Origin of the sequence: Sphingomonas sp. AOB5 (assembly GCF_029433115.1) — a bacterium.
In the GTDB taxonomy this organism is placed as follows: Bacteria; Pseudomonadota; Alphaproteobacteria; order Sphingomonadales; family Sphingomonadaceae; genus Sphingomonas.
In genome coordinates this window covers 1-57,671 of record NZ_JARNTV010000015.1, presented here as the reverse complement: position 1 = coordinate 57,671, position 57,671 = coordinate 1, and the positions used below count along the sequence as shown (strand labels likewise).

General features: G+C 66.3%; 43 protein-coding genes and 1 pseudogene (1 of these 44 running past the window's edge). 18 read left to right on the top strand and 26 right to left on the bottom strand.

Annotated elements, in window-relative coordinates:
• The 11 genes from P1X14_RS09090 to P1X14_RS09040 form a co-directional block, all read right to left on the bottom strand.
• On the bottom strand, nt 1-32 hold the beginning of the coding sequence (locus P1X14_RS09090; protein WP_277315024.1) for a DUF1295 domain-containing protein. The gene continues 751 nt to the left of window position 1, outside the view; the window shows 32 of its 783 coding nt (coding positions 1-32); it begins with the start codon at nt 30-32; its stop codon lies beyond the left edge, outside the window.
• Nucleotides 29-1,810 (bottom strand): AMP-binding protein, encoded by a 1,782-nt coding sequence (locus P1X14_RS09085; protein ID WP_277315023.1) that lies wholly within the window; start codon nt 1,808-1,810, stop codon nt 29-31. Before P1X14_RS09085 ends, P1X14_RS09090 begins: the two co-directional genes overlap by 4 nt.
• Complete coding sequence (locus tag P1X14_RS09080; RefSeq protein ID WP_277315022.1) at nt 1,807-3,036, bottom strand: acetyl-CoA acetyltransferase; 1,230 nt, start codon at nt 3,034-3,036, stop codon at nt 1,807-1,809. Before P1X14_RS09080 ends, P1X14_RS09085 begins: the two co-directional genes overlap by 4 nt.
• A gap of 28 nt (nt 3,037-3,064) precedes the next feature.
• Nucleotides 3,065-3,769: a VOC family protein gene (locus P1X14_RS09075; protein WP_277315021.1), complete on the bottom strand. Its 705-nt coding sequence runs from the start codon at nt 3,767-3,769 to the stop codon at nt 3,065-3,067.
• A gap of 11 nt (nt 3,770-3,780) precedes the next feature.
• Nucleotides 3,781-4,584 carry a VOC family protein gene (locus tag P1X14_RS09070; protein WP_277315020.1) on the bottom strand — a complete coding sequence of 268 codons (804 nt, stop codon included), beginning with the start codon at nt 4,582-4,584 and terminating at the stop codon, nt 3,781-3,783.
• Between the two features lie 14 nt (nt 4,585-4,598).
• Nucleotides 4,599-6,857, bottom strand: coding sequence for a TonB-dependent receptor (locus P1X14_RS09065; RefSeq protein ID WP_277315018.1), 2,259 nt, complete (start codon nt 6,855-6,857; stop codon nt 4,599-4,601).
• A 180-nt stretch (nt 6,858-7,037) separates the two neighbouring features.
• Entirely contained in the window at nt 7,038-8,531 is a 1,494-nt protein-coding gene (locus tag P1X14_RS09060) for an MmgE/PrpD family protein (protein WP_277315017.1), read from the bottom strand.
• Between the two features lie 2 nt (nt 8,532-8,533).
• Nucleotides 8,534-9,091: a DUF3237 domain-containing protein gene (locus tag P1X14_RS09055; protein WP_277315016.1), complete on the bottom strand. Its 558-nt coding sequence runs from the start codon at nt 9,089-9,091 to the stop codon at nt 8,534-8,536.
• A 17-nt stretch (nt 9,092-9,108) separates the two neighbouring features.
• Nucleotides 9,109-10,392, bottom strand: coding sequence for an MFS transporter (locus tag P1X14_RS09050; protein WP_277315015.1), 1,284 nt, complete (start codon nt 10,390-10,392; stop codon nt 9,109-9,111).
• Nucleotides 10,389-11,165 carry an alpha/beta fold hydrolase gene (locus P1X14_RS09045; RefSeq protein WP_277315014.1) on the bottom strand — a complete coding sequence of 259 codons (777 nt, stop codon included), beginning with the start codon at nt 11,163-11,165 and terminating at the stop codon, nt 10,389-10,391. The genes P1X14_RS09050 and P1X14_RS09045 overlap by 4 nt, the downstream gene beginning before the upstream one ends.
• On the bottom strand, nt 11,162-12,628 hold the full coding sequence (locus P1X14_RS09040) for a carotenoid oxygenase family protein (protein ID WP_277315013.1): 1,467 nt from the start codon (nt 12,626-12,628) through the stop codon (nt 11,162-11,164). The genes P1X14_RS09045 and P1X14_RS09040 overlap by 4 nt, the downstream gene beginning before the upstream one ends.
• A gap of 194 nt (nt 12,629-12,822) precedes the next feature.
• Between P1X14_RS09040 and P1X14_RS09035 the strand changes: the two genes are divergently transcribed.
• The gene (locus P1X14_RS09035) at nt 12,823-13,683 is read left to right on the top strand and encodes a helix-turn-helix domain-containing protein (protein ID WP_277315012.1); all 861 of its coding nucleotides are present in this window, start codon (nt 12,823-12,825) and stop codon (nt 13,681-13,683) included.
• Nucleotides 13,684-13,838: 155 nt separating this feature from the next.
• On the opposite strand, the gene P1X14_RS09030 is transcribed toward P1X14_RS09035, so the two are convergent.
• A complete protein-coding gene (locus P1X14_RS09030) occupies nt 13,839-14,318 on the bottom strand; it encodes a MarR family transcriptional regulator (RefSeq protein ID WP_277315011.1) in 480 nt (159 codons plus the stop codon).
• A gap of 97 nt (nt 14,319-14,415) precedes the next feature.
• Complete coding sequence (locus P1X14_RS09025) at nt 14,416-17,307, bottom strand: TonB-dependent receptor (protein WP_277315010.1); 2,892 nt, start codon at nt 17,305-17,307, stop codon at nt 14,416-14,418.
• A 170-nt stretch (nt 17,308-17,477) separates the two neighbouring features.
• On the opposite strand from P1X14_RS09025, the gene P1X14_RS09020 reads away from it, so the two are divergent.
• The 4 genes from P1X14_RS09020 (at nt 17,478) to P1X14_RS09005 (ending at nt 22,538) form a co-directional block, all read left to right on the top strand.
• A complete protein-coding gene (locus P1X14_RS09020) occupies nt 17,478-19,010 on the top strand; it encodes an MmgE/PrpD family protein (RefSeq protein WP_277315009.1) in 1,533 nt (510 codons plus the stop codon).
• A 131-nt stretch (nt 19,011-19,141) separates the two neighbouring features.
• Nucleotides 19,142-20,071, top strand: coding sequence for a 5-dehydro-4-deoxyglucarate dehydratase (gene kdgD / locus P1X14_RS09015; protein WP_277315042.1), 930 nt, complete (start codon nt 19,142-19,144; stop codon nt 20,069-20,071).
• A gap of 32 nt (nt 20,072-20,103) precedes the next feature.
• A complete protein-coding gene (locus P1X14_RS09010) occupies nt 20,104-20,994 on the top strand; it encodes a LysR substrate-binding domain-containing protein (protein WP_277315008.1) in 891 nt (296 codons plus the stop codon).
• Nucleotides 20,991-22,538, top strand: a complete 1,548-nt coding sequence (locus P1X14_RS09005; protein WP_277315007.1) for a carboxylesterase/lipase family protein — start codon at nt 20,991-20,993, stop codon at nt 22,536-22,538. The genes P1X14_RS09010 and P1X14_RS09005 overlap by 4 nt, the downstream gene beginning before the upstream one ends.
• A 256-nt stretch (nt 22,539-22,794) precedes the next feature.
• On the opposite strand, the gene P1X14_RS09000 is transcribed toward P1X14_RS09005, so the two are convergent.
• Nucleotides 22,795-24,639 carry a hypothetical protein gene (locus tag P1X14_RS09000; protein WP_277315006.1) on the bottom strand — a complete coding sequence of 615 codons (1,845 nt, stop codon included), beginning with the start codon at nt 24,637-24,639 and terminating at the stop codon, nt 22,795-22,797.
• The gene (locus tag P1X14_RS08995) at nt 24,636-25,943 is read right to left on the bottom strand and encodes an MFS transporter (RefSeq protein ID WP_277315005.1); all 1,308 of its coding nucleotides are present in this window, start codon (nt 25,941-25,943) and stop codon (nt 24,636-24,638) included. The genes P1X14_RS09000 and P1X14_RS08995 overlap by 4 nt, the downstream gene beginning before the upstream one ends.
• A 285-nt stretch (nt 25,944-26,228) precedes the next feature.
• Here P1X14_RS08995 and P1X14_RS08990 point away from each other — a divergent pair, with 285 nt between their 5' ends.
• A complete protein-coding gene (locus P1X14_RS08990; RefSeq protein WP_277315004.1) occupies nt 26,229-29,027 on the top strand; it encodes a TonB-dependent receptor in 2,799 nt (932 codons plus the stop codon).
• Between the two features lie 125 nt (nt 29,028-29,152).
• Here P1X14_RS08990 and P1X14_RS08985 read toward each other — a convergent pair whose 3' ends face one another.
• The 4 genes from P1X14_RS08985 to P1X14_RS08970 all read right to left on the bottom strand — a co-directional run bounded on the left by P1X14_RS08985 (nt 29,153) and on the right by P1X14_RS08970 (nt 34,480).
• Complete coding sequence (locus P1X14_RS08985) at nt 29,153-29,401, bottom strand: hypothetical protein (protein WP_277315003.1); 249 nt, start codon at nt 29,399-29,401, stop codon at nt 29,153-29,155.
• A gap of 91 nt (nt 29,402-29,492) precedes the next feature.
• Nucleotides 29,493-30,773, bottom strand: coding sequence for a hypothetical protein (locus tag P1X14_RS08980; RefSeq protein ID WP_277315002.1), 1,281 nt, complete (start codon nt 30,771-30,773; stop codon nt 29,493-29,495).
• The gene (locus P1X14_RS08975) at nt 30,766-32,067 is read right to left on the bottom strand and encodes an MFS transporter (RefSeq protein WP_277315001.1); all 1,302 of its coding nucleotides are present in this window, start codon (nt 32,065-32,067) and stop codon (nt 30,766-30,768) included. Before P1X14_RS08975 ends, P1X14_RS08980 begins: the two co-directional genes overlap by 8 nt.
• 28 nt (nt 32,068-32,095) lie before the next feature.
• Nucleotides 32,096-34,480, bottom strand: coding sequence for a TonB-dependent receptor (locus tag P1X14_RS08970; protein ID WP_277315000.1), 2,385 nt, complete (start codon nt 34,478-34,480; stop codon nt 32,096-32,098).
• A gap of 203 nt (nt 34,481-34,683) precedes the next feature.
• Between P1X14_RS08970 and P1X14_RS08965 the strand changes: the two genes are divergently transcribed.
• The 4 genes from P1X14_RS08965 to P1X14_RS08950 are packed head-to-tail and all read left to right on the top strand — an operon-like array spanning nt 34,684 to nt 39,752.
• Nucleotides 34,684-35,454, top strand: a complete 771-nt coding sequence (locus tag P1X14_RS08965; RefSeq protein WP_277314999.1) for a GntR family transcriptional regulator — start codon at nt 34,684-34,686, stop codon at nt 35,452-35,454.
• Nucleotides 35,455-35,456: 2 nt separating this feature from the next.
• Nucleotides 35,457-36,485 (top strand): serine hydrolase, encoded by a 1,029-nt coding sequence (locus P1X14_RS08960; protein ID WP_277314998.1) that lies wholly within the window; start codon nt 35,457-35,459, stop codon nt 36,483-36,485.
• 40 nt (nt 36,486-36,525) lie between these two features.
• The gene (locus P1X14_RS08955; protein ID WP_277314997.1) at nt 36,526-38,184 is read left to right on the top strand and encodes a carboxylesterase family protein; all 1,659 of its coding nucleotides are present in this window, start codon (nt 36,526-36,528) and stop codon (nt 38,182-38,184) included.
• Nucleotides 38,181-39,752: an AMP-binding protein gene (locus P1X14_RS08950; RefSeq protein ID WP_277314996.1), complete on the top strand. Its 1,572-nt coding sequence runs from the start codon at nt 38,181-38,183 to the stop codon at nt 39,750-39,752. The genes P1X14_RS08955 and P1X14_RS08950 overlap by 4 nt, the downstream gene beginning before the upstream one ends.
• A 6-nt stretch (nt 39,753-39,758) precedes the next feature.
• Here P1X14_RS08950 and bktB read toward each other — a convergent pair whose 3' ends face one another.
• Complete coding sequence (gene bktB / locus P1X14_RS08945) at nt 39,759-40,937, bottom strand: beta-ketothiolase BktB (protein WP_277314994.1); 1,179 nt, start codon at nt 40,935-40,937, stop codon at nt 39,759-39,761.
• A complete protein-coding gene (locus tag P1X14_RS08940; RefSeq protein WP_277314993.1) occupies nt 40,934-41,821 on the bottom strand; it encodes an SDR family NAD(P)-dependent oxidoreductase in 888 nt (295 codons plus the stop codon). The genes bktB and P1X14_RS08940 overlap by 4 nt, the downstream gene beginning before the upstream one ends.
• A 128-nt stretch (nt 41,822-41,949) precedes the next feature.
• Here P1X14_RS08940 and P1X14_RS08935 point away from each other — a divergent pair, with 128 nt between their 5' ends.
• On the top strand, nt 41,950-42,693 hold the full coding sequence (locus P1X14_RS08935; RefSeq protein WP_277314992.1) for an FCD domain-containing protein: 744 nt from the start codon (nt 41,950-41,952) through the stop codon (nt 42,691-42,693).
• Between the two features lie 52 nt (nt 42,694-42,745).
• On the opposite strand, the gene P1X14_RS08930 is transcribed toward P1X14_RS08935, so the two are convergent.
• Both P1X14_RS08930 and P1X14_RS08925 read right to left on the bottom strand, forming a co-directional pair.
• Nucleotides 42,746-44,413: a GMC oxidoreductase gene (locus P1X14_RS08930; protein WP_277314991.1), complete on the bottom strand. Its 1,668-nt coding sequence runs from the start codon at nt 44,411-44,413 to the stop codon at nt 42,746-42,748.
• Nucleotides 44,410-45,309 (bottom strand): NAD(P)-dependent oxidoreductase, encoded by a 900-nt coding sequence (locus tag P1X14_RS08925; RefSeq protein WP_277314990.1) that lies wholly within the window; start codon nt 45,307-45,309, stop codon nt 44,410-44,412. Before P1X14_RS08925 ends, P1X14_RS08930 begins: the two co-directional genes overlap by 4 nt.
• A gap of 148 nt (nt 45,310-45,457) precedes the next feature.
• Between P1X14_RS08925 and P1X14_RS08920 the strand changes: the two genes are divergently transcribed.
• The 3 genes from P1X14_RS08920 to P1X14_RS08910 are packed head-to-tail and all read left to right on the top strand — an operon-like array spanning nt 45,458 to nt 48,334.
• Nucleotides 45,458-46,702, top strand: a complete 1,245-nt coding sequence (locus tag P1X14_RS08920) for an MFS transporter (RefSeq protein ID WP_277314989.1) — start codon at nt 45,458-45,460, stop codon at nt 46,700-46,702.
• A gap of 53 nt (nt 46,703-46,755) precedes the next feature.
• Nucleotides 46,756-47,538, top strand: a complete 783-nt coding sequence (locus P1X14_RS08915; protein WP_277314988.1) for an AraC family ligand binding domain-containing protein — start codon at nt 46,756-46,758, stop codon at nt 47,536-47,538.
• A gap of 13 nt (nt 47,539-47,551) precedes the next feature.
• On the top strand, nt 47,552-48,334 hold the full coding sequence (locus P1X14_RS08910; protein ID WP_277314987.1) for a glutathione S-transferase family protein: 783 nt from the start codon (nt 47,552-47,554) through the stop codon (nt 48,332-48,334).
• Nucleotides 48,335-48,386: 52 nt separating this feature from the next.
• On the opposite strand, the gene P1X14_RS08905 is transcribed toward P1X14_RS08910, so the two are convergent.
• The 3 genes from P1X14_RS08905 to P1X14_RS08895 all read right to left on the bottom strand — a co-directional run bounded on the left by P1X14_RS08905 (nt 48,387) and on the right by P1X14_RS08895 (nt 51,350).
• On the bottom strand, nt 48,387-49,736 hold the full coding sequence (locus P1X14_RS08905) for an LLM class flavin-dependent oxidoreductase (protein WP_277314986.1): 1,350 nt from the start codon (nt 49,734-49,736) through the stop codon (nt 48,387-48,389).
• Nucleotides 49,737-49,854: 118 nt separating this feature from the next.
• Complete coding sequence (locus P1X14_RS08900; RefSeq protein WP_277314985.1) at nt 49,855-50,775, bottom strand: LysR family transcriptional regulator; 921 nt, start codon at nt 50,773-50,775, stop codon at nt 49,855-49,857.
• Nucleotides 50,776-50,819: 44 nt separating this feature from the next.
• Entirely contained in the window at nt 50,820-51,350 is a 531-nt protein-coding gene (locus tag P1X14_RS08895; RefSeq protein WP_277314984.1) for a carboxymuconolactone decarboxylase family protein, read from the bottom strand.
• A 195-nt stretch (nt 51,351-51,545) separates the two neighbouring features.
• Here P1X14_RS08895 and P1X14_RS08890 point away from each other — a divergent pair, with 195 nt between their 5' ends.
• The 4 genes and pseudogenes from P1X14_RS08890 to P1X14_RS08875 all read left to right on the top strand — a co-directional run.
• Nucleotides 51,546-53,165 carry a long-chain fatty acid--CoA ligase gene (locus P1X14_RS08890; RefSeq protein ID WP_277314983.1) on the top strand — a complete coding sequence of 540 codons (1,620 nt, stop codon included), beginning with the start codon at nt 51,546-51,548 and terminating at the stop codon, nt 53,163-53,165.
• A gap of 132 nt (nt 53,166-53,297) precedes the next feature.
• The gene (locus tag P1X14_RS08885; protein ID WP_277314982.1) at nt 53,298-55,496 is read left to right on the top strand and encodes a TonB-dependent receptor; all 2,199 of its coding nucleotides are present in this window, start codon (nt 53,298-53,300) and stop codon (nt 55,494-55,496) included.
• A 121-nt stretch (nt 55,497-55,617) separates the two neighbouring features.
• Nucleotides 55,618-56,466 carry a fumarylacetoacetate hydrolase family protein gene (locus P1X14_RS08880; RefSeq protein WP_277314981.1) on the top strand — a complete coding sequence of 283 codons (849 nt, stop codon included), beginning with the start codon at nt 55,618-55,620 and terminating at the stop codon, nt 56,464-56,466.
• Nucleotides 56,467-56,483: 17 nt separating this feature from the next.
• Nucleotides 56,484-57,671 (top strand): annotated as a pseudogene (locus tag P1X14_RS08875) (transketolase); the annotation flags it as partial.

The following is a 57,671-nucleotide window of genomic DNA, read 5'->3' as shown; positions in this document are numbered from 1 at the left end:
AGCACCGCGGCGTTGACCGCCAGCCAGCTCAAACCGCGCGCACCCCGTCGCCCGGCAAGGCCGCGTACAGCCGCTCCAGATCGTCCGGCCGGTTGTCGAGCACCGCGCGGCGATTGATCGTGCCCTTGTCCGACATCTCGTTCGCGCCGGGATTGGGCGGCCGGTCGAACAGCGCCACGCGGCGCACGGTCGCCGATCCGCCGCGCTGCTGCGAATTGAACACGCGCAATTGCTCGGCCACCAGATCGAGCAGGTCGTCCGGCGCATCGGGCTTGGGCCATGCCAGCACGCCCAGACAATCGCGATTGTCGTCGCACAGCACCAGCTCGCCGACATGCGGCGCCAGCGCCTTCAGCAACGCCTCACGCAGCTGCCCGCCATAGACCCATGTCCCGTTGGAGAGCTTGAACTCCTCGGCCAGCCGCCCGGCGAAGGCCAGCCCGGCCTCGGGCTGCGCATCGTCATGGAACACCGCCAGATCGCCGGTGCGGTAATAGCCTTCCTCGTCGAACGCTTGCGCCGTCTTCGCCGGTTCGTCGAGATAGCCCCGCGTCACGTTCGGCCCGCGCAGGCGGACTTCGTAGCGATCGTCATGCGGCACCAATTTCACTTCCAGCCCCGGCGCGGGCAGGCCGATACCCACCTTGTCGGTCGGGAAATGGATCGTCATGCAACCCGAAACGCTCTCGGTCATGCCGTATCCGGTGGTCATGTGGATGCGGTGCCCGGTCTCCGCGACCGCCATTTGCTGCAGCCGGTCATGGACATGCTGCGGCAGGCCGGCACCGCCATAGAGCATCAGCCGCAGCTTCGAGAAATAGGTCGCGCGCAGCACCGCGTCCTGCTCCATCGCATCGACCAGCATCGCATAGCCCAGCGGCACATTGTTGACATACGCCACCGGAATCTCGCGCATGTTGCGGAGACTCTCCTCGAACAGCCCGGGCATCGGTTTTCCACCATCGACATAGATGGTGCCACCGTTCAGCAGGGTCGCGCGGAGCAGCCCGGCGCCCGCGGCATGATGCCACGGCAGCCAGTCGAGCATCATGTCACCCCAGCCCGCCGCGCGGCCGATCGACATCAACCCCTGCGCGCTGTTCGCCGCGAAATTGGCGAGGCTGATCTCGACCAGCTTGGGCAGCCCGGTCGAACCCGAGGTCAGCATGTACGACGCAACCGCATCCGGATCGATCGCGTCGATCGATCCCGCCACCGCGTCGGTCGGCTCAGTCGCAAGCACCTCCTCCAGCGCCACCGCGTCGCGATTGTAGAGCGACGGATCGGCGGCGATGATCGTCACCTCCGGCCCCGCCACGGCCGCGACCGCCGCAGCCAGCGCCGGATGCGGATCGGCAAAGACAACCGCCGGATCAGTCTTCGCGAACACATGGCGAAGCCGCAGCAATTCGCCGCCAGCCAGCCCGTAAGCCGGACCCACCGGACACAGGATCACGCCAGCGCCCCATGCCGCCACGGTCAACACCGCCGCAGCACGGCCATTGCCGGCCATCAGGATCATGGTGCGTCCGCGCGGCACATGGTCGATCAGCCACTGCGTCGCCGCATCAATCTCGCGCTTGAGCTGGTCATAGCGAAGATGGACCCACTCCCCCTCCGCCCCACGCCACGCGACCGCGCTCTTGTCGCCCATCGCCAGCGCCCGCGCAGCAATCGCCCGCGGCAGGTTCGCGTCGCCCACGTCGAGCGGCACGCGCGACTTCAACCGGATCGTGCCATCGCCATCGCGCTGCACATCGAGATCGACCGGAAGGAACTCGGCTTCGCGGAACGGCGCGGCTTCGCTCATGCCGCTTCGCTCGTCACGATCAGGCTGACGGTGGTGGTGGTCGATCCGCCGATGTTCAGCGTCTGCACGGTCTTCGCGCCATCGACCTGATAGTCGCCCGCGGTGCCGCTCACCTGCTTGTACGCGTCCAGTGCCATCCGCACGCCGGTCGCGCCGACCGGATGCCCAAGCCCGATCAGACCGCCCGAAGGATTGATCGGCAGCTTGCCCCCGATCTCGATATCGCCCGCCTCGATCGCCTTCCAGCTTTCGCCCGGCGCGGTCAGGCCCAGATGGTCGATCGCCATATATTCGGTCATCGCGAAACAGTCGTGCGTCTCGACCGCGTGGATCTGCGACAGGTCGCCAACACCCGCCCGCTCGCGCGCTTCCAGGATCGCCCGGCGCACCTGCGGGAAGACATATTCAGCACCTTCGCTCGCGGCGATCTTCTGCTTGTACGAGATCGGCGCGGAGCGATGCCCCCAACCCGAAATCCGCGGAAGGCTCTCCAGCGCGATCCCGCGCTTCGCCGCATATTCCGCAGCACGCGCAGGCGAAGCGAGGAACACCACCGCCGCGCCATCGGTCACCTGTCCGCAATCCATCTTGCGGGTACGGCCCTCGACCACCGGGTTGGCTTCGTCGTCTTCGGTGAATGCATTCTCCGCAAATGCCCATCCGCGCGACTGGGCGTTGGGGTTGCGCTTCGCATTGCCGAAATTCACTTCGGAGATGCGCATCAGATGCTCGTACTTCACGCCGTAGCGGCGGTCATATTCCTCGGCGACATCGGAAAAGGCGCGCGGCCACACATAGCGCGCATCGCCGTACTCATGCCCCGCCCATGCCGCCGCGCCCAGATGCTGCGCAGCAATCTGCCCCGGCACGTTGCGCATCTGCTCCAGCCCGAGCACGCACGCCAGATCGTACCGGCCCGCCTCGATCTCGGCCATCGCCGCCAGGATCGCCACGCTGCCCGATGCGCAGGCCGCCTCGTGCCGCGAGGTCGGCAGCCCGTCGAACGCGCTATCGACCAGCCCGAAAAACCCGCCCAGCAGACCCTGCCCCGCAAACAGGTCGCCGACGAAATTCCCGACATGGCCGCATTCGACCTCCGCCGGATCGAGCCGGGTCGCGGCAAGGCCCTCGTTCAGCGCTTCGGCGAAGCCGTCGACGATCTCCATCCCATCGCGCGCCCAGTTGCGCGAGAAATCGCTCTGCCAGCCGCCCAGCACATAGACCATTGCCGCACTCCGTCCTCTCCCCGCCGGTTCAGACCAGCCGGAATTCCATATTGCAGATCGTGGCGGTCTTGCCTGCCGACTTGCGATCGATCGCCTTGAAATCGAGCGCAGTCAGGCCGGTGCGCCCGGTCGCGCGGCGGAAGCGCACCGTCTTGTCGACGAACTTCACGTCGCTGCCCGAGACCGGCGACAGGAACAGCCGCCCGATCTGTGCCGCGATCTCGGCCGGGGGGGCGGCATCGACCGAAACCTCGGCCGCGACGATCTCCGACGCAGCTGCGCTCTTCTCGTACTTGCGGCCGACGGGGTCGCCCCACCAGCCATTGGGCAGCGAGTATTGATAGGTCTCGAAATGCGTGCCGAAACGCTTCGGATCGAACTGGATCATGTCCTGACCGCGGAACTGCATGTCGCGCGTCAGGCGCAATTTTTCGGCCGTCGAACGCGCGCGGAACGCCTCGGCGTCGAAAGTCTGCAGCACGATCATATAGCCGCCTTCGCCGCCATGTTCCTTGAACCAGCGATGCAGGCGATGATCGGGCTTCACCGGCTGGACGAATTCGAACATCGTCTGGCCGATCATCATCATCTCGTTCCGGAAGCCCAGGATCGCGCCCATATCGTGGCGATGCCCCTGCGGCACTTTCAGGAACGACTGGATCTGCGCCGACACCGCGTCGATGTCGGGGCTGGCCAGCACATAGTGGCGGATGACGTGAGGTTTCTCGCTCATGCTCATAACCCTCAAACCAGCCGGAACTTGACGCCGCCGATACGCGCCCAGTCGCCCACGCGCGCCGGCTCGCGCGCCTTGAGGTCGAGCGCGGTAAGGCCACGCCACTGGCCCTTGGACTCGACGAAGCTGACGGTGCGATCGGTGAAGTGGACCTTGGTCCCCTCCTGACGCCCCAGGAACAGCCGCGCCGCCTGCGCCGCGATGGCCTCCGGATTCTCGACCGCGACTTCGCATCCGATCACGTCGGATACGACGCGCGCATCCGAATAGGGACCGGTCAGCGGGTTGCCCCACCAATTGTCCTCGGGCGTATATTTGTAGAGTTCGAAATGCGTGCCGAAATGCTTGTAATCGAACTGGATCATGTGCTGGCCCATGAACGGCATGTCGCGGGTCAGCTTGAGGTTCTCGGCCGCCGCACGGGCCTTCAGCGCATCGGCGTCATAGGTCTGCATCACGACCATGTATCCGCCGTCGCCGCCCCGCTCGTCGAACCATTTGTTGAGGTGGTGATCGGCATTCACCGGTTGGACGACTTCGATCATCGTCGTGCCGACGCGCATCATGGTCGAGTAGAAGCCGTATTTCTCGGTGACGCCCGGCCCTTCCTTCTTGGGCGTCGCGGGCAGGCCCAGCACTTCGTAGATCTGGTCGCACACGAAGTTCATGTCGTGCGTCGCCAGCACATAGTGGCGCACCCGGCTGGGCCGCTCGGCGATTGCGCCCAGCGCCGGGCCGGCGGCGGCCATGCCCGCCGCCGCCGTCGCACCGAGCAGGGTCCGCCTCGTCATCGCAAAATCCTTGTCCAGCATGTCACCCTCTCCGCTCAGAACTTCACGCGCAGTTCGCCGCCCCAGGTCCGCGCCGGACCGAAAAAGGCCGAGTAGGATCCGGTGAAGCCCGGCGAGTCATAGATACGCAGCGCATAGCTTTCGTCGAATGCGTTTTCGACAAAGCCCGACAGCTCATACTTGCCGCCGGCGAAGGTCACGCCCGCGCGGAAGTTCGCCACGCCGAACGCCGCCTGCCGCGTGGCCGGGTTGAGGTCGCCGCCATAGATCACCGCGTCGCGCCAGTTATATTCGCCGCGGACATAGAAGGCCGTACCGCCGCCCAGCTCGAAATCCTGCTGGCCGCGCAGGTTATACTGCCACTTGGGATTGTTGCTCAGCGGCTTGCCCGACAGGTTCTGCCCACCCACCGGGCAGGTCGCGGTCGCGGTCTGTACGCTGGTGCACGGCGCGCCGACATATTCCTTGTAGATCGCATCGACATAAGCGAGGCCGACCGAGAAATTGCCGCCCTTCCACGGGTTCGCCGCGATATCCGCCTCGAAGCCCTGGCTGCGCAGCTTGCCTGCGTTGCGCAGGATCTGCGACGAGGTGACATTGTCGAACGACGATGCCTGATAGTTGCTGAAATCGCTGTAGAAAGCCGTCGCATTGACCACCAGGCGATTGCGGAACCAGCTGGTGCGCGCGCCCAGTTCGAACGACAGCACCGTTTCCGGGTTCAGCACCGCGCGCGTCGGATTGTTGTAGAAGACGTTGCCGGTGTTGTTGTCGATCGCCCGGCCCTTGTATCCGCGCGAGACCGAGAAATAGAAGCTCTGGCGCGGCGCGGGGGTGAAGCGGATGCCGGCGCGGCCGACCCAGTTGGTGTCGTCGGTCGCGATCGATCCCTGGAACGTGCCCGCCGTGAACGCGAAATAATTGCCGCTGCGATAACTGTCGACCTTCAGGTCCTCGTACAGCCCACGCACACCCGCGAAGAGTTCGAACATGGTGCCGAGTTCGAGCGTGCCGTCGGCGAACAGCGCATAGTTGCTGGTCTTGGTCCGGCCGATGCCGCGGGTCGAGGTCTGGCCCAGGATGGTGCCGACGCCGCCCGCGGTGACGGTGTTGCCCTTCAGCACATGGCTGTAGAAATAGGCGCCGATCACCCATTTGAAAGCGCCGCGATCGGGCGAGACCAGCTGCAGTTCCTGGCTGACCACCTGCAGATCGCGCTGCTGGCGCGGATCGTTGCCGATGTTCACGTCCACGCCGTCCACGTCGATCGTGTCGACTTCGTACCAGCTGCGATAGCCGGTGATCGAGCGCAAGGTCAGGCCGCTGTCGAACTCATGGCTGACATTGCCGACGATCTGCAGCGTCTGGGTCCGCTCGTTCAGCGGGCCGTCCGCGATCGAGATGCGGTTGTTCGGCCCGGGCACCACGCCGTTCGCGGCCTGGCGCGGCAGCAGATAGAGGCGGGTCAGCGCACCATAGGCACGCGGATCGAGGCCATAGAATGAGGTGCGGCAACAGGCGTTGTTCTGCTCCTCATATTGCGCAGTCAGGCGGAAGGTCGTGGTGCCGCTCTCGAACTCGCCGGTCAGGCGGGTGCCCCAGCGCTTGCGCTTGTTCTCGTCGGTCTTGCGGACGGGATTATAGACCTGCCCCTTACCCTGATCGAGCATGTAACCGGCCACGCGCACCTTCGCGCCATTGCCGATCCGGCCGCCGACCGCGCCCTCGACGCGGATCTCCTGAAGCGTGTCGCCATAGCGGACATTGGCATAACCCGAGAAATCCTCGGTCGGTCCGCGGCTGACGATGTTGACCGCGCCCGCCGACGAATTCTTGCCGAACAAGGTCCCCTGCGGGCCGCGCAGCACCTCGATCCGCTCGACGTCGAACAGATCGACCAGCGCCGATCCGCCGGGGCCGGTCACCATGCCATCGACGATGGTCGAGACCGAAGGCTCGGTCGCCGAACCGAACGCCGCGCTGCCGACGCCGCGGATGCGCAAGCCGGCGCCCGACGAGGACTGGGCGGGCGAGAAGGAAAGCGAGGGTGCGATCGCGTAGAGATCCTCGACCCGGCTCACGCCCGAACGCTCGAGCTGCTCGCCGCTGACCACGCTGATCGAGATCGGAACTTCGGCAAGACCCTGGACGCGCTTCTGCGCGGTGACGACGATTTCGACGACGCCGCCTTCATCCTGCGCACTGTCATCGGCGGCATTCTGCGCCTGAGCCTGTGCAGCATAAGCGGTGAGACACAGCGCCAGCGCGACGCCAGCAACGCGAGTGCGAACCATTCCAACCCTCCCCATCTTTATCTTGTAGGTTCGGTTATACAAGTTACTTGGGGTTTGGCAATACGCTAGCAGCAGGCGCGTTTGGCCTTTTCTTCACTCTGGCGAAGGTTGCAGGGCGCGCAGCATCGGCGCAGGAAAAGGTCCTTGCGCAACAATACCTTCCGCTAGCGTATCCGTGGTTTAGCCCAGTTGGGCGAGCAGCGTTCCGACATCGTCCAGCCGGTTGAGCGCGGTCATCATCTCCAGCGCGCGGGCAGCTTTCGTTGCGCTCAGCCCGGTCTCCAGATTGGCGCGGCATTTCGCGACCAGCTCGGCGTCGGGAATCTCGAATCCGGGCTTCACCGTGCCGCGCGGATAGCGCGTTTCCTGAACCAGCTTGCGGCCGTCCTTCATCGTCACTTCGACGCGGGCGAGATAGCTCGACGGATCGCTCCGCCGCGCGGTCAGCGCCTCGGGATGCACGTCGCGCGTGGTCCGCGCCATCAGCCCGGTGATGCGCGGATCGGTGAACAGCGCCGGATCCTGACAGCGCGCGTCGAGCGGGATGCCGAGCGCGGCGAGCGCCAGCACATAATGGGTGCTGAACTGCGCATCTTCCTGCGTGCGCACCACGGTCATGTCGGGATTGGCGACGAAGGGAATGCCCAGCGAATGGATGGCGGCGATCCCGTCCGCGCGGATCGCATGTTCGGCCACCAGCGCCTGAAGGCAATCGACCTCGGCATGGGTGAAGCGGCAACAGGCATGCGGCTTGTACTGCGTGCCGACAATGCCCCAGCGCTCGCCGAGGCCCGCGATCACCGCGGCATCGTCCCATTGCAGACCGGCGAAGAACAAGGGAAAACCGGCGGGTCCATCGAGCGCAACCGGATCGCCGGTATAGCCGCTGGCCGCCAGCAGCGCCGCGGTCACCGCATTCTGGCAGCTGACGCCGACGGGCGAGTATTTCACCATCGATTTGGGTGCCCGCGTCTCCCACGCATGGCTGGACGGCACCGCGCAGAAATAGGCGGCGAGGCCCAGCGCATTGGCGGTGCGCGTCGCGTCCAGCTTGAGCAGCATCGCGCAGCCGACCGCCGCCGCGACGATGCTGGCATTGCAGATGCCGAACACGTCGGGCGTCTTGCCGGTGGCGGCGATCGAGGCGCCCATCCGGCTGGTGCCGCGTTCGAGCCGCAGCGCGATCTCGGTGCCGACCGCGACCGCGCGGATCAGCTCGCGACCCGACGAACCCTCGCGCCCCGCAACCGCCAGCAGCGGCGGCAGCAGGAAGGGCGGCACATGCGGGATCGCGTCATAATCCAACGCATTGATCAGCTCGCCATTGGCAAAGGCGGCATGCGCCAGATCGGTCCGCGCCATGCTGCCCAATATCCGTCCCGGCTGCCCACGCCCGCCCATCGCCGCGGCATGAGCGGCGGCAAGGCGGCCTTTGGCAGTGAGATGCCCCGCCACCCCGCAACCCAGCGCGTCGAGGACATAGCGGCGGCACTCATGCACCACCGCGGCCGGCAGATTCTCGAACCGGGTCTTCAGCGCGAAATCGACGAGTCGGCCGGTGACCGACGGCGCATCCGCCACCACCGGCCGGGCACCGGCCCGGGCCGAAGCCGCGAGCGTCGCGGCCAGCGTCGCACTGCCGAGAAACCCGCGCCGGTCGATCTGCGTGCCCATGGTCAGGCGTTATCGACGATATAATAGTCGAAGCAGGTATGATCCGGGCTGGGCACCCGGCGGCCGCGGCCGATAAAGACGTGGCGGGTCAGCCAGTCATGCGGGCCGACCGGGGCATCGAATGCCGGGATGCAGAAGAAATAGGTGTCCGGCGCAATCTTCCAGCTGGTCTCGGCGCCTTCGGCCAGGTTTTCCTGCGTCTTGTTGGCGACCTTCACCGGCAAACCGGCATCGTCGCGTCCGTACAGGAAGCCGCGATTGTTGATGTAGATCGGCGTGCCGTCCGATGCTTCCAGCATGTAATGCGCGTTCAGCTCGGCCGCATTGTCGCTGCGCCCGCGTGCCCAGTCGCCGCCGCTGTGCGGGATCACCCGGCCCTGAAGCCGCGGCCCCGAAATATCGCCCGAAAGCGGCGGCACATAGACGCGGCCACCCATCGGCGTGGTCGGCTCGAACTTGCGGCGCTCGGCGAAATAGATGCGGATGCGGAAGGCGAATTCGAGCCCGATCAGCGAGATCGGCTGATAGTCCTCGCCGAGGACGGACGTGTCGGTGGTCATGATACTCTCCTGGGGGATCAGGCCGCTTCGGCGCGGCGTGTGTCATTGGCGAAGTGGCGGGCCGAGAAGATCAGGAACACGCCCGCGACGGTGGCACAGCTTGCCCCGACCATCATCGAATAACGGATCGCCAGATCGCCATAGAGCGACGCCCAGTGATCGTTCAGCGCACCGACCAGCAGCGGCCCGATGATCTGGCCGACCAGATTGGCGACGAACAGGAACACCGCGCACGCCGTGGCACGCAGCCCCGGCGGGACCAGGCTCATGCACGCGGCATAGACCGGGCCCAGATGCACGGCGGACAGGAAGGTCGCCAGCGCGAGGCCGATCAGCGAGATCGTCGGATCGCTCGGCAGCAGGAACAGGACCTCGGCGGGCAGCACCAGGATACAGGCGATGCCCGGCACGATCAGCCGCAGCCGCGCATCGCGTGCGCCCAGCTTCGACACGAGCATGCCGCCCAGCACCACGCCCGCCGCACTGGCGATGCCGCGGATCGGCCCCAGCGTCGATCCGATCTCGGCCATGTTGAAGCCATGCACGCGGACGAGGAAGCTCGAGTTCCACACGATGTTGGCATAGAGGCTGACGCCCATAAACGCGCCGCCGGCAAGGATCCACAGATAGGCGCGCGATCCGGCAAGGAAGGCCATCGCTTCCTTGAACGTCTCGCGCCGGATCAGCGGCTTCGCGTCGCGCCGCACCGGTTCGCGCACGGTCAGGAAGAAGATCAGCGCAACGATAATCCCCGCCGCGCCCGCGACATAAAAGGTCCAGCGCCAGCCATAATGGAGCGCGATCCAGCCGACGATCGGGAACAGCAGCAGCGAGCCGAGGCCGTTGCCCGCGGTCATGATCGACAGCGCCAGCGGGCGCTTCGCCGCGCTGAAGATGTCGGCGATCATCGAATTGCTCGGCGCGATCCCGCACGCCTCGCCCGCACCCATCATGAAGCGGGTGACGGCCAGCTGCCACACCGAGGTGACGAGGCCGGTCACCATCGTCATCGCGCTCCAGAAAGCGCAGCCGATGGCGATGATGTTGCGCCGGTTCGAGCGGTCGGCCAACCGCGCGATGGGAATACCCATCAGCGAATAGAACAGCACGAACGCAAAGCCGGTGACGAGCCCGAGCATCGTGTCCGACACGTGCAGCTCGGCCTTGATCAGCGGCAGCACCAGGCTGAGGATCTGCCGGTCGAGATAGTTGAGCGCATAGATCACGGTCAGCAGGCCGAGCGTCCAGCCGCTGGTGACGGTCCAGTCGCGTTCGTCGGGGGTGGCAGTCGCGGCGGTCATGCGAGGAACTCCAGTATCGCCCGCGCCACCTGCCCCGGATTTTCCGCGGGCGACAGATGGGCAGCGTCAGCTATGTCGGCACGGACCGCACCGGCAATGTGCGAAACGAGGGCGGCGGATGCGGGCACGCCGCGCTCGTCCTCCACGCCATGCACCACCAGCGTAGGCGCAGCGATGCGCGACAGGTCCGCGCGCAGATCGACGTCGCGCAGGATCGCGCAGGTCCCGGCAAAGCCCGCGGGCGGCATGTGCAGCATCGCGTTGACGAGACCGACCGCAGCGTCCGGCTGCTCCGCCTTGAACCCCGCCGACAGCCAGCCGAGGATCATCGGCTTGGCGATTCCGTCGAGTCCCGCATCCAGCGCTTCGGCGATCAGCGGGTCCCAGCGATCCTTGACCGGAATGAACGGCGTGGTGTTGGCCAGCACGAGCCGGTCGACGCGATCGGGCGCGTTCACCGCCAGCCACATCGCCGCCATCCCGCCGACCGACAGGCCGACCGCATGCGCGCGGGCAATGCCCAGCGCGTCGAGGATCGCCACCATGTCCTTGCCGAACATCGCCACGTCATAAGGTCCGTCCGGCACGTCCGATGCGCCATGCCCGCGCAGGTCATAGCGGATCGTGCGGAAGCCCGCGGTGCGCAGCTCGGCCGCGACCGGATCCCAGATGCGATGATCGGCGCCCAGGCTGTGCGCCATCAGCACCGGCACGCCTTCGCCTTCATCGACGACCGCGAGGCGAACCCCGTCGAAGCTCTGGACCAGGGTCATGCTGCCAACTCCTGCGGGCGGCGCGCACCGGCCAGATCGTCCGCAGAAATGAACATGCCGTGGAACGCCATGCGCAGGTGCAGCGGCACATAGATACGCGCAACCGGCCCATCGGCCAGTTTCGCGGTATCGAGGATCGCCAGCTCGCTGGTGCGCTCGGCCAGCCGGTTGACCACCGCCAGCAGATAGCCGTCGCCTTCCGCAGCATCCTCGCTGCGCCGCACGAACACCGGCTCCTGCACCGCGCTTTCGGGCCCGGCATACCACAGCTCGGTCTCGCCGCTGGTCACGTCGATCTTGCCCAGCGCGTTGAACGGATGCGGCGCGCCGATGCTGTTGGCGGGGCGATCGGTGGCCTTCACCGCCATGAAGCCATAGCGATAGGGGCGGCCGACCACGGTCGGATCGACATCGTAGAAATCGCTCGGCAGGTCGAACAGGCGCCGCTCGGTGAACTCGTCCTCATTGCCCGCCAGATCGCACGTCCAGCGCGTCAGATGAAAGTCGCCTTCGCTCGGCCTGGGCCGCGACCCGTCGACATTGGGGAAAAAGGCGTTGGTCGGCGCGGCGGTCGTGTCGAGATGGATCAGCCGCCCCTCTTCGAACGCGTTCATCGTGTGGAACGACCAGCGCGCGGGCCCGCGGAAATAGCGGATGTCCGCAGCCGTGCCGCCCCGCGGCAGCACGCCGATCCAGGTCGGCAGCGACGGATCCCATGCCCAGTGATCGCCGCCACGGCGCATCCGCTCGATATCCGACACGGTCGGCATGATCGGGAAGATCGCGTAATTCTCGGTCACCGCGAAATCATGGATCATCGCCGCATAGGGCAGCTTGAACCATTCCTCATGCGTCAATGTGCCGTCCGGAGCGCCGACGCAGAAGGACGCGTCGAGCGTGGCCAGCCCGCCGCATTCGAAGCCGTAGAACAGCCAGTCGCCGGTCGCCGGATCGACCTTGGGATGCGCGGTAACCATCGGGGTGCGCAGCGCGCCGCCGAAATCGAACTTGCCCAAAGTCTCCAGCGTGAACGGGTCCAGCTCGTGCGGCAGCCCGTCTTCCTTCAGCGCGAGCAGGCGGCCGTCATACCAGGCGATCGCGGTGTTGGCGGTGGTGCGATCCACCCCCGCGACGCTCGGATCGTCGGTGAAGGGATTGCGGTACGATCCGAACAGCGCCTCGCGCGCCTTGCGCTCGGCCAGGAACTTGTCGGTCCGCACGAAGCGCAGGCGGAAATCGACATGGCCGTCGTCGAACAGGAATTGCGAGACGAAGCCGTCGCCGTTGATGCCGATATCGGTGCCCGCACGCGGCGGGAACAGCGGGTCCGGACCGCAGCGGTAAAAGGCGCCGCGGATCGCCTCGGGGATCACCCCCTCATATTCCAGCTCATAGATATCCGCCTCGATACGCTGCGGCCGGTTCGGTCCGCGGAACATCGGCGTGTCGGGGAAAAGTGCCATCGTCTCTTTCGGTATCTTGTGTTGCCCCGCCTTTTTGAACGCGGCCGCGCCTTCAGACTTGCCTGACGACGAACATTCGCCGTCCCGAAACCGCGGCAATCCGCACCCGGTTGACACTGGATATGTATATACGACAGAATATGTATATTACATACATAATATGACTCGCACAGCGAGCGGCAGGAGAGGTCGACATGGCACAGGCGATTTCAGTCATTCCGGAGCGGCAAGCATCCGGGGCGAGCGAGTTTCCGCCGCAGCGCCGCCGCTTCGGGCGCGTCCAGATGGAAAGCCTGGCGCTCGGCCGCGCCGCCCGCATGCTGACCGTGTCGATCCCGCGCAGCGGCGCGCTGGTGCTTCAGCGCAGCGGCAGCAGCGCCGTCGCCTGGCGCAACGGTGCGGTGAAGCTGGAAGCGCTCGACTGGGCGGTCGTCCCCGGCCCCCGGCTGGAACTGGAAACCGCCCATGAAGGCGCGATCCTGCTGCTGCATGGCGAGGAAGCCGAATCCGGCTGGTCACGCACGCTGGAACTGACCCGGGCGGCGGGGCGCAGCATGGGCGGATCGGGCATGGGCCGCGTTGCCGGCACCTTCCTCGCCTCGCTCGCCGACGCCGCCGACACGATCGACTCCGCACAGGGCGACGAGATTTCGCGCATCGCGCTCCAGCTCGTCCGCTCGGCCGCATGGGAGAATCGCGACCGCCAGCGGGGCCTCAGCTCGCGCCACGCGCTGCTCGCCCGCGCCCAGGCCTATATCGCGCGCAACCTCGCCGATCCCGAACTGTCGGTCGATCGCGTCGCAGGCGCGCTCAACTGCACCAAGCGCTATGTCCACAAGGCGTTCAGCGACAGCGGCGAGACCATCGCGTCGCATATCTGGGGCCTGCGGCTCGAGCGCTGCCGTCAGGACCTGTCCGCCGAGGCCGGACGTCCGATCACCGACATCGCCTTCTCATGGGGCTTCAACAGCTCGTCGCACTTCAGCCGGCTGTTCCGCGAACGCTTCGGCGCCTCGCCACGCAGCTATCGTGCGACAGCAATCGCGGGCATCTAGGCCAATCCTCCCCTGGAGGGGGAGGGGGAGGGGGAGGGGGACCGCGAAGCGGTGGAGGGGGCTTGCCCCAAGCGATATCGCCTGTGGTGTTCCCCCTCCGTCAGCCTGCGGCTGCCACCTCCCCCTCCGGGGGAGGATTTTAATGCCGACCCAACCTAGTCCGGCACTGCCTCGAACTTGCCGAGGATGCGCAACAGCTGCGTCATCTCGTCCTTGCCGATCTGCTGGGCGATGCGCTTCTCGTACACCTTGTGCGCCTTGCGCAGCTCGGCCAGCCTTTCCTTGCCCAGATCGGTGAGGTTGAGCACCTTCACTCGCCGGTCGCGCGGATGCACGCTGCGGGTCAGGAAGCCGCGCTCGACCAGCTCGTCGATATGCGCGACCAGATTGTTCTGCGAAATGCCCATCGGCTTGGCGAGGTCGCCCGGATTGCAGCCCGGATTGAGATCGACCAGCACCATGATGGTGTAGAGGCCCGGCGTGAAATCGGCGTCGCGGAAAAACGCGTTGAACTGGCGCGACACTTCCTTCCACGCCGCGCGCAGCAGGAACCCGACGGTCTGGTCCAGTTCGCCGCGCTCCATCGTGGAATAGCGGTTCCTAAGTTCGAACTCGTCCTCGACCGGTCGACGCACGCGCTTCTCCTTGAAGTGATACAAAGGGACAGCACCCGCAGGTTCTGCCGTCAAGGCAGACCCTGCGGGTGCTGAACGCTCCCCCTTTGGAGCGCAATCAGAACTTGGCGCGAACGCCGATGCGGAAGTAGCGGCCGACCGCATCGTACAGCACGGTATTCACCGACTGGCCCGAGGTGAAGCTCGGCACCGGCGGCGGATCCTTGTCGAACAGATTGTTGACCACGCCGAACAGCTGGAGACGGTTCTCGCCGAGAACATCGTAGCTGAAGGAGAGGTTCACATAGGCGACGGCAGGGATGCTGTTGTCGTTGATGTCGGCCTGTTTGGTGGCGGTCGAAACGTCGGTCCACACGTTATTATATTTGCCGCTGCTGATGTAGAGCAGCTGCGGCGTCAGCGTGAAGCGGCCGGCGTTCAGCGAGATCGATGCGTTGCCGCGGAAGGTTGGCACCGCATAGCCCGACACGCCGTTGAAGATGCTGTTCTCACCCGCGCGCTGCACCACCGCCGCGCCCGGCGTGCCGAACAGCATGTCGGTGGTGTAGGTGCCCGACAGGTTGAATGAGATCGAACCCGGCGCCCCGAAGATCGAGTCGATCGGCGCGCGATAGCTGAGCGCACCGTCGAAGCCGCGGGTCGTGATCGTGTTCAGGTTCACATAGGGATTGTTGATCCCCACCAGCGTCGCGCCCGAAAGCTGCAGATACGAACAGAGCGACGTGTTGCCCGCGGCGCACTGGTCGATGATGTTCTGCTGCCCGATTCGGTCGATCGCGCCCTTCACGGCGATGTCGTAATAATCGACCGAGAATTGCAGGCGCGGCACGAAGCTGGGCGACCAGACGAAGCCGAGCGTCAGCGTGTCCGACTTTTCGGGCTGCAGCTGGGTGTTGCCGGTATTGTTGACCTGCACGAATGCCGATCCGCCCAGATAGGTGACGTTCAGGCCCTGCACGGTGACGCTGCGCTGTTCGAACAGGCTTGGTGCGCGGATATCGCGCGAACGTGCGAAGCGCAGGCGCAGGCCGTCGACCGGCTCCCAGGTCGAGCCGAGCTTCCACGTCGTCTGGCCACCAGCCGCGCCGCTATATTCGGCGTGGCGGACCGCGGCGTTGAAGTCGAACGACTTGGCGAAGGGCAGGTCGCGCGCCAGCGGCACCACCGTCTCGGCATAGCCTTCCAGCACGTTGAACGAACCGGAATAGGGCAGGCCATTACCCGATTCCCAATTGTTCGCCGCCGCCACCGGATCGACGATCGCGGTCGAGCTTTCGCTACGATATTCGACGCCGGTCGCGAACGAGACCGGCCCGGCCCAGGTCGAGAAGGGATCGCCGCGCAAATTCACCGCCGCCGCATGCTGGGTATAGCGATTGCGGCTGAACACGGTGCCGGTGACATAGGCGATGGCCGCCGCGCTGGGCGATCCGTTGCCGAACAGGTTGAGCGGCACGCAGCCCGCGGCCGCCGCGTTGAACGATGGGCCCGCGATGGTCGCGCGGCACACGATCTGCCCGCCGCTGTTCACCGCGTCGGCGGCGAAGACGTACTTCTGCTTGTTGCGCATCCCGTAGATGTGCTGCTCGTACGTGTTCACGCCGTAGGAATAATGGGCGTCCCACTTCCAGCTGCCGCCCAGATCGCCACGCAGGCCGACCGTGCCTTGGATCAGATCGTTGGTCACGTCGGGACGGGCATGGCCCAGATCATAGTCGATACGGCCAAGACGGATCGTGCCGCCCACCGGCATCTGCGCCGCGATCGATGCAGGCAGATAGGCATTGTCGCGCTGGATGGTGACGACCGTAGTGCCCTGATCGCGCGCCGGCAGTGTCTGCGACTGGCCGCGGCTGTACCCATAGGTCAGGTCGGCAAAGCCGGTGACCGCGTCCGAGAATTCGAACTCGACATGGCCGAACAAAGTGCGCCGCTCGAGCTTCGGAGTCAGCGTCACGCCACGGGTGGTGGTGACGGTATCGTTGCCGCCGCCGATCTGCAGCGCGTTGGTGACCGTGCCGTACTGGCCGCGCACGAAGGCTGCGGGAACGCCGCCGGCCAGGAATTCGGTGCCGACGAGACTCGCGGGCGAACCGCCGCCCACGCCGACGATCAGGCCGCCCGGCGTGATCGTGCCATAGCGGACGTTGCTGGAGATGATCTGGCGCGGCTGGCCGTTGGCCACGGTGCTGCCCGGATTGGTCAGGATCATATACTGATCGCGGCCCCAATCGCGGGTGTAGACGTCGTAGATGCCGTCATTCTTCACATAGTCGCCGGCGATGGTCACATGGCCGCGGCCGCCCGCGAACGAGGTGCCGAACAGCCCGCCGATGCGATATTCCTGACCATCGCCATGGCCCGAAACGCCGAACTGCGCTTCGGCCTTCAGCCCTTCGAACCGGGTGTTGAGGATCAGGTTGACCACGCCCGAAACCGCGTCCGAACCCCATTGCGCCGAAGCGCCACCGGTCACCACTTCGACGCGATCGACCATCAGCGACGGCACCGCGTTCAGATCGACCTGATAGGGCGTGCTGGTGCTCGCGGTCGGCACCGACGGCACGAAGCGGCGGCCCTCGACCAAGGTCAGCGTGCGGAAGCTGCCAAGGCCGCGAAGATCGGCATAGTTGGCGCCCGGCGTGGTGGTGCGGATGCCACTGGCGGCCGGGTTCACCGTGCCGCGGAACGACGGGATCTCGTTGAGCATGGTCGCGACGTTGGTCGATCCGCGCTGCTCCATCTGCTCCGATCCGATGATCGTGGTCGGCGTCGGCGCGCTGAAGCCGGAACGGGCGACGCGCGATCCGGTGACGACGATATCGCCGGGCTGGACGGCGGCATCATCCTGGGGCGCTTCCACAACCGCTTCTGGCTCGGGCGCGTCCTGCGCCAGTGCGGGGGTCGCGGCGCTGCCGATGGCGCAGGCGCTGATCAGCAGCAGCGTGCGCAATCCCATGCCGGTCCGGTTCTTTGTCGATGATGCCATATAGCCCTCCCATAATCAGTTTCGGTTTTGTCCGTCACTAACCGGTCGCGGCCGCGGCCCGCTTGCCTCGAAGCGCCCTAATCGCGGTTTGCAATGCGCCATAACGGTTCCTCTTGAGACAAGAGCAATGGCCCGTTTCCGGCGCACGCTTGCATCATCGGGAGAGTGGTATGCGACGCAGGCAAGTGCTGGGCGCGGGGGCGATGATCGCACCCGCCGCGATCATAGGAGCGGGCGCAAAGGCGCAGGACGCGCCGCCGCAGGACGGCAGCCTGCTTAAGTCCGGCGGCAGCTTCGTCAACCGGCGCAGCGGCGAGAAGCCGGGCATCACCGATCTGCTGGCGACCCATGCCGCAACTTGCCCGTTCGAAGCGATCGACCCCGCCGCGCTGCTCGCCACCCGCCACCGCCTGCTCGACACCATTGGCTGCGCATTCGGCGGCACGGTGCACCCGCGCGCATCCGCTCTGGCCGATGTGCTGCGCGACAGCGGCGGCAAGGGCGAAGCGACGGTGATCGGTTATCCCTTCCGCCTGCCCGCCGCACAGGCCGCCCTGCTCAACGCCGTCTCCGCGCGCGCCTATGACTTCGAAGTGATGACCGTGGTGATCGATCGCGCCTCGGTCCCCTCGCACCATTCGCCCACCACGGTGATGACCGCCCTCGCCCTTGCCGAGCGCGAAGGCGCGACCGGTCCCGAACTGCTGGCCGCCCTCACCATCGGCGACGATATCGCCGCGCGGATGCTGGTCGCGGCGGGGCTGGACTTCGAACAGGGCTGGGACGGCGCGCCGGTGTTCAGCGCCATCGCCGCCACTGCCATCGCCGGACGTCTGCTCAAGCTGTCGCCGATCCAGATGCGCGACGCATTCGGCATCTGCGTCGATCAGATTGCGGGCACGGTCCAGAATATCTGGGACGGCGCGACCGACTTCAAACTGCCGCAGGGGTTGGTCGCGCGCGCCGCGATCCTTTCCGCCGAACTGGCGAAGCGCGGCTGGACTGGCATCGGCGATGCGCTGCTCGCCCCCTATGGCTTCTATGCCCAATATACCGCCGGCTGCGCACGGCCCGAAATCCTCAGCGCGGACCTGGGGAAACGCTTCCATGGCGAAGCCTATTTCAAGCCCTATCCCGCCTGCATGGCGACGCATTGCGGGATCGAGGCGGGGCTGGCGCTGCGCGAACCCGGAAGGCTGAGCGAGGCCGATGTGCTGGCCGCGAAATCGATCACCATCGAATATCCCGCCGGATCGCTGACCGGCTTCGTCGCCAAGCCGTTCGTGATCGGCCGCGACGCGCATGCCGACGCCAATTTCAGCTACCAGTTCGCTAGTGTGAACGCACTGCTGCGCGGATCGATGTGGCTGGATCATTATGACGACGCGATGGTGCGCAGCCCGCAGATCGCGATGCTCGCGGCAAAGTCGAAGCTGGCGCCGCTTCCGGCAGGCATGCGCGGCTCCCGCGTTACCGTCGAGCTGGCCGACGGGCGCACCGAGTCCGCGCACGTCCCCATCGCCTCGCGCCACCCGATGAAGCAGATCAGCAGCGAAGCGGAGATCCTCGCCAAGTTCCACCGCCAGACCGCCGCGGCGAAAATGCCCCACGCACGATCCGAGCGGTTGGCGGCGGCAATCCTCGGCCTTCACCTCAAGTCCCGTCCGGCATTGACTGCCCTGAAGCCGCTCCTCGCCGGATAGACCCAACCTCGATCAAGCCAAGCTGTGCATCGATCCATCGCGGCTTTGGTTTGGACGATGCGCCTTCGACACAATAGCTAACAGGCTTCGCCCGGACGAGGCGTGGTGCTGAGGAGAAGATTGTGACGACGATGGGTCCGGCCGAAATGGCCCGCACGCTTGGCACCGGCCTTCTCTCTTTCCCCGTCACGCATTTCGATGCCGATGGCGCATTCGATGAAGCCGCCTATCGTGCGCATTGCGCATGGATGCTGTCCTACGAGCTGTCGGGCCTGTTCGCCGCCGGCGGCACCGGCGAATTCTTCTCGCTGACCCCCGACGAAGTCACCACCGTCGTCCGCGCCGCGGTTGCCGAGCGCAAGGCTGGTGTCCCGGTTATCTCGGGCTGCGGCTATGGCACCGCCATCGCGACGGGCATCGCCCGCAACGCCGAAGGCGCAGGCGCCGACGGTCTCCTCCTGCTCCCACCCTATCTGGTCGGTTCGAGCCAGGACGGGCTTGCCGAACATATCGAAGCCGTGTGCCGTTCCACCGGCCTCGGCGTGATCGTCTATAACCGCGACAACGCTGTGGTGAACGACGAGACGCTGGCGAAGCTCTGCGAGCGCAACCCCAATCTGGTCGGCTACAAGGACGGCGTAGGCGATATCGAGCTGATGACCCGCATCTATGCGCGGATGGGCGACCGGCTGACCTATATCGGCGGCCTGCCCACCGCCGAGACCTTCGCCGTTCCCTATCTGACGATGGGCGTCACCACTTACTCCTCGGCGATCTTCAACTTCATGCCCGAATGGGCACTCGACTTCTATGCCGCGGTCCGCGCCGGGCGGAACGACGAGGTGATGGACCGCCTGCGCGATTTCGTGCTGCCCTATATCCTGCTGCGCAATCGCGGCCGCGGCTATGCGGTGTCGATCGTCAAGGCGGGCATGCGCATGGTCGGCCGCGACGCCGGTCCGGTCCGCAGCCCGCTGACCGACCTGACCCAGGCTGAAGACGACGAACTGCGCGCACTGATCGAACGGGCTTCGGCCAAGACGGTCGCGCACGCCGCGTGACAGCATGGCAGGGCTTGCGATACAGCGGGGCCATGTTCGAGCTTAGCCAGCTCCGCTGCTTCGTCGCCGCGGCCGAGGAACTCCATTTCGGCCGCGCTGCGCAGCGTCTGAACATGACCCAATCCCCGCTCAGCCGGCAGATCCAGCTGCTTGAGCGCATATTGGGCGTCACCCTGCTCGAACGCACCAGCCGCCAGGTGAGTCTGACCCCGGCGGGGCATGTCTTCCTGATTGAGGCACGGCGTATCGTCCGCCTCGCCGAAAGCGCATCGCTTTCCGCGCGCCGCGTGGCGAAGGGCGATACCGGCAAGGTCTCGATCGGCTTCACCGCCGTCTCGGGCTACAGCCTCGTGCCGCAGATCGTGGCGAATGCCCGCGCGAGCCTCCCCAATATCGATCTCGAACTGCACGAGATGGTGACCGGCGAGCAGGTCGATGCACTGCTGACCGGGCTGATCGATATCGGTTTCGTCCGCCCGCCGATCGACCGGCACGAGTTCGATACGTTGTGCGTGCTGCGCGAGCCTTTGGTCGTGGCACTGCCCCCCGGCGATCCGCGCCAGTCCAAGCCCAGCTTCGAGCTGTCCGATTTCGATGGCGAGCCGCTGATCATGTATGCGCGACAGGGCGCGGGTTATTTCCACGACATGCTGGTGCGGCTGTTCGACGATGCCGGCGTATCGCCCAACTATCTGCAGCACGTGACCCAGATCCATTCGATGCTGGGACTGGTCCATGCCGGTCTCGCCGCCGCTCTGGTCCCGCAATCGGCATCGGGGCTGCACCTGATGGACGTCCAGTTCCGCGCGCTGAAGGCCGAGCCGGAGAACCCGGTCGAACTCCACATGGTCTGGCGCCGCGACAACACCAATCCGGCGCTCGAACCGATGCGCCTGCTCTGCGCCCAGACCGCCGGCGCATGATCGACCGGCGCGGCCTGATCGGCGGCGCATTGCTGCTGCCTGCCGCAGCCTGGGCCGGCCCCGCCAAGGGCGATCCGGTCGCGGCGACCCGCCATGGCCGGGTGCGCGGAAGCCGCAAGAACGGCGTGCTGATCTCCAACGGCAATGGCTACGGCGCGGACACGCGGCAACGCCGCTTCCAGCGCGCGCGGCCACCGCAACCATGGACCGGCATCGCCGACGCTACGCGTTACGGCGCGGCGGCACCCCAGACCAAGGCCGAGGAACCGACCAGCGAGGACTGCCTGTTCCTCAATATCTGGACCCCCGCGCTGGATGCCGCGAAGCGCCCGGTGATGGTCTATCTCCATGGCGGCGCGCATGCGCACGGCTCGGGATCGGATCCGCTCTACGACGGCACCAACCTCGTCCGGCGCGGTGATGTGGTGGTGGTGACGCTCAATCACCGGCTGGCGGCACTCGGCTATGCCTATCTCGCCCAGCTCGGCGGACCGGCGGAATCGGGCAATGTCGGCAATCTCGATATCGTGCTGGCGCTGCAATGGGTGCGCGACAATATCGCGGGGTTCGGCGGAGACCCGAACTGCGTGATGGTGTTCGGCCAGTCGGGCGGCGGCGGCAAGGCGATCACCCTGATGGCGATGCCCGAGGCTCGCCCGCTGATCCACCGCGTCGCGACGATGAGCGGCCAGCACGTCACTGCCGCAGGCCCGCGCAACGCCACGAAGCGCGCGCAGGCATGGATGGCAAAAGCAGGCGCCGCGACCGTCGCAGAACTCGCCATGCTGCCGCTCGAGCGGCTGGTCGAGGCGATGGGCATGACCGATCCACTGGAGGGCAAGGGCGAGATCAGCTTCGTCTCCACCCTCGATCATGGCGCCCTCCCCCGCCATCCCTTCGTCCCCGATGCCCCGCGCGAGGCAGCGCATATCCCGCTGATCGTCGGCAACACCCATGACGAGACCGGGCTGTGGATCGCCAACTGGCTGAAGGCCGGCGACACGACATGGGACAATCTGCCCGGCCGGATCGATTCGCAGATCACCAAGGATGTCGCGCCCGACTGGGTCGTGCGCCGCTACCGCGAGATTTACCCGGACAAGACGCCCGGCCAGATCCTGCTCGCCGCGACCACCGCGGGCCGATCCTGGCCCGGCCATCTGATCCAGGCCGAGGAACGTGCGCGGATCGGCGCGCCGACCTGGATGTACCAGCTCGACTTCCCCGCGCCCGAGGCTGGCGGCGTGCTGGGCGCGTTCCACACGCTCGATATCCCCCTGGTGTTCGACAACACGACCGCACCCGGATCGCGCACCGGCGACAGCGCCGCGGCACGATTGCTCGCGGGCCGGATGGCGGACAGCTTCATCGCCTTCGCCCGCACCGGCGATCCGAATTGCGCCAGCATCCCGGCATGGCCGAAGTTCGATCTCGAGAAGCGGCTGACGATGATCTTCGACACCGACACCCATGTCGAAGGCGATCCGCGCCGCGAGGAACGGCTGCTCTGGTCGGTCGCCCCCTATATCAAGCCGGGCGGCTGACCCCGCTTGCAATGTTGGACTTCGCCTGCTTGGCTCGCGCGGTCGGTGTTGTTTCCGACCGCTCTTTGATATTGCCAGCGAACCCCGCTTTCCCCTTCCGTCATGCTGAACTTGTTTCAGCATCCATCGCCCAACAAGCGATGACAGCGCCGGTGGAGAAATGGACCCTGAAACAAGTTCAGGGTGACGCAGGAATGGAGAAACCGCCTCGCTCAAACCATCCGGGTCAGTGTGAAGCTAGTGTGAAGTTTCAGCCTCAGCGATCCCAGGGAAACGCCAGAGTCGGCCGGTTGGCATAGCGCTTCATCGCCAGCTTCAGCCGCGTGCCGCAGCCCGGCTCCAGCCGCAGCGTGAAGTCGCGCCCGCCGACGGCCATCGGCGCGCCGTCCATCGTCACGCTCTCGATTGCGTGCTCGGCATAGGCGCCGCCCTGCACGATCACCGTGCGCCGCGCCTTGCCCAGATTGACGAGCGTCACCTCGGCCGAGGTATCGCCCATCGCATGCACCAGCGCCGCGACATCCTCCGGCACGCCCGCGCGGCGCTTCTCCGCGTCAAAATAGCGCAGCCGGCAATGGAACGGCACGCCGCCCTGATTGGGCGAAGTCGAGGTCCAGGGCGGGCGGGCGATGTGCATGCCGCCGGTCATCAGCTGGATCAGGCTGGTGACGCTCGCCGGGTTCTTGTCGATCGGCCAGTCGGCCAGCCGCGTATCGGCCGTGGTCGTGTCCGCCTCGCGCGCCGCGACGCGATCCGCGACGCGCTTCAGATCCTTGTTCAGCGCCTGCACCGGATAGTCCGGATTGCCGCCTTCGAGGAACGAGACCCAAGGATGATCGCCCGCCGCCGCGCGATCGTCGGCGCGCTGGCTGACATACCAGATCTCGAACCCGTTGGTGCGATAGGGGCCGGGCTTGAAGCTGTACCAGCCTTCGGCGCCATACATGGTCGGCGCCTCGAACTTGCCGTCCTTCTGCCGCCCGGCCTCGTTGATCCGCGCATTCTGGCGGCGCCACACGTCGATATAAGCCGAATCGCCGGTCAGCAGCGTGCCGTTGAGGAAGGCGGTGATCGAACGCGGTACGCGGTTGCGATCCTCGCGCTTGCCCGGCGTCGCGATGGGCGAGAAGCCCCAGCCATAGACGCCGCCCCACCAGTCCGGCGCGATCTTGCCGTCGGGCAGGATCTTGCTCGGCAGCATGTCGCCATTGGCCTTGGCGCGATCCACCCAGGCATCGAGATAGTCGAGCGCCCATCGCCGGAACCGCTCGCCCGCGCCCAGTGCGTACGCGTTCAGGCCCAGCGTGGTCGCCTGAAGGTTCAAGGGATTGTCGCCGACCACATCGGTATACTCGACATAGTGATCGAGCGTTTCCTGATAGGTCGTCTCGCCATGCTCCATATGGAAGCGCGCGCCGGCCTCGAACGGATCGCCCGCCCAGTCGAGCGCTGTCGCATCGCGCAGCATCGGGCCGCGGCTGCCATTCATCATGCTGCGCATCATCCGCAGCTTCGGATCGTAGTTCCGCACCGACTTGTCCGCGCCGGTGTAGAAATCGGCATAGCGGCGGGTGCGCGCCAACAGCTTCGCATCGCGCGGGGTCGAAAGCCCCATGCAATTGAAGGTGGTGAGGCCTTCGCTGTTGTGCTGCCAGTCCATCTGGACCGGGAATTCGCGATAATACATGCCGCGCCGCGCCGCCGGGGTCTCGACGGTCCGCATCGCCGTGTACTGCTTGAGATGCCCTTCCCAGAAGCTGTGGGTCAGCGTCAGGATCCGGTCCGATCCGCCCAGCGCGTGCAGGATCGCCCAGTCGTTGGTCGCTTCGGCCGCATCGTCGGGACCATCGTTCGCGCCCCAGCGCTCGAACACCTTCAGCCAGCCCTTGCGGTCGACATAGCTGGCATAGAAGGCCTCGCACGCCTCGGCATTGCGGCGGAGCAGTTCGCGCTGGAGCGTGGCCCATTCGGGCGCCGCCATCGGCGTGCGGGCGACCAGTGCAGGCGCCGCGGCACGCGCCGTCGCGGGCAACATCAGCGTGGCGGTGGCCGCCGAACGGAACAGGAAGTCGCGGCGCGTTCCGTTCTGGGCGATGCTCATTCCGGCAGCTCCACCCGGCGGATCGGTCCGGCGATGACCATGAAGGCGAAGATCGTCAGCAGGCAGTGCGCACCGACATAGACGAGCGCCAGATCGAACGAGCCGGTCGCGCTGACGATATAGCCGACCACGATCGGCGTCGCGATGCCCGCCAGATTGCCGAACATGTTGAACACGCCGCCCGACAGGCCCGCCAGCTTGCGCGGCGCGACATCAGCCATGATCGCCCAGCCGAGCGACGCGACGCCCTTGCCGAAGAACGCGATCGACATCAGCACGATCACCATCCACTCGGTCTGCGCCCAGACGCAGGCGATGATCATCGTCGCCAGCACCATGCCGAACACCAGAGGTCCCTTGCGCGCCAGATCGAGCGATCCGGTCCGCTTCAGGATCATGTCCGAAGCGTATCCGCCCGCCAGCCCGCCGACGAAGCCGAAGATCGCGGGTGCTGCGGCTGCAAAGCCCGCCTCCATGATGTTCAGCCCGCGCTCCTTGACCAGATAGATCGGGAACCAGGTGACGAAGAAATAGGTCAGCACGTTGATGCAGTACTGGCCAAGATAGATTCCCAGCATCATCCGGTTGGCGATCAGCTTGCCGACATTGCCCCAGTCGAACTTCTGGACCGTGGCCGTTTCCATGTTCACCTGACCGCCGCCCGCCTCGATATGCGCCAGCTCGGCGGCGTTGATCGAGGGGTGGTTCACCGGGCTGTGGATGAAGCGCAGAAAGGCCAGCGTGGCGAGCAGGCCGATCACGCCCATCGTCCAGAAGATCGTGCGCCAGCCATGCTCATGCGCCAGCCAGCCCATCAGCGGCACGAACACCACGATCGAGAAATATTGCGCGGAATTGAAGATCGCCGATGCGGTCCCGCGCTCGGCCGAAGGGAACCATGCGGTGACCAGCCGCGCATTGCCCGGGAAGGACGGCGCCTCGGCCAGCCCGACCAGAAAGCGCATCGCGAACAGCATCGTGACCGCCGACACCCCGGGCAGCCAGCCGGCAAAGCCCTGCGTCGCGGTGAACAGCGACCATAGCGCAATCGCGCCGGCATAGATGCGCTTGGTACCGAACTTGTCGAGCAGGATGCCGCCCGGGATCTGCGCCAGCGCATAGGCCCAGGCAAAGGCGGAAAGGATATATCCGGTCTGGATCGGGGACAGCCCCAGTTCCGACGATGCCGCACTGCCCGCGATCGAGAAGGTCGCGCGATCGGCATAGTTCACCGATGTGATGATGAAGATCAATGCGATGATCGCATAGCGCACATGGGTGGGTCTGGTGCGCTGATCGATCATGGCACGCTCTCCTTCGCTGACTCGCGCGCCTCTGTTGCGGGCGCGCGTTTGTCCTTTGAATCGGCGTACCTGCGGCATGCGTGGCGGTCCAAGTCAAATTCGGGAACGATCCAGCCACATCTTGGCTCGATGCGACTCCGCCGCCTCTCCCAGACGCCCGATCAGTGCATGTCGCGCATCGATCCATGTCCGATTGAGATTGGCATGTCGCCGCCCGCCGCGGCTAACCAGCCAATCGAAGCAGGCTCGTCACGAAGCCGCGCCATTTCAGGGGAGTCTGAAAGCATGACCCGCATTCGTATCTTCAAGTCCCTTCTCGCCCTTTCCGGTGCAGCGGCAGCCCTGACCGCGACCAGTGCGTTCGCCCAGTCGACTGATGCGCCCGCCGATATCGCGCAGGATGCGCAGGACGAAGGCGCCGGCAACGAGATCGTCGTGAAGGGCTTCCGCGAGAGCCTGAGCGGCGCGATCGGCATCAAGCGCAACGAGACCGCGACCGTCGACGTCATCAAGGCGGAAGACATCGCCGAATTTCCGGACCTGAACCTCGCCGAGTCGCTTCAGCGCATTCCCGGCGTCGCGATCAGCCGCGTCAACGGCGAAGGCCGCAACATCTCGGTCCGCGGCCTCGGGCCCGAATATAGCCGCGTGCGCATCAACGGCATGGAAGCCATCGGCACCACCGGCGGCACCGACAATTCGGGCGGCGTGAACCGCGGCCGCGGCTTCGACTTCAACATCTTCTCGTCGGACCTGTTCAACAGCCTGGCCGTGCGCAAGACTGCGACCGCCGATGTCGAGGAAGGGTCGCTCGGCGGCACCGTCGACCTGCAGACCGCGCGTCCGCTCGACTACAAGAAGCCGACCGCCGTCTTCTCGGCCTCGGTCAGCTACAACGATCTCGCCCGCAAGGCGAAGCCGCGCCTGTCGGGCCTGGTCACCACCAGCACCAATGACGGCCGGTTCGGCGTGCTGCTGTCCTTCTCGTACGAAGAGCGCCGCCTGACCGAGGAAGGCGCGAACATCACGCGCTGGACCTATGGCGGCTTCAACGGCGGCTTCAACGCCGCCTCGACGATCAACGGCAAGACCATCGCCCAGATCAACGACACCAATCCCGAGACCGCACTCTATCATCCGCGCATCCCGGGCCTGGTCAGCTACGACATCCAGCAGCAGCGCCTCGGCGCCGCCCTGTCGCTGCAGTTCCAGCCGACCGACCGCACGCTGATCTCGATCGACGGCCTCTATTCGCGCCTCGACGGCACGCGCAGTGAGTCGCAGTTCCAGGCAATCAGCTTCAGCCGCTCGGGCACCGGCAAGCCGCAGACGATCATCCGCTCGGCCACCGTCGATTCGAACAGCAACATCATCTCGGGTACGTTCGACAATGTCGATCTGCGCACCCAGGCCCGCTATGACGAGCTGACCACCGATTTCTACCAGCTCACCGGCACGCTCGATCAGAAGTTCGGGGACAAGGTGAAGATGGGCGTCGTGGTCGGCTATTCGAACTCGGCCTTCCGCAACCCGGTGCAGACCACGGTCACCATCGACGCGGCCAACACCAACGGCTTCTACTACGACTTCTCGACCCGCTTCCCGACAATCCGTCCGGGCGTGAACATCGCCAGCGCGAGCACCTTCTCGTTCACCAACGGCACTTCGGAAGTCCGCATCCGTCCGCAGACGGTCGACAACAGCTTCACCAACGCCAAGGGCTTCGTCGAATGGACCGCCAGCTCGGTGGTGTCGCTGAAGGCCGGGGCCGACTGGCGCCGCTTCGAATACAGCTCGACCGAACAGCGCCGCCTGCAGGGCGAGACGGTGGTGACCACCCTCACGGCCGCGCAGCTTGCGCCGCTGCTCACCACCTTCTCGGGCTTCGGCCGCGGGCTGGGCATCCCCTCGGGCACGCCGACCAGCTGGGTCGTTCCCAATCTGGCCGCCTTCCAGGATGCGCTCGGCACCTCGACCAACCCGACCTACGCCACCGGCGGCGTCGAGAACGCAACCGCGCGCGGCTCCTATGTCACCGTTCGCGAGGACGATATCGGCGCATGGGGCATGGCGACCTTCAACTTCCGCGACGTCGGCCTGCCGCTGCGCGGCGATATCGGCCTGCGCTATGTCCGCACCGATCAGTTCTCGACCAGCTATGCCAGCCAGGGCGCGACGGTGAATCTGGTCAATGCCGAGAACAGCTATAGCCGCTGGCTGCCCTCGGCGAACCTCGTGTTCGACGTGACCGACAATCTGCTGGTTCGTGTCGCGGCGGCGAAGACCATCGCCCGCGCCGGCATCGGCTCGCTCAGCCCCGGCGGCAACCTCAACGTGTCGGGCGGCAACCGTACCTTCAGCTCGGGCAACCCGAACCTGATCCCGACCCAGTCGAACAATCTCGACGCCTCGATCGAATGGTATCCGACCCGCGGCGCCATCTATGCGGTCTCGGTGTTCCAGAAGGATATCGGCACCTTCGTCCAGACGCTGAGCACCAGCGTGCCCTATACCAGCCTGGGCCTGCCCAATTCGCTGCTGACCGGCACGACGGCGTCGCCGACCGACATCTTCATCGTCAGCCAGCCGGTCAATTCGAAGGGCGGCATGCTGCGCGGCTTCGAAGTGAATGTGCAGCAGCCCTTCACCTTCCTGCCGGGCTTCCTGTCGAACTTCGGCGTGCTGGCGAACTTCACCTATGTCACGTCGGACATCGAGTATCTGACCTCGGCCACCGGTGCGACCACCGTCCGCGCCTCGCTGCTCGGTCTGTCGAAGTACGCCGCCAACGGCACGCTCTATTACGAGACCGGCAAGTTCTCGATCCGCGGATCGGTCGCCTATCGCTCGAGCTATCTGACCGCGGTGCCGGGCACCGAAGGCAATGCCTATAACGGCACCAACGCCACCACCAATGTCGACGCGCAGATCTCGTACAACATCACCGACAATTTCAAGGTGAGCCTCGAGATGATCAACCTCACCGACGAGAAGAACGACCAGTTCGTCGACGAGACCAACCGCCTGAACGTGCTGACCCATAGCGGGCGGCAGTTCGTGCTGGGCGGGCGCCTCTCCTTCTAACCTCTCCCGGCCCCTCCTCCCCGGAGCGCCATCGGCCAGCTGCCCTTCCCCCGGCAGCTGGCCTTTTTTTGTGGGTCAGCCGGCGAGTATGACGGCCACCGGGCAGTTTTTCTGGAAGGCAGCCGTCAGGGAAGCTCGATGGACTGCTCGGTCCCCGCAGGATGCTCCGTCAGATGGAGTTCCCATCCGTTGCCGCTTCGGACAATCTCGATTGCAAATGACGGGCCGTCGCCACCGCTATTCATATACCAGCAGTCGATGCGGTCACCTTGCACCGCCAGAAACTGCATGAATTCCATATCCACGTAGGAGCCGATTCGTTCCGAAATGGCCTCCGCGATGTCGAGCGCGCCAATACGAACCAGGCTTTTCATTACGCAGATATCACATGCCGACCGCACGTCGGCAATTGGATCACTGGCCACCAGCTGGGGGGCTCACAAGCTGCACAATCGCCTTTCGGCGTCAGCCGGCGAGCACGCGCTCGACGAAGCTCTGGAAGGCGGCGGAAGCGGCGATGACATTGGGTGCATGCACGCACCGCGCATCGTCTTCGGCGACATGGTGATAGCGGTGGATGCCGAACACGCCCGCGGCCGGCTTGTACCCCGCCGCGACGATCTCGGTCAGTTCGCCCGCGGTCAGCGTGTCGGTCGAATAGGGGGCCTCATATCCGGCAAGCCCGGCAAAGGCCTCGCGCGCGACCGGCAACAGCGACGGGCTGGCCGACAGATAGCGCTGCGTGTCGGGGCTGGGCAGCGGCGACCCGCTGATATCGTGCCAGTCGCGCGCGGCAACATTGGCGCCGAGATGCAGCCAGAAGCGCGTATCGGCGGGCTTGGGCGCGATCTCCTTCAGCGCTTCGGAAGCACCGAGATACTCATATTCGTGCCCGGTGTTGCACACAAAGGCGAGGTCGTGATCCTGCACCGCCTTGCTCGCCCAGCGCGCCAGCCACAGCCAGGCCGCGACACCGGGTCCGCGCTCGCCCGCGCAGCCATACCAGCCCGAACGCGGCGTCGAGACCGCCAGCCAGCGCTTCTTCCCCCGGTCGATGCGACCGATGAAGTTGAACGCGGGCCGGTGCCCACCCTTGCCTGTAATGTGCAGCGTGGCCGAGGCACGGCTACGCGCGGCATCGAGGAAAGGCTGCGCGTCGGCAGGCGCGATCAGCGCGACCGGCCCCGCAAACATCGGCTGGCGGCCATCGGCGTTGAGCGCGATGATCTTGCCGGTCGGGCCATTGGTGATGGCGACCACTGCCTTCGCCCCGCCCGCGAACGCCGCGGTGATCGGTGCGCGGATCGGCTTGGCCAGCGCGGTCGACCAGCGGCCCGAAGGCAGATCGACCAGTGCGATGGCGCCGGCCAGTTCCCCATCAGCCTTTCCGGCGCCATCGACCCGGACCAGCGGACCGCTCATGCCGTCCGCCCCGGTCTGGATGACGATGGGTTGCGGCCAGACCGCGGCCTTTGCCTCGCCCGCGATCAGCTCCGCGCGGGTCGGCTCGAAATAAGGCGTCTGGAAGCTCTGGCGCTGGATCGCGAAGCCGAGCTTTTCGAGTTCCGCGGCGAGCCACTCGCCACCGGCGTTGTCGCCCGCGCCGCCTGCCTGCTTGCTGCCGAAGCCGATATAGTTGGCGAGGTCGGTCGCCACCATCGCATCGCGGCCGCCGCCATCGAGGGTCGCTGCAGTCAGGGCAGGCAGCACCACGCTGCCCGCCAGAAAACTCCGCCTGTCAGGCATGCACGGCTCCCCGGTTCATCCGTCCCAGCAGGATGATGCAGACCAAGGATACCACGCAGGTCGCGGCGAGATAGACCGAGATCGACAGGGTCGTCTGGTAATGGGCGAACAGGGCCGTCGCGATGATCGGCGCGAAGCCGCCACCGGCCAGCGTGCCGATCTGATAGCCGAGCGACGCGCCCGAATAGCGGACTTCGCGCGGGAACAGCTCGGCGAACAAGGCCGCCTGCGGCCCGTACATGAAGGCGACGAAGATCAGCGCCACCGCGATTGCCACCGTCACCGCGACCGGCGATTGCGAATCGATCAGCGGGAACACTGCGAACGCCCATGCGCCCGAGAGGATCGCACCCAGCATGAAGATGCCGCGCCGCCCGAACCGGTCCGACAGAGCACCGCACAGGATCAGCGCCGGGATCATCGCCACGCTGCCGATCATGACCGCGGCCAGCATCGTCTCGCGCGACAGCCCCATGGTGGTGGTGCCGTACGCCACCGCATAGGTGATCGCGATGTAGAAGCAGACATTGTTGGCGATGAACGCGCCGCCCGCGAGCAGCACTTCGCGCCAGTGCCCGCGAAGCACCGCGAACAGCGGCGAGGAGGGCTTGGCCGTTTCCACCTTGGCTACCGGCGCCGCCTCGTGCTGCGGCTCCTCGACCCGCCAATGGATATAGAGGCCGATGAAGATCAGCGCGATGCTGATGACGAACCCGATCCGCCAGCCCCAGACGAGGAACTGATCGGGGGATACCAGCGCGCTGGAAATGAGGAAGGCAGTGTTGGCCAGCACGACGCCAAGCGGCACGCCGACCTGCACGAAGCTGCCATAATAGCCCTGCTTGTTGGCCGGTGCGCTTTCGATCGCGAGCAGTGCCGCGCCGCCCCATTGCCCGCCGACGGCAAGGCCCTGGATGAAGCGCATCGCCACCAGCGCCAGCGGCGCGAGCACGCCGGCGGCGGCATAGCTCGGCAACAGCCCGATGATGGTCGTCGCCGCGCCCATCAGCATCATCGCCAGCACCAGCGCATTCTTGCGCCCGTGCAGATCGCCGAGATGACCGAACAGCAGGCCCCCGATCGGCCGGGCGATGAAGCCCACGGCAAAGGTACTGAACGCCGCGATCTGCGCGACGAACAGGGGCAGTTCGGGCGGGAAGAACAGCTTGGGGAAGACCAGCGCCGCGGCGGTGCCGTAGATGAAGAAATCATACCATTCGACCGCCGCGCCCGCCGACGCCATCACCGCAACCTTGGTACTCGGCTTGCTGCTTTCCGCCTGCTGACTTGCCACGTCGTGCACTCTCCCGAACTGCCTGTTGTTACCAGCGATAGCCCACGGTCAGCGCGAAGGTGCGCGGCTTGTTGTAGCGCACCGACAGCGGATAGCCCGCCTGGGTGAACTTGAGCACCTGGACCTGACGATCGGTCAGGTTGCGCACGTTCAGCGCCACCCGCGTCTTGCCGACGCTGAAACCGATCTGCCCGTTGAAGATGTCAAAATCGGTCATCGGGATCGCCGGGGTGGCAAGCGTGGTCGTGTCCTGCGATCCGCCGCGCTGGCCCGAATAGCTCAGGTTGAAGAAGCCGGTCACGCGCTCGTTGATCGGGCGGCGGTAATCGACCACCGCGGACATGGTCCAGTCGGGGATCTGCGCGACCGAGCTGCCGACCACCGGCAGGCCGGTCAGACCCGCGGGCACGCTTTCGAAGCGGGCGCGCTGGGTCGCGGCGTTCAGGCCGAACGAGAACAGGCCGCCGCCGAGCCGGAAGCGTCCGTCGAGCGCGGCGGAAACGCCGCGTGCCTCGATCGTGCCGCCATTGATGTTGAAATTCTGCCCCGCCACGCCGCACGCATTGGTGAGCGTGCAGCCATCGTTGATGCTGGTGATCGCATCGGTCGTGCGCGACAGATAGGCGGCGGTGCGGAAGAACAGATTGGGCGTGATGTTTGCCTTGATGCCCGCTTCCCAGCCCAGCGTCTTTTCGTTGTCGTAGGTAAACACGAACGGATTGGGCGCCGCCGCCCGGAACGCGCCATTGTTCACGCCGCCCGCGCGATAGCCGGTGCCGACCTTGGCATAGAACAACGCATTGTTCAGGCCCGGCACCTTGTAGCTGGCGGTGACGGTGAACACCGGCTGCTCCGCGCTGAACGAGAAGGTGGTCGGCGCGCGGGTATAGGTGGTGGTGTAGAGCGCATAGGCGAACAGGGTCGCCTCCTTGTGGTCATAGGTGATGCGCCCTTCGCCGACGACCGAGAAATTGCCGATCGTGTATTGCAGCGAGGCATAGGCTGCCGCGGAGTAGATATATTGCTTGGTGTTGGCGTCGCTGCCAAACACCAGCGGGAAGGTCGCCGGGCAGTTGGCCGAGGTCGGCAGCGGCTTCAGGCAGACCGGCGCGGTCGGCGTACCGGTGCAGATGCCCTGATTGATGCCGGTAAAGGCGCAGGGCGAGGACGCCACCGCCAGCCGGTAATCGTCATTCTGGTACAGGCCTTCGACGCCGACGATCCAGGTCAGCGCGCCGGTCTTCCCGGTCAGATGCAGGTCCTGATACAAGGTGCGGTCGACCACATTGGTACGCACCTGGCTGAACGGATAGAGGCCAAGCTGGCCCGACTGGCGCAGCGCCGCCAGCGTGGGATAGTCGATCGCCGAGGCATATTGCTGGCTGGAGCGCCAGCGCGTCGCCATCGTAGTCGATTCCAGCGTGGCCCAGCCGAAATCATAGCTGGCGAGCAGCATGCCGCGCAGCGTCTTCTGCTGCATGCCGTCCTCGCCTTCATGCGGCAGGGTGAAGCGCGACTGCTGGAAGCCCTGCGGCACCGCGGCGTTCACGCCGCCGCCGGGGATCACCAGGCTGTTGACGAAGCTCGGCAGGTTCAGGTCCTGCGAATCCACCAGGAAGGTGACGTCCAGCGGGCCGGAGCGGTAGCGGAGCTGGGCGCGCCCATTCCACCCCTTGGTGCTGTCGTAATATTTCTCGGTGCGCGGATTGAAGTAGAAGCCGTCCGACTGGGCATAGCCCTCGGCGCCGATGCGGATCGCGACAGTGTCGCTCAGCGTCTTGTTGACGACCACCGCGAGGCGATCCTGGTTCAGCCCGAAGGTGAAGGTGTTGCGGATATAGCCGGAGTCGTTGAAGCGCGGCTTGGCCAGCACGATGTTGACCACGCCGAATTCGGAGTTGCGGCCGTACAGCGCGCCCTGCGGCCCTTCGAGCACTTCGACCCGCTCGATATCGAAATAGTCGATGGTCTTGAAGTTGCGGCCGCCCAGCGTCGAGCTGCCGGCATAGGCGCCGTTGACGAACAGGCCCACGCCCGAATCGGCGCCGGTGGCGCGCGCCGTGCCCGATCCGCGGATCGAAACCTCGGCGAGATTCTCGCTGGCGACGTCGTTGAAGCGGACGCCGGGAACGGTGTTGAGCAGGTCGCCGCTGCCCGCGACGGTGCCCTTGGATTCGAGCTGGTCGGCGGTCACTGCGGAGATGGTGCCCGGCACGTCGCGGATGCTTTCCTCGCGGCGGCGCGCGGTGACGACGATATCGCCGCTCTGCGCTTTGGCACTGGTCTCGGGATCCTGATCCTCGGCCGGGGTCGCCGCCGCGCTGTCCTGCGATTCGGGGTTCGCGGTCTGCGCCAGAGCCGGCGTCGCGATGACGAGCGCAAGGGTTGCGGTCGTGGCAAAAAAGTCTCGCATGCATCCTCCCACTGGCGCGCATTTTTTGCTGCGCCACGGCCGCTTCATCAAATTATCGCGCACCAATGTCAAATGGATTGTACGACAATCTTGATTTGATCGTTGCACAAATCGCTTGCTCTCGCGGGGCCGCCGCAATAGGAATCGAGGGGCGAGATTGGTAAAAGTTCAAACGAACGCAGCAATCCGTGAGAGGTAAACCTTTGAAAGACAGCCCGGAATCCGCATCGCAGGACGATCACGCCGAAGGCCATCCGGTGTCCACCGCGGACGATCTCGCCCAGGTGCTGCGGCTGCGGATCCAGCGCAGCGAACTCCTGCCCGACGAATGGCTGCGCGAGGCGAAGCTGTGCAGCGAGTTCGGCGTCGGCCGCTCGATCGTCCGCCGTGCGCTACGCACGCTCGCCGATGACGGCCTGATCGAGCTGGAGGAAAATCGCGGCGCGCGCGTCTCGACCACCACCGTCGAGGAAGTGTTCGATCTCTACGAAGTCCGCGCCGCGCTCTATGGCCTTGCCGCGCGCTTCGCCTGCCTGCGCGGGTCCGACGCCGCGATCCGGCACATGCTGGTCAATATCGACCGCCTGCTGAGCGACGCCGCCAGCGGCGCCCCGGCCGAACAGATCATCGAGGTCAGCGAAGCGATCTTCAGCGAGATGGCCGAAAGCGCCAGCACCGATGCGCAGAAGATGATCGAGTCGGTCCGCCGCAAGACGCGCTTCCACTTCTCCTATGTCGCGCTGGCGCTCACCGCCGACTCGCCCGGCCCCTATGAATATTGGCGCCAGGTTCGCGCTGCGCTGGTCACCCGCGATGCCGACAAGGCAAGCCAGGCCGCGCGCGACATCCTCTATTACATGCAGGGCGAGGTCGCCCGGATCATGCTGACGCGCGGCACCCGCGTCCGGGCCGACGCCCCGCTGCCGCGCCCCGTTCCGCCGATCAAGCGCCGCGCAGCCGGCAACCGGAGATGATGATGCGAGCTTCCCTGCTTCTGTGCACTTCGCTGATCGCCTGCGCGCCCGGCGTCGCCGCGGTTCCGCCGCAGCGGCCTGCAGTTGCGACCCCGGCCTCCGATGTCAGCGCGCTGCTCGACTATGCGCGCAACCAGAACAGCACCGGGCTGCTGGTGATCCAGGACGGCAAGATCCTGGTCGAGAAATACTGGCCCGCGCCCGAGGGCAATCCGCAATATGCGATGTTCGTCTATGGCCGCTCGGGCGAAGGCGCGCTCCTGGAGGACGTCGCGTCGCAGCAGAAGAGCTTCGTCGCGGTGCTGGTCGCCATCGCGATCGACAAGGGGCTGATCGACGTCGAAAAGCCGGTGTCCGACTATATCGGCGCCGGCTGGTCCAAGGCGACGCCCGAGCAGGAAGCAAAGATCCGCGTCCTCGATATCCTGACGATGAGCTCGGGGCTGGACGAGAAGTTCGGCTACACCGCGCCCGCGGGCACCGCCTTCTTCTACAACACCCCGGTCTATGCCGTGAGCAAGCGCATCGTGGCCGCCGCCGCGAAACAGCCGCTCGACGTCATCACCCGCGACTGGCTGACCGTGCCCGCCGGCATGAACAACACCGCATGGCGCAAGCGGCCCGCCGCGCTCGCTTCGGTCGGCAATGATACCGGGCTGGTCACCACCCCGCGCGACACCGCGCTGTTCGGCCTGATGGTGCTGCACGGCGGCGTCTCGAACGACGGCAAGCGCGTGGTTTCCGAAGCCAGCTTGAAGGCGCTGTTCACGCCCTCGGCCACCAACCCGGCCTATGCCCGGCTGTGGTGGCTGAACAGCGGCGCCTATACGATCCGCGCGCTGGGTGGACGCCGCGACGGCCCGCTGATCGCCACCGCGCCCACCGATACCATCGCCGCGCTCGGCGCGTTCGATCGCCGCCTCTACATCGTGCCCAGCAAGAAGCTGGTGGTGGTGCGCACCGGCGCCGCGGCGGGCGACAAGGAGTTCGACCAGCAGCTCTGGCAGCGGCTGAACAAGGTCATCGGCTGACCGCCGCACGCGCGGCAGCCATCCAATCCGGGGAGAAGTCATGGCGATTGCCCATCGCATCGCGGCCCTGAACGCCGCGACCCTATGCGCCGCTGCCCTGTGCGCGGTCGCGCCTGCAGAGGCCGGTCCGGTCGTTCGCGCGCCTGCAGGCGCAGTGCAGGGCGTCGAAGCCAATGGCGAGCGCATCTTCCGCGGCATCCCCTACGCGCTGCCCCCGGTCGGCGAGCGGCGCTGGAAGGCACCCGATGCCCTTCCCGCATGGTCCGGCGTGCGCGACGCGAGCGCGTTCGGCGCCGCCTGCCAGCAGCCTGCGGCACCCGCCGGCAGCATTTATGCCGAAACCTATCCGGCGATGAGCGAGGATTGCCTGTCGCTCAACATCTGGGCACCGGCCAAGGCGAAGAATGCGCCGGTATTCGTGTGGATACACGGCGGCAATCTGGTCCGCGGCTCCTCGCAACAGGCGATGTTCGACGGCGCGGCGCTGGCGAAGCGCGGCGTGGTGGTCGTCTCGATCAACTATCGCCTCGGAATCTTCGGCTATTTCGCCCATCCCGAACTGAGCGCGGAATCGCCGCGGGGCGTGTCGGGCAATTATGGCCTGCTCGATCAGATCGCTGCGCTGCGCTGGGTCAACCGCAACATCGCCGCGTTCGGCGGCAGCAAGGCGAAGGTGACCATCGCGGGCGAATCCGCGGGCGGCCTCGCGATCCTGCACCTGCTCGCCGCACCCGATGCCCGCGGCCTGTTCGCCAGGGCAATCGTCCAGAGCGCATCGCTGATGAACATCCCGGAGCTGAAGCAGGCGAGCCATGGCCTGCCCTCTGCGGAAAGCACCGGATCGGGCTTCGCCGCCATGGCCGGCGCGAGGACCCTCGCCGATCTGCGCGCGATCGACGGGCCGCGCCTCACCGCGCTGGCGCAGGGCCGGTTCGCCTCGACCGCCATCGTCGACGGCAAGATCCTGCCCCGCCAGCTGATCGAGACGTTCGAGCGCGGCGAGCAGGCGCGCGTACCGCTGATGACCGGTTTCACCGCGGGCGAGATCCGCACGATGAAATCGATCCTGCCGATGCTGCCCGACGTCTCGCAGTTCGATCCCGCGAAATACGAAGCCGCGATCCGCGCCAATTATGGCGAGCTGGCCGACGCTTTCCTCCGCCTCTATCCGGCCAGCGACATCGATGGCGGCATCTTCGGCGCGGCGCGCGACGGCTTCTTCGGATGGACCTCGCAGCGGCTGGTGCGCGAACAGGCGCGGATCGGGCAACCCGCGTATCTCTACTTTTTCGACCATGGCACGCCTGCCGCCGATCAGGCCGGCATCCATGCCTTCCACGCCTCCGAAGTGCCCTACATGTTCGGCACGATCGGACAGGTCACCGCACTGTGGCCGAAATTCCCCGACACCGCGGCGGAGCGAACGCTTTCCGATGCGATGGTCGATTACTGGACGTCCTTCGCCCGCTCCGGCGTGCCGAAGGCGCCGGGCCAGCCGGCCTGGCCGTCCCACAACAAGCGAGCCGATTATATGATCTTTGCCGGTACGCCGCGCGTCGCGACGGACCTGATGCCCGGCCAGTACCGGCTGCACGACCAGGTCGTGTGCCGCCGCCGCGCAATGGGCAACATCCCGTGGAACTGGAATGTCGGCGTCGCCTCGCCTGCACTGCCGCCTGCCGTGGAAGCCTGCCGGTGATCGACGGGAGCATCCAATCCTTTCCGCTGACGCTGGACCGGATCCTCGATCATGCCGCCAAATGGCATCCCGATACCGAGGTGGTCACTGCGGGCGAGGGCGGCATCAATCGCCGGGTCGATTATGCGACACTGCGCCAGCGCGCGCTGAAGGTCTCCTCGCTGCTGCGCGACTATGGCGTGGTGCGGGGCAATCGCGTGGCGACGCTCGCATGGAACAGCCAGGCGCATGTCGAGGTATGGTACGCGATCATGGGCATGGGGGCTGTGTGCCACACGCTCAACCCGCGCCTCACCGCGACCCAGCTCGCCTGGATGCTCGGCCAGTCGGGCGCGACGATCCTGATCGTCAGCGCCGACCTTCAGCCGCTGGCGGCAAAGATCGTCGCGGAAGCGCCGCATCTCGAACGCGTGCTGGTGATCGACGGTGAAGCCTCGCCCGGGATCGGCGCGACGCTCGAGCCGCTTATCGAGGCGGCATCGCTCGACATCGCTTGGGGCGGCTTCGACGAGACCGCACCGAGCGGCCTGTGCTTCACCTCGGGCTCGACCGGCGCGCCCAAGGGCGTGACCTATACCCATCGCTCCAGCTTCCTCCACACGCTGCGGCTGATGCAGGCGGACGTGCTGGGCGTGCGTAGCACCGACAGCGTGTTGCCGGTGGTGCCGATGTTCCACGCCAATGCCTGGGGCCTGCCCTTCGCGGTGCCGGGTGCCGGCGCGAAGCTGGTCCTGCCCGGCCGCCATACCGATGGCGCCAGCCTCGCCCGGCTGATCGAGAGCGAGAATGTGACCATCGCGGTCGGCGTGCCGACGGTGTGGCTCGGCCTGTGCGAGCATCTGGAAACGACCGGCACGCGGCTGCCTTCGCTGCAGCGGATCACCGTCGGCGGCGCGCCGATGCCGCCTGCGCTGATGGCGCGGATCGAGGACCAGCTCGGCGTGGCGGTGCAGACCAGCTGGGGCATGACCGAATTGTCGCCGGTCGGCACCTTCGGCGTGATGACCGATGCGGATCGCCCCGCCGCCATCTCGGGCCGTCCCGCGCTCGGCGTCGATCTGATGCTGGCCGACGAGAAGGGCGATCCGCTGGCCGACCAGCGCGATCGGGAAGGCCGGCTGCATGTGCGCGGCGCGGCGGTGATCGAGCGCTATTTCGGGCAGGAAACGCCCTGCGCCGATGCCGAGGGCTGGTTCGATACCGGCGATCTGGCGAAGATCGACCGGCGCGGAAACCTGATGATCACCGGCCGGGCCAAGGACCTGATCAAGTCGGGCGGCGAATGGATCAACCCCGCCGAGATCGAGGCGGTGGTCTGCGCGCTGCCGCAGGTCTCGCTCGCCGCGGTGATCGGCCGCAGCGACGATAAATGGGGCGAGCGTCCGATGCTGCTGGTCGAGCTGCGCGAGGATCAGGACATTTCGGACCAAGACCTGCTCGGCGCGCTGCGCGGCCGGGTGGCGTCGTGGTGGATCCCGGATTCGGTCGTGCGCGTGCCCAGCATGCCGCTCGCTTCGACCGGCAAGATCGACAAGCTCAGCCTGCGCGCTTCGTTCAGCGGCGGCTGAGCCGGGTCACACCCGCTCGACGATCAGCGCGATCCCCTGTCCGCCGCCGATGCACATCGTCGCCAGCCCATAGCGTCCACCGGTCCGCGCGAGTTCGTGCACCAGCTTGGTGGCGATGATCGCGCCGGTCGCGCCAACCGGATGGCCGAGCGAGATGCCGCTGCCATTGGGATTGACCCGCTCGGGATCGAAGCCCAGCGCATCGGAAACGGCGCAGGCCTGTGCCGCGAACGCCTCGTTCGATTCGATCACGTCCATGTCCGCGATCGAAAGCCCCGCCCGCGCCAGCGCCGCCTGCGTCGCCGGGACCGGACCCATGCCCATATAGGCGGGATCGACACCGGCATGGCCGTACGCCACGATCTTCGCCATCGGCGTCAGCCCATGACGCTCGACCGCATCCGCCGTTGCCAGCACCAAGGCCGCCGCACCGTCGTTGATCCCCGATGCATTGCCCGCGGTGACGGTGCCGTCCTTGCGGAAGATGGTCCGCAGCTTGCCCAGCTCGGTCGCATCGGCGTCCGGGCGGACATGCTCGTCGGTGTCGAACATCCGCGTGGCGCGGCCGGCCTTCACCTCGACCGGCACGATCTGCCCGTCGAACCGCCCTTCCGCGATCGCCCGGGCCGCGCGGCGATGGCTTTCGGCTGCATATTCATCCTGCCGCGCGCGATCCACGCCGTGCCGCTCGGCGACATTCTCGGCGGTGACGCCCATCAGCCCGGCGCCGAACGGATCGGTCAGCGCGCCGTTCAGCCCATCGACCAGCAACGCATCGCCCATCTTCTGGCCCCAGCGCGTCATCGGCGCGAAATAGGGGGCACGGCTCATCACTTCGCTGCCACCCGCCACGGCAATGTCGGCATCGCCCAGCATCAGCATCTGCGCGGCGGACACCACCGCCTGCAGGCCCGAACCGCACAGCCGGTTGAGGGTCAGCGCAGGCACTTCCTGCGGAATCCCCGCCTCGATCCCCGCGACCCGCGCCAGATAGGCGTCGCGCGGCGCGGTCGGGATCACCTGTCCGAACACGACATGGCCGACCGTCGCCGGATCGACGCCACCGGCTTCCAGCGCGGCACGGGTGACGGTGGTGGCCAGCACCGCCGGGGTCTCGTCCTTGAGCGACCCGCCAAAGGTGCCGATCGCGGTCCGCTGCGCCGCGACGATATAGACCGGGGTCATGCGCGCACCATATGCGCCGCGCGCATGCTCATCTCGTAGCGATACTGTTCCTCGCCGCGCGCGGGGATCGCTTCGCCTTCGCGGGCGGCAACCTCGCCCAGCCGTGCCAGCAGCGTGTCGGCAACGCCTTCGCCTTCGCCCAGATACAGGCCTTGGGTCATGGTGACATGCGCCTGTTCGAAGCTGCCCGCCCCGGCCAGCAGGATCGCCCGGCTCGGCGCATCCTCGCTCGACAGCGCGACGATCACCGGGCTGACCAGATCCGGACCGAGGCCCGCCAGCATCTCGGGCGAATAGAGTTCGTTGGTCATCCCCGTCGCCGCGCTCGGCGCCAGGCAATTGACGCGGATGCCATAGCGCTCGCCCTCGATCGCCAGCGTCTGCATCAGGCCGACCAGCCCCATCTTGGCCGCCGAGTAATTCGCCTGCCCGAAATTGCCGTACAGGCCGGAGGACGAGGTGGTGAATATGATCCGCCCGTAATTCTGCGCGCGCATCGTATCCCACACCGCCTTGGTGCAGTTCACCGATCCCATCAGATGCACTTCGAGCACCAGCCGGAAATCGTCGAGCTCCATCTTGGCGAAGGTGCGGTCGCGCAGGATGCCGGCATTGTTGACCAGGATATCGATCCGGCCCCAGCGGCTGAGCGCAGCCTCGCACATCGCCTGCACGCCCGCGAAATCGGCGACGCTGACGCCGCACGCCATCGCTTCGCCGCCTGCCGCCTCGATCCGGGCACAGACCTCGGCCGCGGCATCGCCGTTCAGATCGGCGACGACGACCTTCGCCCCCCGCGCCGCCAGCGCGACCGCATGCGCCGCACCCAGTCCGCCGCCGGCCCCGGTCACGATCGCCACGCGCGTTCCCAGTTCGATACCCATCGCCAAAATCCCTTCGCTCGCGACCCAGCCCGGTGCCGGTGCCTTGACCTTTTCCGGCAGGCATTCCCCATTGGCATCGGGGTGCGCGGCATCTATCAATTGTTGGATTGTTGGACAAAGGATTTTTGATGCAGTTCGGGAAGCTTCAGATCGCCCGCGCCTATCAGGCGGTGCAGCAGGCGCTGGAGGATGCGATCATGAGCGGCGCGCTGGCGCCGGGGCAGCCTTTGCCGACCGAGACGGAGCTGGCGGAGAAGTTCGGCGTCACAAGGCACACGGTGCGCGAAGGAATGCGCGCGCTCGAACAGAGCGGTCTGGTCAAGCGCGACGCCGGCCGCCGCCTGCATGTGACCCGCCCCAAGCACGACGCGCTCGCCTCGCAATCCTCGCGCGCATTGCTGATGCAGCAGGTGTCGTTCCGCGAGATCTGGGAAGTGGCGATGCAGCTCGAACTGCTGGCGATGGACCTGCTCGCCGAGCAGGTGGACGACGCGCTGATCGCCGATCTGGATGCGAATATCGCCGCGATGGCGCTGGCGCTGGAACGCGGCGAATCGATCATCGCGCTCGACGTCGCCTTCCACGCGCTGATCGCGCACGCCACTCGCAACCGCGTGCTGCTGCTGTCGCGCGAGCCGGTGTCGCAGCTCTTCTACCCCTCGCTCGACCGTCTGTTCACCCATCCGAAGACGCGCGACCGTTCGCCGCAGCGCCTGCTCGACGCGCATCGCGAGATCGTCGAGGGGCTGCGTGCGCGCGATCTGCCCGCGGCACGGTTATGGATGCACCGGCACATGGCCGATTTCCGCCGCGGCTACGAACATGCCGGCCTGTCGCTCGACATGCCGATCTCGGGACAGGACCCCGTCTAGAGTCGCTTTCAGTTAGCGGGCCGGCACCGCATCCGCGTGCGCGGATCAGACTCTAACCGAACGAAGCGGCCAGCTTCTCGGCGATCATCAGCGTCGGGATATGGGTGTTGGCGGTCGGGATGCTTGGCATGATCGAGGCATCGGCGACGCGCAGGCCGTCAACGCCGATCACCCGCCCCTGCGGATCGCAGACCGCGCCGGGATCGTCCGGCGGCCCCATGCGGCAGGTGCCCGAGACATGGCCCATCGGGAAAGCATGCTGCAGCACGAACGCCTCCAGCGCGGCGGGATCGGCAAGCAACGCCGCCGGATCGATCGTCATCCCCGCCAGCGCCCGCCGCCGCACCATCGGAAGCGTATCGAGCAGCACCCGCAGCACCGACGAAAGCACACGATTGGCGGCGCGCGGCCGCGACACGCGCGCAACCATCGGCCCGCCCGCAACGAAGCTCTCGCGATGATGCGCCACCACTTCGGGCGCGATCATCAGCGCCAGCGCAAGTTCCACCCCGGCGATCAGCCGCTCACGGTCGCGCGCATCGTCGAGCAGGTTGAACCGCACTTCGGGCATCGCCACCGGATCGGCGCTGCGCAGCGTCACCGATCCGCGCGAGAAGCTCTTGTACGCGCTGACATTGATCGATCCGATCGCCCGGCCCAGCGCGTGCGTGCCGGTCTTGTTGAACGCGAACAGGAACATGTCGCCCGCCGGGCATCCGGCCATGCCCGAGGAATAGCGCAGCGCATCCTGGCACCAGCCCGGCTGCGACACGCTCTGGCGCGACCCGCGATCCAGCCAGGTGGCGAGATACAGTGCCGGATGGTTCATCAGCTGCGCGCCGACCCCAGTCCGGTCCGCCACCACCGCTATCCCCAGCGAGGCCAGCGCAGCGCCCGGCCCGATCCCGGATCGCAGCAGCAGCGCAGGCGAATGGATCGCTCCGCCGCTCAGGATCGTCTCCCGCGCGCGAATCTCCGTCCCGCCGGCCCGTACGCCGGTCACGCGCTTCCCCTCGAACAACAGCCGCTCGACCGTCGCGCCGCACATCAGCTGCAGATTGGGCCGCGCGCGAACCGCAGGCGTCAGATAGCCCATCGCCGACGACACCCGCCCGCTCGGCAAATTGCTCATCGGCAGCGGGAACAGCCCGTCGCGGAAATCGCCATTGGCATCGTCGAGAGAGCCATGCCCCCGCGCAGAGATTGCCTGCCCCACCGCCGCGCAGAACGGCGGCCATGCTTCTTGCGGGTGGCGGCGGATCGGGATCGGGCCGCTATCGCCATGCATCGCCCCGCCGAAATCGCGGTCGCTCTCCAGCTTGCGGAACCAGGGCAGCACGCCTTCCCAGTCCCAGCCGGTCGCCCCCATCGCGGCCCATTCGTCATAGTCGCTCGCCAGCCCGCGCAGCGCGAGCATGCCCATGATCGAGGAGCCCCCGCCCATCATCCGCGCCTGGTGATAGGGGCGGGAGAAACGCGCGCCGCCCCCCGCCGGCTTCGCCCCGACTTCGGCGATCAGTCCGGGCCAGAAGAAATCGGGTTCGGACACGGACGACGGAAAGCAATCGCGCACGCTGGCCGGTTCCTGCCCCGGCGCATGATCCGGTCCTGCCTCGATCAGCAGCACCCGGCGAGACGGGTTTTCGGAGAGCCGCGCGGCCAGCACGCATCCCGCCGCCCCGGCCCCCACCACGATATAGTCATATCCGGCTGCGCTCACGCCTTGCTCCGCGTGACGCCCGCCAGCCGCTCCATCATCGATCCCAGCGACGCCGGGTCCTTGCCGCCCCATCCCTGCGCCATCGCCAGCACATGCTGCTGCACGGCGGTGGCCAGCATCGGCACCGGATGACGCAGGCTCCGCGCCATATCGGCGATCAGTTCGGCATCCTTGTCGACGATCAGCGCGTACATCGCGGCGTCGGGATACGCCTCGCTCACCATCATCCGCCCGCGCAGCTCGAAGATGCGCGAGCTCCCAGCGCTTGCGGCGATCGTCTCATAGGCCCGCGCCGGATCGAGTCCCGCATGGACCGCAAGGCTCATCGCCTCGGCCGCCACCACATTGTGTGCGATCACCATGTGATTGATGATCAGCTTGATCGTCGCGGCATTGCCGAAATCGCCCATGTCGAAACGCTTAAGCGCGATCTGCTCGACCAGTGCACGCACCTGCGGCGCATCGCGGCCATCGCCGCTGACATAGAAGCTGTGGCTGTCGGTCGCGACCATCTCGGGCGTGCCGCTGATCGTGCAGTCGAGCATCGTCCAGCCCGCAGGCGCCAGCCGGTCGCGCGCCGCGATCTTCTCGGGCGGCAGCAGCGTATCGATATCGAGGATGATGCCGGTACGCGGGCAGGCCGCGATCTGGCCGACCACGTCGCGGAAGATCTCGACCGTCGGCAGCGCAAGTATGAGCAGGTCCGCGCGCGCCGCGACATCGGCAACATCCTGTGCGGCATGCCCGCCCGCCTCGCCGAACGCCGCCATCGTCGCCGGAACCGGATCGTAACCGATTACCTCGCGGCCCGCCGCGATCAACCGCCGCGCCAGGCACATACCCATCGATCCCAGCCCGATCATCCCGACCGGCATCGCCACATCGCCTGCCGCCATGCGCGCCTCCTCTCCCGATTGATCTTTGCCGCTGGCTATCGCCCGCGCCGCGCCTGCCCCTCATCAAAAGATCGCATGCACCGCGCCGATATTCTTCATGATCGCGCAAACGGCGCCGCTGTTAGCCTGACCCCTGGGAGAAGGATGCATGGACAGAAGCGACGGCGCGGCGACAGCCGGGGCCGAACTGCGCCGCGGATGGGTGCTGATCGCCGCGGTGATCCTCGGCAGCGCGATCGGGCCGACGGTGCTGGTGCCCTATACGGCAGGCATCTTCATGCCGGCGCTGCAGGCCGAGTTCGGCTGGACGCGCGGCATGACCTCGCTCGGCGTCACCCTGTTCCTCGCCACCACCGCCCTGCTCGCGCCCGCGGCAGGCACGCTGGCGGACAAGAGCGGCGTGCGGGTGATGCTGCCGGTCTCGCTGCTGGCAGGCGCCTTGTGCTTCGGCGCGCTCAGCCTGCTCGACGGCAGCTATCCCTTCTATCTCGCGGTCCTGCTGCTGCTCGGGCTGATCGGATCGGGCGCCTCGACCCTGATCATGTCGCGCATCCTGACCGCGGCGTTCGACAAGGCACGCGGCACCGCGCTCGGGCTGGGTCTTGCCGGCATCGGCATCACTTCGATGATCGGGCCGAGCCTGCTCAGCCATGTCACCGCGCTGCATGGCTGGCGCGGCGCCTATCTCGCGCTGGTCGTGCTCTTGCTGGTCGCGACGCCGCTGGTCGCCATTCCGGTATGGCGCCACGAAAAGGCCAAGCCGGTGGTCGCGAAAGCGGTCGAGACCGCACGCGGTGGCTTTGCCGCGATCCTCGGCCGTCCGGTCTTCTGGAAGCTCGCACTCAGCTTCTTCCTCGTCCAGGTGTCGATCACCGGGCTGCTGGTCCACTTCATACCGCTGCTCAACGATCGCGGCATGTCGGCAAAGGAAGCCGCAGCCTATGCCGGCATCATCGGGGGCATGATGATCGTCTCGCGACTGATCACCGGCGTGGTGATCGACCGGGTGTTCGCGCCGCACGTCGCGCTGGTGGTCACCGCGGTGTCGGCGGGCGGCGTCGCGCTGCTGGCATTCGGCGGCGCAGGCATGGCGCCGTTCGGGGCGATCGCGGTGGGGCTGGTGATCGGCGCCGAGTTCGATCTCGCCGCCTATCTCGCCTCGCGCTACTTCCCCGCCACCATGTTCGGCCGGGTCTATGGCATGTTGTTCACGGTGATGGTGATCGGCACGCTGACCTCCACCTCGCTCTACGGTTTCTGGGCGGATCTGGCGGGCGGATACGATCCGGTGCTGATCGCGGCGACCATCGGGCTGTCCTGCGCGGCGGCGATGTTCCTCACCCTTCCCCGCTTCGCCATCAGCCAGCCGCATGAGGCGGCCGGGAAATCGTGATGCGCCGCGGCCGGCAAGGACTGATATAACCGGGGAAAATCAGGGACGAGGATATGGCGACGATCACGGCATCCGCAGGCACCGCATCGCTCCGCAAGGCAGCCGATTTCCGCATCGAGCTGCCGCACCAGCCCGGGCAGGCGCATCGTTCGGCGGCGGGCTGGACGATCGACTACAAGCTGCAGGAACTGACCGGCGGCCTCGCCCGCGCCATTTCCACCGTGCCCGATCAGTTCGCGGAAAAGCCCGCCTTCGGCAGCCCGTGGCACTATCACGATTGCGATCTTCAGGTGGCATTGGTGCTCGAGGGATCGATCGAGCTGGGCTATCGCGGCGACAGCTATGCCCGCGCGATCAAGGGCGACATATTGTTCATCCCCGGCCATGTGCTGCACGACGTCAGCGCGCCTTCGGCCGATTATCAGGTCGCCGAGATCACCTTTCCCGGCAGCTTCGGCACGACCGAAGCCACGATGCCGCCGCGCGATGTAGTGACCCCCGCCGCAACGCTCGGCCCCAGCGCCGCCGAACGGATCGGGGTGACCGACGGAGTGATCGAATATCGCTATCCGGTTGCCGGCGGCCTCGACGGCCGCTTCGCGATCCGCCGGCTGGTCAGGTCACGGGTCGATGCGTTCGAACCCGGCATGCGCAGCCATGACGATGCCTGGCGCTTCACCATGGTGATGCAGGGCTGGAACGATGTGGATACCGGCGGCGGGGCGATGCGTGCCGAGGCCGGCGATCTGCTGGTAGTGCCTGAGGGTGCCGCCTATGTCGATCTCGGCTATTCGGCGGATTACGAAGCGGTGCAGGTCCGCATGCTGGCGCAATAGCGGGACGCGACGAATGGCCGAACTCTATGTGATGCACCACGCCACCTGCGCGCGGAAGGCGCTGTTCGCGCTGCTGGAAAAGGGCGCGCCGTTGCCCACGGTCGAGGTCGACCGCATGTATCTGGTCACCCCCGAATATCGCGCGATGAACCCCGACGGGCTGGTGCCGACGCTCAGGCTCGACGACGGGCAGGTGCTGGTCGAGTCCACGGTGATCATGCGCTACATCGACGAGGCCTATGACGGCCCCTCGCTTCAGCCCGCCGATCCGGTGCGCCGCGCGCAGATGAACCTGTGGATGAAGTGGATCGACGAGAAGTATTTCCCCGCCCTCGGCGCGCCGACCGCCGCCACCTTCCTGCGCAAGCTGTTCGGCATGCCGGGTGACGAACAGAAACTGGCGGCGATGCTCGCCTCGCTCACCGATCACAATGCGCGGATGATGCGCGAGGAATGCATCCGCATGGGCCTCGCCTCGCCCTTCTCCGAAGCTGGCCTCGCGAAGCTGCGCGAAATGCTCAAGCGGATGGACGAGGTCCTCTCGCGCCAACCTTGGTTGGCCGGCGACACGCTGACGCTGGCGGATTGCGCGATGGCGCCGATCATGCTGCGGCTGAACGAAGTCGGGCTCTCACCGGCCTGGGAGCAACTGCCCGCGCTGAGCGACTGGTGGCAGCGCCTGTCCGCACGCCCCACGATGCGCCGGCTCGTCGACATGGCCGACCCCTCGCTGCTGGTCGAACTCATCGATTCGTTCACCGAAGCGCGCGACCAGCTTCTCAAGCGTTTGCGTTAGTCGATTCCCCGGCGGATTTGGGGCGACCCGAGGGCCGCCGGGGAACGCCCGATCAGCGGCGGAACTTGCCAGCCATGTGATCGGGCGCGATGCGCGAATAGCCGAACAGCTTCTCGCGGAAGGTGCCGGGCCGGTATTCGGTCTTGTAGCGGCCGCGCTTCTGCAGCTCAGGCACCACCATCTCGATGAAATTCTCGGTCGTCTCGGGATTGACGATGCGGGCGATGTTGAAGCCGTCGATATCGGTCTCGTCCATCCAGCGGATCATCTCTTCCGCCACCTGACCCGGATCGCCGATGATCGCGACATTGGTGCCGCACAGCGCCTTTTCCTCAAGCACCTGGCGCAGCGTCCACTGGTTGCCGCGGGTGAACATCTCCAGCGCCGACTGGTTGGCGTCGTTCTTCTCGTACTGGATGATCTCGTCGGGCGGATATCTGGACAGGTCGATGCCCATGATGCCGGACATGGCGGCGATCAGCCCCTCGAAGCTGGTATATTTGCGATAGTCCTCATAGCGCGCCTTCGCCAGCGCCTCGGTCTCGTCGACGAACACCGACACGCCGGTGAAGAATTTCACCGATTGCGGATCGCGGCCCTGATCGGCCAGCGCCTGACGGACCCGGCCGACCTGCGCCTTGACCAGCTCGGGCTTGGTACCGTTGAGATAGACGCCCTCGGCATGGGTCGCCGCGAACTGCCGCCCGCGCTCCGAACCACCTGCCTGAAACAGCACGGGGGTGCGCTGCGGCGAGGTCTCGACCGCATGGATCGCGCGGAATTTGTGGAACTGGCCCTCGTAGACGATCTCCTTGATCTTCGAGGGATCGGTATAGAGGCGCTTCTCCTTATCCTTCAGCAGCGCGCCTTCGGCCCAGCTTTCCTCCCACAGCCGGTAGACCGCTTCGCAGAATTCATCGGCCATTTCGTAGCGCAGGTCGTGCTCGGTCAGACTGGGCTTGCCCATCGCCAGCGCCCCGCTGCGCAGATACGACGTGACGATGTTCCAGCCGAGCCGGCCCTCGGTCATATGGTCGAGCGTCGAGAGTCGCCGCGCGAACTGATAGGGCTGCTCGTACGAGGCGCTGCCGGTCATGGTGAAGCACAGATTGCTGGTCGCGCCGGCCATGCCCGCCACCACGATCGCGGGATCGAGGCTGGGCGATTGCGATCCGTTGCGCAGCGCCGCGTCGGCCTTGCCCTCGTAAACGTCGGGGATGCCGTACACGTCGGCCAGGAAGAAATTGTCGAACAGCCCGCGCTCCAGCATCCGGGCGTAATTGGTCCAGTAGCTGAGCTTGGTGTAATCCATCGAACGATCGTTCGGATGCGCCCAGAGGCCAAAGGCCTGGAAGCTCGGATTGCCCTGCTCGAGCGCGTTCAGGCGGATTTCCTTGGGCATTGCGTCCTCTCACTTGGTCTGCCCTGCCGGGCATGTTCGCTGCGCCGGAGCTTACGCGCAGCGGCGGCGCGGCGGGCATGATGAATTTACGCCGGGTCCATCGGACCCCCTGATGAAATCAGCCGGCGGTGACGGCGGACGCGACGCCCCAGGCATCGGTCGCGCGGCGCGCTTCCTCGATCATGATCTCGGCAAAGGCCTCGGCTTCGGGCGCGAGCTGGGTGCTGGTCCGCCGCAACAGCATCACGTCGAACGACAAATCGTCCAGCGGCCGCACGCGCAGCCTGCCGGCATCGGCGACCGGATCGAACATCACCAGCGGATTGACCATCCGCCAGTCGCTTCGGCTAACCAGATCGAGCGAGGCCAGCGCCGAATCGACTTCGAACGACGCGCCGATCTCGACGCCCTTGGCCGCCAGCGCGGCGATGATCGCGGTCCGCCGCGCCTCCATCCCGCTCGCCCAGATGATGTTGACCGGCGCACCGGGCCAGGCTTCGCCGTCTTGCGGATCGTGGCGCGAGGCGAGGCATTCCGGCGTGGTGAACAGCGCGCGCGCCTCCACGCCTGGCGCGCCGCCCTGCAGCGTGCAGATCGCGAAATCGACATCGTCGGCGGCGACCATCGAGGGCAGGATCGTGCTGTACGCCTCGACGATGCGCACCTTCACATTGGGGTGCAGCGCGTTGAAGCGCAGCAGCGCAGGCGCCGCGATCCGGTGGGTCAGCGCGGGGATGATGCCGACGGTAAAGCTGCCCTCATACCCACCCTTGAACCGCGCAACGTCGATCGATGCCTGTTCCAGCGAGCGCAGCAATTCGATGCAGTGGCGATAGAGAAGGTCGGCCACCGGCGTCGCGCTCACCCCCGCTTTCTCGCGCACGAACAGCTTCACATCGAGCAGCATCTCGAGCTGCCGGATATGATGGGACACACCCGATTGGGTGCTGTTCTCGCGCTGTGCCGCCGCGGTGAAGGATTTCTCCTCATAGGCCGCGACGAAAAGGCGGATGTCCTGAAGCGATCCCCGAAACGCCAATTCCCTCTCCTGTCCCCGAAACTAAGGAGAAGTGACGCCGCGCGTCAATCGACCGGCACGTCGAGCGAGGCAGTCAGGTGCGCCAGCCCGACATAGAGTGCGAGGGTCAGCGACAGCTCGACCACGCTGCGATTGTCCAGCACGCCGGTCAGCGCCGCCGCATCCGCGGGCACCACCCCCCGGCCCTTCGCAAAGGCATCGGCATAGCCAAGGATCGCGCGCTGGCGATCGGTCAGCCCTGCCCCGTCACCCACGCTGCACGCCACGTCCATCTCGGCGTCGCTCAGCCCCGCCGCCGCGCCGAGACGCCGGTGATGCCCGATCTCATAATCGCCGTGATGCACGAACAGCGCACGCAGGATCGCCAGCTCGCGCTCCGCCGGATCGAGGATCGTCTTGAAGCGCAGCGCATGGGCCAGCCCGATGAATGCCGCGAACACCTCGGGCGAATTGGCCAGCGTGCGGTGAATGTTGACCACCCCCACCGATCCCGCGGCAAGGCGGCCGAACACTTCCGCGACGATCTCGTCCTGCGGCTCGGCGACCAGTGATACCGGTACGCGCGGATTGTGCATCGGCTTCCTCTCCTGTGGATTTTCCCATCCTGTTAGCAAGGCTGCGCCCGCCCGCGCCATGATCGATATCGCGGCGGTCCATCAGCAGCGTTGATGAGCGGCCCGCAAAGCTTTCATGTGGCGCAGCCCGGGGCGGCTTGTAGGCTGGGGGCAAATCGGCGGCGCCAAGGCCGCGAACGAACGAGAGGATATCCCATGTTGCCGGGCCTGATGCAGACCACGCCGCTCCAGATCAGCGCGATCCTGCGCTTTGCGGCAACGGCACATGGCGATCGCGAGATCGTCTCGCGCCTGATCGACGAGCCGATCTGGCGCTACGATTATGCCGCGCTCGAACGCCGCGCCGGGCGATTGGCCAGGGCGCTGGTGACGCTGGGCGTCGCGCCGGGCGACCGGGTCAGCTCGCTCGGCTGGAACACGCATCGCCATCTCGAACTGTTCTACGGCGTCACCGGCATGGGCGCCGTGCTGCACACCGCCAATCCGCGGCTGGCCGAGGACCAGATCGCCTATACGATTCAACATGCCGGCAGCGGCGTCCTCTTCTTCGAACGCAACATGCTGGCGCTGGTCGAGCGGCTGAAGCCGCATCTGGGCCAGGTGCGGCACTATGTGATGCTCTCCGACGATGCCCGGCTCGATCCCGGCACGGTCGGCGCCACCGGCTATGAGGCCCTGCTGGCCGGACAGGAAGACGGCTTCGCATGGCCGGTCTTCGACGAGAACAGCGCGGCCTTTCTCTGCTACACTTCGGGCACGACCGGCGATCCCAAGGGCGTGCTCTACAGCCATCGCGCGGTGGTGCTCCACGCCATGGCCGGCGGGCTGAACAGCGCTCTGGGCTTCTCCGCGTTCGACGTGATCATGCCCTGCTCGTCACTCTATCACGCGACGGCATGGGGCCTGCCCTTCATCGCGCTGATCAACGGCTGCAAGCTGGTGCTGCCCGCCGACAAGATGGACGGTGCCAGCCTGCACGAGCTGATCCGCGACGAAGGTGTCACCTTCTCGGGCGGCGTACCGACGATCTGGACCATGTATCTCGCGCATCTCGAGGCGACCGGCGGCGATGCCGGCACGTTGCAGCGGCTGGTGATCGGCGGATCGGCGGTGCCCCGCGCCATGGCCGAGACCTTCCAGAAGAGATACGGCGTGGTCGTCCGTCAGCTCTGGGGCATGACCGAGACCTGCCCGCTCGGCGTCGTCGCGACACCCACGCCCAAGCTCGCGGATGAGGGCGAGGATTATCTCGACGAGGTGATCTGGACCCGTCAGGGCCGGCTGCAATTCGGCATCGAACTCAAGATCGTCGACGAGGAAGGTGCCGACCTGCCCCATGACGGCGAGCAATCCGGCGCGTTGATGGTGCGCGGGCCATGGTGCGTGCAACGCTATTTCCGCGCAGAGGAGGATGCGGCCGACGCGGACGGCTGGTTCGATACCGGCGACGTCGCGACGATCGACGCCTATGGCTTCATGCGCATCACCGATCGCAAGAAGGACGTGATCAAGTCCGGCGGCGAATGGATCAGCTCGATCGATCTGGAGAATGTCGCGGTCGCCTGTCCCGGCGTGAAGATCGCGGCGGTGGTCGGCATCTTCCACCCCAAATGGGAGGAGCGCCCGCTGCTCGCGATCGAGACGCATGAGGGCGTGACGGTCAGCGAAGCCGAGGTCCGCGACTTTCTCTCCACCCGTATCGTCAAATGGTGGATGCCCGATGCGGTGGTGTTCACCCCCGTGCCGCTGACCGCCACCGGCAAGATCGACAAGAAGGTGCTGCGCGACCGCTATCGCGATCACCTCGCGGGATAGCGCAGGCGAGGGGGCCATTGGTTTCCGACATGGCCTGCATCGAAACTGATCATGCGCCGAAAGGCCCGGACCGCACTTAAGGTCTGCCACGCAGCCCGCATAACCGGGCGCGCCCATATGGGGAGGAAGCTGATGAAGATTCTCACGCGCGGCCATGGTCGCACCCTCGGTGTCGCCAGTCTCTTGCTGGCAGGAAGCGCTCTCATGCCGGCCACTGCCTGGGCACAGGCCGCCACCGAAGAACAGGCCGAGGCCGAACCCGCCAATGCCGATATCGTCGTGACGGCGCAGCGCCGTTCCGAACGGCTTCAGGATGTGCCGATCGCCATCTCCGCGCTCGGTTCGGAGGGCCTCGAAAGCCGCGGCATCGCCTCGGCCGAGGATCTGCAGGGCGCCATTCCCGGCCTGTCGATCACCGGCTTTGCCGGCGTCAACTCGACCAACCTTGTCTCGCTGCGCGGCATTGCCGGCCAGCCGGTGCCGATCGGCGCGAGCCAGGCGACCGCCGTCTATCTCGACGGCGTATTCCTCGCCAAACCCGACGCCGCCTTCTTCGCGCTGGAGGATGTCGAGCGGGTCGAGGTGCTGCGCGGTCCGCAGGGCACGCTCTACGGCCGCAACGCCACCGCGGGCGCGATCAACATCATCACCCGCGAGCCGAGCCAGCAGCTCGAAGGCAAGCTTGCCGCCAGCTATGGCAATTACAACAGCATCGACCTGGGCGGCTATGTCGCCGGTCCGCTGGGCGGCAATTTCTCGGGCAGCCTGTCCGGCTCCTATTCGTCGCGCGACGGCTATTACCGCAACACGGTGACCAACAACCGCATCGGCAAGACCGACAGCTATACCGGCCGCGCGCGGGTGAAGTATGAGAATGGCGGTTTCGACGCGACCCTGTCGGGCGATTACACCAGCCGCTACTCGCAGGACATCTTCACCCCCGCCACGCTGGTGAGCGGCCAGGTGCTGTTCAACACCAAGACCGTCTCGACCAATATCGAGGATCAGATCGGCACCCGGCTGAAGACCGGCGGCGTCTCGCTGACGATGAATTTCGAGGCGGCGAACAACTTCACCGTCACCTCGGTCTCGTCCTATCGCACCTTCGATTTCTTCACGATCTACGACATCGACGCGACCACCGCGACCTCGATCCAGCCGATCTTCACCAACAAGATCGACACGTTCAGCCAGGAGGTCCGCGGCGTCTATACCGGTGAGCGGCTGCGCTTCACCATCGGCGCCAACTACTATCAGGAAGAAGGCGACGTGATGCTTCGCGTCAATCCGGTCGCCTATACCGAGGCGCAGCTGCGCCTCGATCCGCGCCCGCATGCGCAGAACCACCTGACCGCGCTCGCCGGCTTCGGCCAGTTCGAATTCGACATCACCGACACGCTGACCGTGGTGGCCGGTGCGCGCGTCAATTACGAGACGCGCGACTTCTCGATCGACTATTCGACCGCGGGCACGCCGGGCCAATATCCGCCGATCATCGGCAATGTGAACGACACCGCATTCCTGCCCTCGGCCGGCCTGAACTTCCAGCCGGACAGCAACCTGCTGTTCTATGTGAAGGCCAGCCGCGGCTATCAGTCGCCGGGCTTCGCCTATCAGCCGGGTGCGGGCGGCGCGCTCAACACCTTCGGCGCGGAGAAGCTCTGGGCCTATGAAGGCGGCGCGAAGATGCAGTTCGCCGATCGCCGCATCACCCTCAACACCGCGGCCTTCCGCTACGACTATGCCGGCATCCAGCTCCGCCGCCTGATCTCGCCGCTGATCTCGCGGATCGAGAATGTCGGCTCGGCAAAGGTGACGGGTATCGAGGGCGAGCTGATCGTGGTGCCGGTCAACGGGCTGACGCTCAGCGCCCAGGCGACCTATTCGGAGGGTGTCTACACCAATTTCTGCGAAGGCATCACCACCGGCACGCCGCAGAACAACGATCCGCAATGCGTCGGCACGCCGGCGCCCACCGCGGACCGCGCCGGCAACGCGCTCAATCAGGCGCCGCGCTGGTCGGGTGGCGCATCGATCAACTACAAGACGCCGATCGGCGGCGACAACAAGCTGAACTTCAATCTCAGCTATAGCTGGGAATCGAACAGCTACTTCACCGCCGCCAACGAAGCCCAGGTCTCGACCGGCGGCTGGCACAAGCTCGACGCCCGCGCCGGGATCGAGCTGGCCAACGGCCTCGAAGCCTATGTCTTCGGCCACAACATCACCGGCGACCGGCACATCGTGATGGCGTTCCGCTTCGGCGGCGCGGTGTCGGCCGTCGTCAGCGATCCGGCGACCTACGGCGTCGGGTTGAAGTTCGGCTTCTGATCCGTCCGGCTTCGGCCGACGGCAAGGGAAGGCGTGAAGGGCCGGGTGCAACGCTGCGCCCGGCCCTTTGACCAAGAGCGTACAAAGGCCCGGGCATCCCGGGCGGATGGGATGAAGTGCGATGAAGCTGGTCCGGTACGGAGAGATGGGAGCGGAGCGGCCCGGGCTGATCGACGGCGAGGGCCGGCTACGCTCGGTCGCACCGCTGGTGACGGACTGGACGCCCGAACTGCTCTCACCCGATGCGCTCGCGATCCTCGGCGCAGTCGATATCGACCGGCTGCCGCTGGTGCCGGGCACGCCGCGGCTGGGCGTACCGGTGGCCGGGCTGCGCCAGATCTTCGCGGTCGGGCTGAACTATGTCGATCACTCGGTCGAGACCGGCCTCGCCCTCACCACCCACCCGATGCTGTTCGCCAAGAGCATCGCATCCTTGTGCGGCGCGAACGACGATGTAGCGATTCCACCGGGCGCGGCAAAGCTGGACTGGGAGATCGAACTGGCGATCGTGATCGGCCGCACCGGACGGCATCTCAGCGAAGCCGAGGCGCTGTCGCACATCGGCGGCCTGTGCCTGTCGATCGAATTCTCCGAGCGCGCCTGGCAGATGGAAATGGGCGGCCAGCACGGCAAGGGGAAGAGCTATGACCGCTTCACCCCGCTCGGCCCCTGGCTGACGACGATGGACGAAGTCGGCGATCCGCAGGCGCTGGCGATGCAGCTCGAGGTCAACGACGCGGTGCGCCAGCGTGGCTCCAGCAGCGACATGGTATTCGCTATCGCCGCGATCGTTTCGCATATCAGCCAGTTCCAGACGCTGCTGCCCGGCGACGTGATCCAGACCGGTACCCCGGCAGGCGTCGCCTATGGTGCTGAAAACCCGGTCTATCTCAAACCCGGCGACGTGGTTACATGCCGTGCGGACAAGCTCGGCACGCAACGGCACCGGATCGTGACCGAGCAGGTTTAGGACCCAGAGGCTTTCCCATGACGACGACGATCAGCGAACAGGCCCAGACCCGGCAGATGCTGGAGCTGCTCGACACCCGCCTGCGCTGGCTCTCGTCCTGGACCGTCCACAACGCCAACCACCTGCGCGAGAAGCGCGACGGGCTGAAGGTCGGCGGGCATCAGGCCAGCTGCGCGTCGATGACCGCGATCATGGCCGCGCTCTATTTCCACGCGCTGCGCCCGCAGGACAAGGTGGCGGTGAAGCCGCATGCCGGGCCGGTGCTGCACGCGATCCATTATCTGCTGGGCAATCAGAGCCTCGATCAGCTCCAGCGCTTCCGCGGCCTTGGCGGCGCGCAAAGCTATCCCTCGCGCACCAAGGACAAGATCCCGGTCGATTTCTCCACCGGCTCGGTCGGCCTCGGCGTCGCGGTCACCGCCTTTTCCAGCCTGGTGCAGGATTATCTGATCGCGCACGGCCAGCTCGACGAAGCCGGTGCCGGGCGGATGATCGCGCTGATGGGCGATGCCGAGCTGGACGAGGGCAATATCTACGAGTGCCTGATCGAGGGCTATAAGCACGACCTGCGCAATTGCTGGTGGGTGGTCGATTACAACCGCCAGTCGCTCGATCACACCACCGCGGACCGCATGTTCCGCCGCTTCGACGATATCTTCGAAACCTGCGGCTGGCGCGTCCTCACCCTCAAGCATGGCAAGCTGCAAAAGGCGGCGTTCAAGCGGCCCGGCGGCAAGACGCTGGAGGAGTGGATCGATAACTGCCCAAATGCCGATTATGCGGTGCTGACCTATCAGGGCGGCGCGGCATGGCGGGCGCGGCTGACCGTCGATATCGGCACCCGGCCCAATGTCGAAAAGCTGCTCGCCAGCTTCGACGACGATGCGCTGGCCCGGCTCATGACCAATCTGGGCGGTCATTGCATGGAAACGCTGATCGACGCGTTCGATAGCGCGCAGGACGAGCGTCCGACCCTGTTCATCGCCTATACGATCAAGGGCTTCGGCCTGCCGCTGGCGGGCCACAAGGACAATCATTCGGGGATGATGAACCCGCCCCAGATCGCCACTTTGCGCGCGAGTCTGGGCATCGCCGAGGGCGAGGAATGGGATCCCTGGGGCGGCCTCGGCGGCAATGTCGCGACCCAGTTGAAGGCGTTCGTCGGCCGCAGCGCGCTCGCCGCCCGTCCGCCCGAGCCGAAGGCC

Bases quoted from the DNA above. Each gene is read 5' to 3' on its own strand.
- P1X14_RS08925 (WP_277314990.1), bottom strand. From the start codon at position 45,309: ATGGCGGCAGGCGATGTGGCGATGCCGGTCGGGATGATCGGGCTGGGA.
- P1X14_RS08995 (WP_277315005.1), bottom strand. From the start codon at position 25,943: ATGATCGATCAGCGCACCAGACCCACCCATGTGCGCTATGCGATCATC.
- P1X14_RS08910 (WP_277314987.1), top strand. From the start codon at position 47,552: ATGGCCGAACTCTATGTGATGCACCACGCCACCTGCGCGCGGAAGGCG.
- P1X14_RS08880 (WP_277314981.1), top strand. From the start codon at position 55,618: ATGAAGCTGGTCCGGTACGGAGAGATGGGAGCGGAGCGGCCCGGGCTG.
- P1X14_RS09000 (WP_277315006.1), bottom strand. From the start codon at position 24,639: ATGAGCATCGCCCAGAACGGAACGCGCCGCGACTTCCTGTTCCGTTCG.
- P1X14_RS08955 (WP_277314997.1), top strand. From the start codon at position 36,526: ATGGCGATTGCCCATCGCATCGCGGCCCTGAACGCCGCGACCCTATGC.
- P1X14_RS09010 (WP_277315008.1), top strand. From the start codon at position 20,104: ATGTTCGAGCTTAGCCAGCTCCGCTGCTTCGTCGCCGCGGCCGAGGAA.
- P1X14_RS08940 (WP_277314993.1), bottom strand. From the start codon at position 41,821: ATGGGTATCGAACTGGGAACGCGCGTGGCGATCGTGACCGGGGCCGGC.
- P1X14_RS08935 (WP_277314992.1), top strand. From the start codon at position 41,950: ATGCAGTTCGGGAAGCTTCAGATCGCCCGCGCCTATCAGGCGGTGCAG.
- P1X14_RS09065 (WP_277315018.1), bottom strand. From the start codon at position 6,857: ATGGTTCGCACTCGCGTTGCTGGCGTCGCGCTGGCGCTGTGTCTCACC.
- P1X14_RS09005 (WP_277315007.1), top strand. From the start codon at position 20,991: ATGATCGACCGGCGCGGCCTGATCGGCGGCGCATTGCTGCTGCCTGCC.
- P1X14_RS08895 (WP_277314984.1), bottom strand. From the start codon at position 51,350: ATGCACAATCCGCGCGTACCGGTATCACTGGTCGCCGAGCCGCAGGAC.
- P1X14_RS08915 (WP_277314988.1), top strand. From the start codon at position 46,756: ATGGCGACGATCACGGCATCCGCAGGCACCGCATCGCTCCGCAAGGCA.
- P1X14_RS08990 (WP_277315004.1), top strand. From the start codon at position 26,229: ATGACCCGCATTCGTATCTTCAAGTCCCTTCTCGCCCTTTCCGGTGCA.
- P1X14_RS08980 (WP_277315002.1), bottom strand. From the start codon at position 30,773: ATGCCTGACAGGCGGAGTTTTCTGGCGGGCAGCGTGGTGCTGCCTGCC.
- P1X14_RS08905 (WP_277314986.1), bottom strand. From the start codon at position 49,736: ATGCCCAAGGAAATCCGCCTGAACGCGCTCGAGCAGGGCAATCCGAGC.
- P1X14_RS09055 (WP_277315016.1), bottom strand. From the start codon at position 9,091: ATGACCACCGACACGTCCGTCCTCGGCGAGGACTATCAGCCGATCTCG.
- P1X14_RS08885 (WP_277314982.1), top strand. From the start codon at position 53,298: ATGAAGATTCTCACGCGCGGCCATGGTCGCACCCTCGGTGTCGCCAGT.
- bktB (WP_277314994.1), bottom strand. From the start codon at position 40,937: ATGACCCCGGTCTATATCGTCGCGGCGCAGCGGACCGCGATCGGCACC.
- P1X14_RS09060 (WP_277315017.1), bottom strand. From the start codon at position 8,531: ATGGGCACGCAGATCGACCGGCGCGGGTTTCTCGGCAGTGCGACGCTG.
- P1X14_RS08970 (WP_277315000.1), bottom strand. From the start codon at position 34,480: ATGCGAGACTTTTTTGCCACGACCGCAACCCTTGCGCTCGTCATCGCG.
- P1X14_RS08985 (WP_277315003.1), bottom strand. From the start codon at position 29,401: ATGAAAAGCCTGGTTCGTATTGGCGCGCTCGACATCGCGGAGGCCATT.
- P1X14_RS08890 (WP_277314983.1), top strand. From the start codon at position 51,546: ATGTTGCCGGGCCTGATGCAGACCACGCCGCTCCAGATCAGCGCGATC.
- P1X14_RS09035 (WP_277315012.1), top strand. From the start codon at position 12,823: ATGGCACAGGCGATTTCAGTCATTCCGGAGCGGCAAGCATCCGGGGCG.
- kdgD (WP_277315042.1), top strand. From the start codon at position 19,142: ATGGGTCCGGCCGAAATGGCCCGCACGCTTGGCACCGGCCTTCTCTCT.
- P1X14_RS08960 (WP_277314998.1), top strand. From the start codon at position 35,457: ATGCGAGCTTCCCTGCTTCTGTGCACTTCGCTGATCGCCTGCGCGCCC.
- P1X14_RS09085 (WP_277315023.1), bottom strand. From the start codon at position 1,810: ATGAGCGAAGCCGCGCCGTTCCGCGAAGCCGAGTTCCTTCCGGTCGAT.
- P1X14_RS09080 (WP_277315022.1), bottom strand. From the start codon at position 3,036: ATGGTCTATGTGCTGGGCGGCTGGCAGAGCGATTTCTCGCGCAACTGG.
- P1X14_RS08920 (WP_277314989.1), top strand. From the start codon at position 45,458: ATGGACAGAAGCGACGGCGCGGCGACAGCCGGGGCCGAACTGCGCCGC.
- P1X14_RS09020 (WP_277315009.1), top strand. From the start codon at position 17,478: ATGCGACGCAGGCAAGTGCTGGGCGCGGGGGCGATGATCGCACCCGCC.
- P1X14_RS09070 (WP_277315020.1), bottom strand. From the start codon at position 4,584: ATGCTGGACAAGGATTTTGCGATGACGAGGCGGACCCTGCTCGGTGCG.
- P1X14_RS09045 (WP_277315014.1), bottom strand. From the start codon at position 11,165: ATGACCCTGGTCCAGAGCTTCGACGGGGTTCGCCTCGCGGTCGTCGAT.
- P1X14_RS09075 (WP_277315021.1), bottom strand. From the start codon at position 3,769: ATGAGCGAGAAACCTCACGTCATCCGCCACTATGTGCTGGCCAGCCCC.
- P1X14_RS09040 (WP_277315013.1), bottom strand. From the start codon at position 12,628: ATGGCACTTTTCCCCGACACGCCGATGTTCCGCGGACCGAACCGGCCG.
- P1X14_RS09025 (WP_277315010.1), bottom strand. From the start codon at position 17,307: ATGGCATCATCGACAAAGAACCGGACCGGCATGGGATTGCGCACGCTG.
- P1X14_RS09050 (WP_277315015.1), bottom strand. From the start codon at position 10,392: ATGACCGCCGCGACTGCCACCCCCGACGAACGCGACTGGACCGTCACC.